36 protein-coding genes and 3 tRNA genes (1 of these 39 cut by a window edge) are annotated in these 40775 nt (G+C 67.2%); 18 read left to right on the top strand and 21 right to left on the bottom strand.

Annotated features, from left to right (window positions below; all coding sequences use genetic code 11):
* Nucleotides 1–92 precede the first annotated feature (92 nt).
* The 3 genes from tuf to B4K74_RS06610 form a co-directional block, all read right to left on the bottom strand.
* On the bottom strand, nucleotides 93–1283 hold the full coding sequence (tuf, locus tag B4K74_RS06620) for an elongation factor Tu (protein WP_286692267.1): 1191 nt from the start codon (nucleotides 1281–1283) through the stop codon (nucleotides 93–95).
* A 53-nt stretch (nucleotides 1284–1336) separates the two neighbouring features.
* Nucleotides 1337–1410, bottom strand: a tRNA-Gly gene (locus B4K74_RS06615).
* A gap of 86 nt (nucleotides 1411–1496) precedes the next feature.
* A tRNA-Tyr gene (locus tag B4K74_RS06610) sits at nucleotides 1497–1580 on the bottom strand.
* Between the two features lie 147 nt (nucleotides 1581–1727).
* On the opposite strand from B4K74_RS06610, the gene rlmB reads away from it, so the two are divergent.
* Nucleotides 1728–2618 carry a 23S rRNA (guanosine(2251)-2'-O)-methyltransferase RlmB gene (rlmB, locus tag B4K74_RS06605; protein WP_123286111.1) on the top strand — a complete coding sequence of 297 codons (891 nt, stop codon included), beginning with the start codon at nucleotides 1728–1730 and terminating at the stop codon, nucleotides 2616–2618.
* A 3-nt stretch (nucleotides 2619–2621) separates the two neighbouring features.
* On the opposite strand, the gene B4K74_RS06600 is transcribed toward rlmB, so the two are convergent.
* Nucleotides 2622–2969 carry a DUF86 domain-containing protein gene (locus tag B4K74_RS06600; RefSeq protein ID WP_123286112.1) on the bottom strand — a complete coding sequence of 116 codons (348 nt, stop codon included), beginning with the start codon at nucleotides 2967–2969 and terminating at the stop codon, nucleotides 2622–2624.
* A complete protein-coding gene (locus tag B4K74_RS06595) occupies nucleotides 2959–3243 on the bottom strand; it encodes a nucleotidyltransferase family protein (protein WP_123286113.1) in 285 nt (94 codons plus the stop codon). The genes B4K74_RS06600 and B4K74_RS06595 overlap by 11 nt, the downstream gene beginning before the upstream one ends.
* Nucleotides 3244–3332: 89 nt before the next feature.
* Between B4K74_RS06595 and B4K74_RS06590 the strand changes: the two genes are divergently transcribed.
* Entirely contained in the window at nucleotides 3333–4187 is an 855-nt protein-coding gene (locus B4K74_RS06590) for a TerC family protein (RefSeq protein ID WP_286692266.1), read from the top strand.
* Here the strand turns inward: B4K74_RS06590 and B4K74_RS06585 are convergent.
* Nucleotides 4184–5749, bottom strand: coding sequence for an ABC-F family ATP-binding cassette domain-containing protein (locus B4K74_RS06585; RefSeq protein WP_414631898.1), 1566 nt, complete (start codon nucleotides 5747–5749; stop codon nucleotides 4184–4186). The genes B4K74_RS06590 and B4K74_RS06585 overlap by 4 nt on opposite strands.
* Before the next feature lie 314 nt (nucleotides 5750–6063).
* Between B4K74_RS06585 and uvrA the strand changes: the two genes are divergently transcribed.
* Complete coding sequence (gene uvrA, locus B4K74_RS06580) at nucleotides 6064–9003, top strand: excinuclease ABC subunit UvrA (protein WP_286692264.1); 2940 nt, start codon at nucleotides 6064–6066, stop codon at nucleotides 9001–9003.
* Between the two features lie 36 nt (nucleotides 9004–9039).
* Here the strand turns inward: uvrA and B4K74_RS06575 are convergent, their stop codons facing one another.
* From B4K74_RS06575 to B4K74_RS06565, 3 genes are read right to left on the bottom strand one after another with little or no spacing between them, the layout of a single operon-like run.
* Nucleotides 9040–9942 (bottom strand): hypothetical protein, encoded by a 903-nt coding sequence (locus tag B4K74_RS06575; RefSeq protein WP_286692263.1) that lies wholly within the window; start codon nucleotides 9940–9942, stop codon nucleotides 9040–9042.
* A gap of 34 nt (nucleotides 9943–9976) precedes the next feature.
* Complete coding sequence (locus B4K74_RS06570) at nucleotides 9977–10921, bottom strand: hypothetical protein (protein ID WP_286692262.1); 945 nt, start codon at nucleotides 10919–10921, stop codon at nucleotides 9977–9979.
* 1 nt (nucleotide 10922) lies between these two features.
* Complete coding sequence (locus B4K74_RS06565; RefSeq protein ID WP_286692261.1) at nucleotides 10923–11714, bottom strand: hypothetical protein; 792 nt, start codon at nucleotides 11712–11714, stop codon at nucleotides 10923–10925.
* Nucleotides 11715–11808: 94 nt separating this feature from the next.
* Between B4K74_RS06565 and trmFO the strand changes: the two genes are divergently transcribed.
* Both trmFO and B4K74_RS06555 read left to right on the top strand, forming a co-directional pair.
* The gene (gene trmFO, locus B4K74_RS06560; RefSeq protein ID WP_286692260.1) at nucleotides 11809–13194 is read left to right on the top strand and encodes a methylenetetrahydrofolate--tRNA-(uracil(54)-C(5))-methyltransferase (FADH(2)-oxidizing) TrmFO; all 1386 of its coding nucleotides are present in this window, start codon (nucleotides 11809–11811) and stop codon (nucleotides 13192–13194) included.
* Entirely contained in the window at nucleotides 13194–13403 is a 210-nt protein-coding gene (locus tag B4K74_RS06555; RefSeq protein ID WP_286692259.1) for a hypothetical protein, read from the top strand. The genes trmFO and B4K74_RS06555 overlap by 1 nt, the downstream gene beginning before the upstream one ends.
* Before the next feature lie 6 nt (nucleotides 13404–13409).
* Here the strand turns inward: B4K74_RS06555 and B4K74_RS06550 are convergent, their stop codons facing one another.
* Nucleotides 13410–13907: a hypothetical protein gene (locus B4K74_RS06550; RefSeq protein ID WP_286692258.1), complete on the bottom strand. Its 498-nt coding sequence runs from the start codon at nucleotides 13905–13907 to the stop codon at nucleotides 13410–13412.
* Between the two features lie 52 nt (nucleotides 13908–13959).
* Between B4K74_RS06550 and B4K74_RS06545 the strand changes: the two genes are divergently transcribed.
* Nucleotides 13960–14847, top strand: coding sequence for an oxygenase MpaB family protein (locus B4K74_RS06545; protein ID WP_286692257.1), 888 nt, complete (start codon nucleotides 13960–13962; stop codon nucleotides 14845–14847).
* On the opposite strand, the gene B4K74_RS06540 is transcribed toward B4K74_RS06545, so the two are convergent.
* The 9 genes from B4K74_RS06540 to serS all read right to left on the bottom strand — a co-directional run bounded on the left by B4K74_RS06540 (nucleotide 14844) and on the right by serS (nucleotide 23278).
* Nucleotides 14844–15479, bottom strand: a complete 636-nt coding sequence (locus tag B4K74_RS06540) for a squalene/phytoene synthase family protein (protein ID WP_286692256.1) — start codon at nucleotides 15477–15479, stop codon at nucleotides 14844–14846. The genes B4K74_RS06545 and B4K74_RS06540 overlap by 4 nt on opposite strands.
* Before the next feature lie 4 nt (nucleotides 15480–15483).
* Entirely contained in the window at nucleotides 15484–16104 is a 621-nt protein-coding gene (locus tag B4K74_RS06535) for a hypothetical protein (RefSeq protein WP_286692255.1), read from the bottom strand.
* A gap of 33 nt (nucleotides 16105–16137) precedes the next feature.
* On the bottom strand, nucleotides 16138–17121 hold the full coding sequence (secF, locus tag B4K74_RS06530; RefSeq protein WP_183211113.1) for a protein translocase subunit SecF: 984 nt from the start codon (nucleotides 17119–17121) through the stop codon (nucleotides 16138–16140).
* Between the two features lie 4 nt (nucleotides 17122–17125).
* Nucleotides 17126–18718: a protein translocase subunit SecD gene (secD, locus tag B4K74_RS06525; protein WP_123286127.1), complete on the bottom strand. Its 1593-nt coding sequence runs from the start codon at nucleotides 18716–18718 to the stop codon at nucleotides 17126–17128.
* A 27-nt stretch (nucleotides 18719–18745) separates the two neighbouring features.
* Nucleotides 18746–19105 carry a preprotein translocase subunit YajC gene (yajC, locus tag B4K74_RS06520; protein WP_241153090.1) on the bottom strand — a complete coding sequence of 120 codons (360 nt, stop codon included), beginning with the start codon at nucleotides 19103–19105 and terminating at the stop codon, nucleotides 18746–18748.
* Nucleotides 19106–19213: 108 nt separating this feature from the next.
* A complete protein-coding gene (locus B4K74_RS06515) occupies nucleotides 19214–20185 on the bottom strand; it encodes a M23 family metallopeptidase (RefSeq protein ID WP_286692254.1) in 972 nt (323 codons plus the stop codon).
* Between the two features lie 158 nt (nucleotides 20186–20343).
* Nucleotides 20344–20988, bottom strand: coding sequence for a protein-L-isoaspartate(D-aspartate) O-methyltransferase (locus B4K74_RS06510; RefSeq protein WP_286692253.1), 645 nt, complete (start codon nucleotides 20986–20988; stop codon nucleotides 20344–20346).
* Nucleotides 20985–21776: a 5'/3'-nucleotidase SurE gene (surE, locus tag B4K74_RS06505; protein ID WP_286692252.1), complete on the bottom strand. Its 792-nt coding sequence runs from the start codon at nucleotides 21774–21776 to the stop codon at nucleotides 20985–20987. The genes B4K74_RS06510 and surE overlap by 4 nt, the downstream gene beginning before the upstream one ends.
* Nucleotides 21773–23278: a serine--tRNA ligase gene (serS, locus tag B4K74_RS06500; RefSeq protein ID WP_286692251.1), complete on the bottom strand. Its 1506-nt coding sequence runs from the start codon at nucleotides 23276–23278 to the stop codon at nucleotides 21773–21775. Before serS ends, surE begins: the two co-directional genes overlap by 4 nt.
* Before the next feature lie 154 nt (nucleotides 23279–23432).
* Here serS and mutL point away from each other — a divergent pair, with 154 nt between their 5' ends.
* The 3 genes from mutL to tgt all read left to right on the top strand — a co-directional run bounded on the left by mutL (nucleotide 23433) and on the right by tgt (nucleotide 27870).
* On the top strand, nucleotides 23433–25286 hold the full coding sequence (gene mutL, locus B4K74_RS06495; RefSeq protein ID WP_286692250.1) for a DNA mismatch repair endonuclease MutL: 1854 nt from the start codon (nucleotides 23433–23435) through the stop codon (nucleotides 25284–25286).
* Nucleotides 25287–25647: 361 nt separating this feature from the next.
* Entirely contained in the window at nucleotides 25648–26100 is a 453-nt protein-coding gene (locus B4K74_RS06490) for a low molecular weight protein-tyrosine-phosphatase (protein ID WP_286692249.1), read from the top strand.
* Between the two features lie 648 nt (nucleotides 26101–26748).
* Nucleotides 26749–27870 carry a tRNA guanosine(34) transglycosylase Tgt gene (gene tgt / locus B4K74_RS06485; RefSeq protein WP_286692248.1) on the top strand — a complete coding sequence of 374 codons (1122 nt, stop codon included), beginning with the start codon at nucleotides 26749–26751 and terminating at the stop codon, nucleotides 27868–27870.
* On the opposite strand, the gene B4K74_RS06480 is transcribed toward tgt, so the two are convergent.
* Nucleotides 27867–28394 (bottom strand): hypothetical protein, encoded by a 528-nt coding sequence (locus B4K74_RS06480; protein ID WP_286692247.1) that lies wholly within the window; start codon nucleotides 28392–28394, stop codon nucleotides 27867–27869. The two genes, tgt and B4K74_RS06480, sit on opposite strands and share 4 nt — an antisense overlap.
* A 206-nt stretch (nucleotides 28395–28600) precedes the next feature.
* Between B4K74_RS06480 and B4K74_RS06475 the strand changes: the two genes are divergently transcribed.
* Entirely contained in the window at nucleotides 28601–28909 is a 309-nt protein-coding gene (locus B4K74_RS06475; protein ID WP_286692246.1) for a hypothetical protein, read from the top strand.
* Nucleotides 28910–28921: 12 nt separating this feature from the next.
* On the opposite strand, the gene B4K74_RS06470 is transcribed toward B4K74_RS06475, so the two are convergent.
* A tRNA-Lys gene (locus B4K74_RS06470) sits at nucleotides 28922–28998 on the bottom strand.
* 109 nt (nucleotides 28999–29107) lie between these two features.
* Between B4K74_RS06470 and B4K74_RS06465 the strand changes: the two genes are divergently transcribed.
* The 8 genes from B4K74_RS06465 to astB form a co-directional block, all read left to right on the top strand.
* The gene (locus B4K74_RS06465; protein ID WP_286692245.1) at nucleotides 29108–30205 is read left to right on the top strand and encodes a CaiB/BaiF CoA transferase family protein; all 1098 of its coding nucleotides are present in this window, start codon (nucleotides 29108–29110) and stop codon (nucleotides 30203–30205) included.
* A 140-nt stretch (nucleotides 30206–30345) separates the two neighbouring features.
* A complete protein-coding gene (locus B4K74_RS06460) occupies nucleotides 30346–30597 on the top strand; it encodes a hypothetical protein (RefSeq protein WP_123286141.1) in 252 nt (83 codons plus the stop codon).
* A gap of 132 nt (nucleotides 30598–30729) precedes the next feature.
* A complete protein-coding gene (locus tag B4K74_RS06455; RefSeq protein WP_286692244.1) occupies nucleotides 30730–32454 on the top strand; it encodes an autotransporter assembly complex protein TamA in 1725 nt (574 codons plus the stop codon).
* Nucleotides 32451–36671, top strand: coding sequence for a translocation/assembly module TamB domain-containing protein (locus B4K74_RS06450; protein ID WP_286692243.1), 4221 nt, complete (start codon nucleotides 32451–32453; stop codon nucleotides 36669–36671). The genes B4K74_RS06455 and B4K74_RS06450 overlap by 4 nt, the downstream gene beginning before the upstream one ends.
* A gap of 40 nt (nucleotides 36672–36711) precedes the next feature.
* Entirely contained in the window at nucleotides 36712–37962 is a 1251-nt protein-coding gene (locus B4K74_RS06445) for a hydrolase (RefSeq protein ID WP_286692242.1), read from the top strand.
* Between the two features lie 5 nt (nucleotides 37963–37967).
* Nucleotides 37968–38975, top strand: coding sequence for an arginine N-succinyltransferase (locus B4K74_RS06440; RefSeq protein ID WP_286692241.1), 1008 nt, complete (start codon nucleotides 37968–37970; stop codon nucleotides 38973–38975).
* Between the two features lie 16 nt (nucleotides 38976–38991).
* Nucleotides 38992–40410 carry a succinylglutamate-semialdehyde dehydrogenase gene (gene astD / locus B4K74_RS06435; protein WP_286692240.1) on the top strand — a complete coding sequence of 473 codons (1419 nt, stop codon included), beginning with the start codon at nucleotides 38992–38994 and terminating at the stop codon, nucleotides 40408–40410.
* Nucleotides 40407–40775: the start of an N-succinylarginine dihydrolase gene (astB, locus tag B4K74_RS06430; RefSeq protein ID WP_286692239.1), read on the top strand. 969 nt of this gene lie beyond the right edge of the window; 369 of the gene's 1338 nt are visible here — the first part of the coding sequence; it begins with the start codon at nucleotides 40407–40409; the stop codon falls past the right edge of the window. Before astD ends, astB begins: the two co-directional genes overlap by 4 nt.

The following is a 40775-nucleotide window of genomic DNA, read 5'->3' as shown; positions in this document are numbered from 1 at the left end:
CAAACAAAAACCCCCGCCGGATTGCTCCGGCGGGGGTAGGATTTCTGACGCTCAAGCAGCGAGGCTCCGCGAGCCGAGCGTTAGCGTCCCTCTTACTCCGTGATCTTGCTCACGACGCCGGCGCCGACCGTGCGGCCGCCTTCGCGGATGGCGAAGCGCAGGCCCTGGTCCATGGCGATCGGGGTGATCAGCTCGACGTTCAGCTCAGCGTTGTCGCCGGGCATGATCATCTCCACACCTTCCTTCAGGTGCACGATGCCGGTCACGTCCGTCGTACGGAAGTAGAACTGCGGGCGGTAGTTGGTGAAGAACGGCGTGTGACGGCCCCCCTCTTCCTTGGTCAGGATGTAGGCCTCGGCCACGAACTTGGTGTGCGGGGTGATGGAGCCCGGCTTGCACAGCACCTGGCCGCGCTCGACGTCTTCACGCTTGGTGCCGCGCAGCAGCACGCCGACGTTGTCGCCCGCCTGGCCCTGGTCCAGCAGCTTGCGGAACATTTCCACGCCCGTGCAGGTCGTCTTCTGGACCGGACGGATGCCGACGATCTCGACTTCCTCACCGACCTTGACGATGCCCTTTTCGACGCGGCCCGTGACCACGGTGCCGCGGCCCGAGATCGAGAACACGTCTTCCACCGGCATCAGGAACGGCAGGTCAACCGGACGCTCCGGCTGCGGGATGTATTCGTCGACCGTGCGCATCAGCTCGAGGATGGCTTCCTCGCCGATCTTGGGGTCACGGCCTTCGACCGCGGCCAGGGCCGAGCCCTTGGTGATCGGAATGTCGTCGCCCGGGAACTGGTACGAGCTCAGCAGCTCGCGCACTTCCATCTCGACCAGCTCCAGCAGTTCCTCGTCGTCGACCATGTCGACCTTGTTCAGGAACACCACCAGCGCCGGCACGCCGACCTGACGCGACAGCAGGATGTGCTCGCGGGTCTGCGGCATCGGGCCGTCCGCGGCCGAGCACACCAGGATGGCGCCGTCCATCTGCGCCGCGCCCGTGATCATGTTCTTCACATAGTCGGCGTGGCCGGGGCAGTCGACGTGCGCATAGTGACGGTTGGCCGTCTCATATTCCACGTGCGCCGTGTTGATCGTGATGCCGCGGGCCTTCTCTTCCGGCGCCGCATCGATGTCCGCATAGGCCATCGCCTTGGCTCCACCGGCCTTCGCCAGCGTCATCGTGATCGCCGCCGTCAGCGTCGTCTTGCCATGGTCAACGTGACCAATCGTGCCGATGTTGCAGTGCGGCTTGGTGCGTTCAAACTTTTCCTTGGCCATGGCCAAAACTCCTGATGGCCCGGGTTGAGGGGCGCTAAGTGCTGTCAAAAACCTGGAGCGGGTAGACGGAATCGAACCGACATATTCAGCTTGGAAGGCTGCTGTACTACCATTGTACTATACCCGCGCAGAGAATGCGGTGGCCCCCATAAGCGGTAGGCACCACACCCGGTTCCGGTCTGGACACCGGCCCTTTGCGATCCCGGACGTGCGTGGTGGGGGAAGCAGGACTCGAACCTGCGAAGCTTACGCAGCGGATTTACAGTCCGCCCCCTTTGCCACTCGGGACATTCCCCCAAGCACGTACGTGATCGTCATCAGGCCTCCGACCCGACCCCGAAGGATCAATGTCGAATAAAGACTTCGGGTTCGGGCATCGCCTGCGTTAGAGGGGGTGCCCAACCCGGAAAGCCCTTGGGCTCCCAAATCGGAGCGCGTCTTATAGTGTCGTCGAACCGCGAACGCAACGACCGGAAATCCGGTCGCAAACCACCCCCCCGGAGCCGTGCCGAAGAGCCCGCAAAGCCCGGCCGCAAGGGGGATCGCGCCGCCGCGCCCGACCCGTGGGATGCCAAACCTGCCCGCGAGCCGGGCCGTGACAAGGGCCGTGACCGACTGGATCCTGATTCCCTGATCTGGGGCCGCCACCCCGTTCTGGCGGCGCTCGCCAACCCGGCCCGTCAGGGCATGGGCCGACTGATGGCCACGGCCGATCGCGCCGCCGAGCTGGAGCGTGACAAACTGCTGAACGGCCACGCGGTCGAGGTGGTGGACGGTGACCGGTTGGCGCGCCTGCTGCCGCCCGGCGCTGTGCATCAGGGGCTGGTGTTCAAGGTCAAGCCGCTGGAGGGCGTGGATCTGGACGATCTGGCCCATCCGGCGCGCGGCATACTGGTCATGCTGGACCAGCTGACCGATCCGCAGAACGTCGGTGCCATCTTCCGCTCGGCGCTGGCCTTCGGGGCCCGCGGCATCATCGTTCAGGACCGGCACAGCCCGGCGCTGGCCGGACCGCTGGCCAAGACGGCGGCCGGCGCCACCGAGCGCCTGCCCTGTGCCCGGGTGACCAATCTGTCGCGCGCGCTCCGCACCCTGCAGGAGGCCGGCTGGCACATCGTCGGGCTGGAAGGCGAGGGCGATATGACGCTGGACGAGGCGCTCGACGGGCGCCCCACCGTCCTGGTCATGGGCTCGGAAGGCGACGGCCTGCGTCGTCTGGTGGCGGAAAACTGCGACACCCTTGCCCGCATTCCCATGCCGGGTGGCTTCGAAAGCCTCAATGTGTCGAACGCCGCCGCCGTCGCCCTCTATGAGGCGTCAAGGAAGCAGGGCTGAGGATCAGTCCATCCGCGCCCGCAGCGTGCGCAGGGCCGCCTCGAGGGCGGGAACACTGCGCATGGCGGTCATCCAGATCACCGACCCCCGAAGGTGACTGTAGCCATGGGCAATGCGATGTCGCAGATTGATGACATCCGGCCATGGCACATCGGGCAGCTGGGCCTTTGCGGCGTCAGAGAGCAGCCGCGCGCCTTCCCCGATCCGCATCAGACACAGGCAAACCGCGTCATAAACCAGCGCATCGTCCTCGAAGGCCTCGACCGTTATCCTTTGCAGATGCGCCCTCAGGCGCGTGGCCGCGTCCAGCATCTCATCGAGATGAATGCTGTCCGTCTCTTCAAACGGCAACCGCTTCGCCCTCTGCCTTGCTCCTGATCTTGGAGTGCATGACGTCCGTGGAGCAGAATTCGACCGACCGGCCCAGCCGCTCTCCCAGCAGCCGCTCGACCGTCAGGAACTCCAACCCCAGCGGCCGGGAGGTATCGACCAGCAAATCGACGTCGCTGTCCGGCCCCGCTTCATCCCGCGCATAGCTGCCGAACAGGCGCAGGTTCACGATCCCCTGCTCTGCCAGCCACGGCTTCTGGTCCCTCAGTCTGGCAAGCAGTTCGTCGCGGGTCATGGCGCAATCCTACTCCAGCTGAAATAGGGGCACAAACACGGATCGCTCACCGCTTGCCGGACCGCCCCTGACTGCCTTACAGAGCCGAAATGGAATTTCTCTCGTCTCCCGAACTCGCCAGCCAACTGACCGCGCTTGGCAAGGTGCTGATGATCGACCTGGTGCTGGCCGGCGACAATGCCGTGGCCGTGGGTCTGGCGGCCGCCGCCCTGCCCGCTGAACAGCGAAAGAAGGCCATTCTGATCGGTCTGGCCGCCGCCGTGATCATGCGCATCGGCTTTGCCCTGATCACCGTCCAGCTGCTGGCCATCGTCGGCCTTCTGATGGCCGGCGGTTTCCTGCTGCTGTGGGTGTGCTGGAAGATGTGGCGCGAACTGCAGGAACAGCGGACTCACGACCAGGCCGAGTCCGGCGAGGCCATGGAGATGGCGCTGGCTGCCCACCACGGCGGCGGGGCCACGCCCGAGGAAATGGGCATCAAGCGCAAGACCTTCTGCGCGGCCCTGGTCCAGATCATGATCGCCGACATCACCATGTCGCTCGACAATGTGCTGGCCGTCGCAGGCGCCGCCCACGATCACCCGTGGATCATGGTCTTTGGTCTGGTGCTATCGATCGCCCTGATGGGTGTGGCCGCGACCTTCATCGCCAAGCTGCTGAACAAGCATCGCTGGATCGGCTACGTCGGCCTCTTCATCGTGCTGTATGTCGCCCTCCACATGATCTGGGACGGCTATCGCTCGGTCGTCGTCCGCACCGGCAATCTGGAACAGCACAACGCCTCGGCCCCCGGCTTCCTCGACATCGGCGAAAAGGAAGAGGCCAAGCACCTGCGTGGCGTCCGCACCGAGGACAGTGCGCTGACGACCCCGCCGGTGCCGACCAACCCGGCGGACGCCCCGCCGGTGCAGACGGTGCCAGGCGATCCGTCGTCGGAGAACTAGAGCCGGATCTCGCGCTCGATCCCGACCGCGTCCAGAAAGTCGCGGTCGTGGCTGACGACCACCAGCGCCCCGTCCCACGCGGCCAGCGCGGCCTCGACCGCCTCGATGGCGTCCAGGTCCAGATGGTTGGTCGGCTCGTCCAGCACCAGCAGCTGCGGCGGACGCGTGCCCGTCATCACGCAGGCGAGAGCGGCCCGCAGGCGCTCGCCGCCCGACAGGGTCTCCACCCGTTTGTGCGCCTCGACATTGCGGAACAGGAACCGCGCCAGCGCCGCCTGGGCGTCGTTCAGTGTGCCGTCCGGGTTCAGCCTCTGCCAGGCCTCGATCAGGGTTTCGTCGTCGCGCAGCAAACCGGCGTGTTGGTCCAGCAGGGCCAGCGGCACCGCGCATTCGACCGTGCCCGCTGACGGCATGATCCGCCCTGCGATCAGGTCCAGCAGGGTGGTCTTGCCCGACCCGTTGGGGCCGGTGATCGCCACCCGTTCCGCTCCGGTCAGCCTCAGATCGACGGGACCGACCCGAAGGCCTCGTTCGCCGTCGACCCTGACGCCTTGCAGAGTCAGCACCTGTCGCCCGGCGGCCAGTCCTGTCTCAGGCAGGGGCAGGGTCATCCGCCGCACCCGCTCGACCCGTTCACGCGCCGCAACCAGGGTCTGTTCGGCCTCTGCCGCCTGACGGGCCGCCAGCCGGGCGTCATGGCCGGCGGAATTCTCGGCTGTCTCTGCGCGGAAGTCCCGCAGGATCTTGGGCATATCGCCCTTCATGCCCTTCTTCCGCCCCGCGCGATCCCGCCGGGCCTTGCCTTCGGCCCGGCGCTGGGCATCGGCGGCCGTGCGGGCGACCTCGCTCTCGGCTACGGCCAGATCGTGCTCGGCCGCGACCCGTTCGATCGCCTTGCGCTCGGCATAGAGGTCGTAGTTGCCGCCATAGACCGTGGCCCCCAGCGGCGACAACTCGACGATCCGGTCCATCTGGCGCAACAGGGCGCGGTCGTGACTGACCACCACCGCCCCGCCCGGCCAGCGAGACAGGCGCTCGGCCACAAGTGCGCGGCCGTCGGCATCAAGATGATTGGTGGGTTCATCCAGCAGGATCAGCTCGGCCCCCGCCAGCTCCAGCGCCGCCAGCTCCAGCCGCGTCCGTTCGCCCCCGCTGAGCGTCGCCGCCTCGCGGGCCGGCGCCAATCCGCCCAGCCCCACGGCTGCCAGCGCCGATTCCAGTCGCGCCTCAAGGGTCCAGTCGGCCTCGGCCAGGTCGTCGGCAGTACCGTCCCCCGCCAGAATGCGGGCCAGCCGCGCCTGCGCCGCCTCGACCCCCAGCGCGGCGGCCACGGTCTGGCCCGGCACGGCCCCGGCGTCCTGTCGCAGACGGGCGATGGAGCCATTGCGCACGATATGGCCTTCGGCCGGAGCTTGGTCCCCCGCGATCAGATCAAGCAGGGTCGTCTTGCCGGTGCCATTGCGACCAACGATGCCGGTGCGCTCGCGCCCCAGCGACAGGCTCAGATTTTCGAAGAGGGTTCGGCCGTCAGGCGTCCGGGCGGCGACGCCGCTGAGCGTCACGAATGCGGATGGGGACGGGTTTCGGGCGAGGCTGGAGCGAGACATAGGCGACCACGAGGGCGACGAGGGAAAGGGCGAAACCGATTTCCACAGCGCTGATCATGATCGTCTGGCCTCCGAAACTACTCACGCGAAGACATCAGAATGGGGTCAAAGGCTCCGGGGTGCAAGCCGCATTCGCCGCACGAAGCCGTGAGAAGACCGGCCAGTCCCTCGCAGGTTCCCTAAATGTTCTTGCTGCATCCTGCGATTCAGTGCCCATATAGCGGCGGCACGCCGGACCCGTCCGGCCCTCTCTGCGTTCCCGGACAGGCATGATCGAAAAACACGACTTCATCCGTGTGCGCGGCGCACGCGAGCACAATCTCAAGGGCGTCGATGTCGACATTCCCCGTGGCCAGCTGGTGGTCATGACGGGGCTGTCGGGCTCGGGCAAGTCCTCGCTGGCGTTCGACACCATCTATGCCGAGGGCCAGCGGCGCTATGTCGAGAGCCTGTCGGCCTATGCGCGCCAGTTCCTGGAGCTGATGGGCAAGCCGGACGTCGACCTGATCGAAGGCCTGTCGCCGGCCATCTCGATCGAACAGAAGACGACGTCGAAGAACCCGCGCTCGACCGTCGGCACGGTGACCGAGATCAACGACTATATGCGCCTGCTGTGGGCGCGGGTCGGCGTGCCCTATTCGCCGGCCACGGGCCTGCCGATCGAGAGCCAGACCGTCAGCCAGATGGTCGACAAGCTGACCGCCCTGCCCGAGGGCGAGCGCATCCTGCTGCTGGCGCCCGTGGTGCGCGACCGCAAGGGCGAATACCGCAAGGAAATCGCCGAATGGCAGCGGCTGGGCTATCAGCGGCTGAAGATCGACGGGGAATTCTATCCGATCGAGGACGCGCCGGTCCTCGACAAGAAGTTCAAGCACGACATCGATGTCGTGGTCGACCGGCTGATCACCAAGGAGGGCCTTGAGGGCCGCTACGCCGACAGCCTGCAGACCGCGCTGAAGCTGACCGACGGCATCGCCGTTGCCGAATGGGCCAGTGTGGCCGAGGGCGAGACCGAGCCGCGCCGGATCATCTTTTCCGAGCGGTTCGCCTGTCCGGTGTCGGGGTTCACCATCAGCGAGATCGAGCCGCGGCTGTTCTCGTTCAACAGCCCGACCGGGGCCTGTCCGTCGTGCGACGGCCTGGGCGTCAAGCTGGCGTTCGACGCCGGGCTGGTGGTGCCGGATACCGACAAGACCCTGCACAAGGGCGCGGTCGCCCCATGGTCGCGCGGTCCCTCGCCCCTCTACACCCAGACGCTGCAGGCACTGGCCCGCCACTATGGCTTCTCGATGGACAAGTCCTGGCGCGACCTGCCGCAGGAGGCGCGCGACGTCATCCTGGGCGGCACGGGCAAGGAGAAGATCAAATTCGTCTATGACGACAATGCCCGCAAATATGAGGTCTCCAAGCCGTTCGAGGGGGTGCTTCCGAACCTTGAGCGTCGCTGGCGCGAGACCGACAGCGCCTGGGTGCGCGAGGAGCTGGGCCGCTACCAGTCCGAGACGCCCTGCGAGTCCTGCGGCGGCAAGCGGCTGAAGCCCGAGGCTCTGGCCGTCAAGATCAACGGCGAGGACATCGCCGACGTCAACGCCCTGTCGATCTCGAAGGCATACCTCTGGTTCTCGACCCTTGAGGAGACCCTGACCGAGAAGCAGGCCGAGATCGCCCGGCGTATCCTCAAGGAGATCACCGACCGGCTGCGGTTCCTGAACAATGTCGGGCTCGACTATCTGAACCTGTCGCGCAACTCCGGCACCCTTTCGGGCGGCGAGAGCCAGCGCATCCGTCTGGCCAGTCAGATCGGCTCGGGCCTGACCGGCGTGCTCTATGTGCTGGACGAGCCGTCCATCGGCCTGCACCAGCGCGACAACAGCCGCCTGCTGGACAGCCTGCGCGGCCTGCGCGACCTCGGCAACTCCGTGCTGGTCGTCGAGCACGATGAGGAAGCCATCCTGACCGCCGATCATGTCATCGACATGGGCCCCGCTGCGGGCGTCCACGGCGGCGAGATCTGCGCCCAGGGCACGCCGGATGAGGTGATGGCCAACCCCAGGTCCCTGACCGGCAAATATCTGACCGGCGAGCGCGAGATCGAACTGCCGGTCGATGGCCGCCGCCCGGTCGACCGCAAGCGGATGCTCCGCATCTCGGGCGCCACCGGCAACAACCTCAAGAACGTGACGGGCGAGATCCCGGTCGGCCTGTTCACCTGCATCACCGGCGTGTCGGGCGGGGGCAAGTCGACCTTCACCATCGAGACGCTGTACAAGGCCGCCGCGCGCCGCCTTCACAATGCTTCTGACGCCCCGGCCCCCCACGACCGCATCGAGGGGATGGAGCATTTCGACAAGGTCATCGACATCGACCAGTCGCCCATCGGCCGCACCCCGCGTTCGAACCCGGCCACCTACACCGGCGCGTTCGGGCCGATCCGCGACTGGTACGCCGGCCTGCCGGAGTCCAAGGCGCGCGGCTATGGCCCCGGTCGGTTCAGCTTCAACGTCAAGGGCGGGCGGTGCGAGGCCTGTCAGGGCGACGGCGTCATCAAGATCGAGATGCACTTCCTGCCCGACGTCTATGTCACCTGCGACGTCTGCAAGGGCAAACGCTACAACCGCGAAACGCTGGAAGTGGTGTTCAAGGGCAAGAGCATATCCGACGTTCTGGATATGACGGTCGAGGAGGCCGCGACCTTCTTCAAGGCCGTGCCGCCGATCCGCGACCGTATGCTGACGCTGGAGCGCGTGGGCCTGGGCTACGTCAAGGTCGGCCAGCCCGCCACCACCCTGTCGGGCGGTGAGGCCCAGCGTGTCAAGCTGTCCAAGGAGCTGTCGAAACGCGCCACCGGCAAGACCCTCTACATCCTCGACGAGCCGACCACCGGTCTGCATTTCGAGGACACGCGCAAGCTGCTCGAGGTCCTTCAGGAACTGGTCGAGGCCGGCAACACCATCGTGGTGATCGAGCACAATCTGGACGTCATCAAGGTGGCCGACTGGCTGCTCGACTTTGGCCCCGAGGGCGGCGACGGGGGCGGCGAGATCGTCGCGGTCGGCACGCCGGAACAGGTTGCCGACAACGCCGCCAGCTGGACGGGTCGCTACCTCAAGCCCGTGCTGGAGCGCCATGAGGACCGCCGCAAGGCGCGTGTGGTGGCGCTCACGGCCGAGCCGGCACCGGCCAAACGAAAAGCCCGGGCGAAAGCCTGACGCCCGGGCTTCATCGTTGATCGGTCAGTCAGGCGATCAGGCCAGCTCGGGCGTGCCCGTGCCCTTCAGATCGCGGTAGGCGGCGGCAAACGGCGCATACATGACCGCCGCCAGCAGCGCCGACGAGATCGCCTGCAGGACGATGGCGACCGCCACCATCGGACCGATGGCCTGCAGGATGCCCATGGCGTTCATGCCTTCCAGCGATTCCCAGTCAACGGCCGCTCCCATACCCATGGTCAGGGGGAAAAAGACGATCGACGTCAGAATGCTGACAACAAGGGTCATGACAAAGGCGATGACCGCCATGCCGATCAGCCCCCACAGATGCCCGCCCGTCACCTTGAACGAGTCAAAGAAAGCGAACCGCTTCTCGGCCACGGTGATCGGAATGGCCAGCGACAACCGCACCGCCAGCCAGATCATCGCCGCAATCGCTGCGAGGAACACCACGACAATGATCAGCGCCCCCCCCGGTACGTCGGCGGCTCCAAGGAATCCGGCAATGAACCCTGCTACTCCGAAGATGACCATCGCGGCCAGGCCCATGACGATCGACAGGACCACGGAGACCACGGCCACGCGGACCTCATCCATACCGATCCGAAGGTAACCAAATGCCGATTTGCCGGGCTCCAGAACCGAGCGCGCCACGGCGGCGTTGAGGACAGCCCCCATCAATATGCCCAGCGGGATGAGGATCGGAAACACGGCCAGATAGGCCATCATGAACGGCCGCAGATCCTCGGGCGTCGCGCCGGGTCCCATATTCTCAAGATCCGACGCTGCGGCCATCACGCCCGCGATCGGGCCGGCAGCCAGCAGGAATATCAGTGCGAAGCTGACCAGATAAAAGGCGGCCCACCACAGCAGCACCATCGGCTTGCGCCGCACCACGCGAAAACCTTCAAAGGCCGCGTCTGTTGCAGAAAACGTCATCACCACACCCTCCCCGATTGATGAGGCCCCAGCCTTAGACGGACTCGTCCGGATTGTCAGCCGTGGTTTCCGCGGCGCTGTCCGCCTCGGCCGACAGTTCGCGCACCACATGGGCGAAAGGCGCATTGCCCAGCAGCTGGAAGAACCCCTGCACCCAGGCCAGCGGGATCAGCAGCACAGCCGCCGTCACGCCCCAGACCAGCGGCTGCTCGAACATGTTCATGACCCAGCCCTCGGGGTCATCCATGGCCGGCATATCCCAGCCCCCCAGGATGGCGCCGATGATCAGCAACAGTATCAGCCCCACCACCATGATCACCAGGGTCATGACGATCGTGACGATGAGCAGCATGATCAGCAGGCCGACCAGCTTCCACGACTGACGCCGCCCCAGCTTCCAGCCCTGCTCGAACGCCAGACTGTGGTGCCAGACACAGGCCGGCAGGATCAGATAGGCCCGCCCCGAGGCCAGCAGGATCAGCAGGAAGGCCGCGATCCCGAGCACGACAAGGCCCAGCGCGCGCGGCAGGTCCGGCAGTTGCCAGATCAGCGCCCCGATCCCCACACAGATCAGGGCCAGCACGATCAGGGCGAGCACAGCCACGATGGCGATCACAAGGCTGGCGATCAGCACCCGGAACTCGTCCGCACCCACCCGCATGAAGAAAGCGCCGTCCTTGCGTCGTCCGGCAAAGGTCGCCCGCGTGACTGCCACGATCACGACGATGGACACCAACCACTCCAGCAGATTGACCAGCAGCGACCAGCTCTGGAACTGGAAGAAGGTCGCCATGTCGGCGCCCGATTCGAAGTCGGGGTCATCGATGAACATGTCCCCGCCGAACACATGGAACAGCAGTGCGAGACCGCCCACGCTGGGCAACAAACCCACCAGTCCCCAGACGATGGTCGCCAGCGGCCGGCGCCCGGCCTGCCGGAACGGCTCGGCCAAGGCCTCCATGATGTCGAATGTCTTCATCTCACCCTCCCCCGAGGTGGCCCGGACCGTCCGGACTCCAGTACTCCAGCTGGCCATAGGCCGCCGCCAGCGCCCCCGCCGACACCGGCATCCATAGCCCGATAAGCGCCACCATGGCGAATCCGGTCAACCCGTGGGACGCGGCCCACCCCAGAACGGCGAGCGGCGGCACGGCGAGCGTCAGGAACAGCAGCATCAGCGCCCAGAAACTGCCCTGGGCAATTCCCATGGTGTTCAGCGACACCGCATGGCCGCGCCCGACGGTCGCCTGCACGAACAGCGACAACCGCACGATCAGCAACAGCGGCACGACAAGCACGATCAGACCGACCAGCCCCAGCACCCCCAGCTGCCAGACCGGCCCGACGTTGGCCCAGTCGCGGGCCTGTATGGCCTCAAGGTTCAGCCCCGACATACCGGCAATGGCCAGGCTGACCAGTGCCAGCACCACGGCGATCATGGCCAGAAAGATCAGGTTCAGAACCGCCGCCAGCACCACCCGCAGCAGCACCGGTCCTGTGGCCACGCCACCCGGCGGCGGGTCCCGGTCCAGCGCCACGGCAGTCAGGCCGGTCCAGACCGCCAGGGTCAGGACCACGGCCATGACGGTGAACAGATGCTGCGCGGCCTCAGACCCCGCCGTCCAGCCGCCCAGCGGGATCATCAGCATCAGCAGCAACAGCCCGGCCCAGCCCCCGGCCCACAGACGTGGCAGGCCCTGCAGCGCGCTGGCCAGCGCCCGTGTCGGCCGCAACCGGCGCACGTGACCTCTCGATGCCGTGTTCGCAGACATTCCGCCTCCCCCGTCACCCGCATCCTACCCTCTTGCCCCCTCATGCGACCAGACGGTTGCTGACGAAGTCGTCCGGCGTGTCTAGAAAGCCGCGATGACCTCTTCCCCCTCCCCCATTCATGTGATCGGCGGCGGCCTGGCCGGCTCGGAAGCCGCCTGGCAGATCGCCCGCGCCGGCGTGCCCGTTATCCTGCACGAGATGCGCGGCGTGCCCGGCATCAAGACCGACGCCCACCAGACCGACGGCCTGGCCGAACTGGTCTGTTCCAACTCCTTTCGGTCCGACGACTGGGAATACAATGCCGTGGGCCTGCTGCACGCCGAGATGCGGGCGCTCGATTCGATCATCCTGTCGTGCGGCGACGCCCATCAGGTCCCGGCCGGGGGCGCCCTCGCCGTCGACCGCGAGGGCTTCTCCGAGGCGGTCACAGCCCAGTTGATGGCCCACCCGCTGATCACGGTGGTGCGCGAGGAAATCGCGGGCATCCCGCCCGAGGATTGGGACAATGTGATCGTCGCCACCGGCCCGCTGACCTCGGCCGCCTTGGCCGACGCGATCCTGACGACGACGGGCGAGGAATCGCTCAGCTTCTTCGACGCCATCGCGCCGATCATCCACGCCGACAGCATCAATTTCGACATCGCCTGGCGCCAGTCGCGCTACGACAAGGAAGGCCCGGGCGGCGACGCTGCCGCCTACGTCAACTGCCCGATGGACAAGGCCCAGTATGACGCCTTCATCGACGCCCTGCTGGCTGGCCCCAAGACCGAGTTCAAGGAGTGGGAGAACGTCCCCTATTTCGATGGCTGCCTGCCCATCGAGGTGATGGCCGAGCGGGGCCGCGAGACCCTGCGCCACGGCCCGATGAAGCCGGTCGGCCTGACCAATCCGCGCGACCCGACGGTCAAGGCGCACGCCATCGTCCAGCTGCGTCAGGACAATGCGCTCGGTACCCTGTTCAACATGGTCGGCTTCCAGACCAAGCTGAAATACGGCGCCCAGACCGACATCTTCCGCATGATCCCGGGGCTGGAAAGCGCCCAGTTCGCGCGCCTCGGCGGCCTGCATCGCAACACCTTCCTCAACAGCCCCAAACTGCTGGATCGCCAGCTGCGGCTGAAGGCCCTGCCGCGCCTGCGTTTCGCCGGCCAGGTCACGGGGGTCGAAGGCTATGTCGAGAGCGCGGCGCTGGGCCTGCTGACCGGCCGCCTCGCCGCCGCCGAGCGACTGGGTCGGGACCTCACCCCGCCCCCGCCCGAGACCGCCATCGGCGCCCTGGTGGAACACATCACCGGGGGGCACCTGGAGGGGTCAAAGTTCCAGCCCATGAATATCAACTACGGCCTGCTGCCGCCGCTCGAGGCCCCACGCGTCGACGATGACGGCAAGAAGATCCCGCCCAAGGATCGCGGCCGCGCCAAGAAGCGCCTGATGAGCCTCCGCGCCATGGACTCGCTCAAGGCCTGGCGGGACGCGTGATGGCGGATCCCGAAAGCGAGCTCGAGCGCCTGATCGATCGTCGGGTCACCCTGATCCACCGCCTCGACCTGATCGCGAAGGGCGCCCAGATCACCTACGACGACGGCACCCCGGTCGACATGGCCTCAGAGAAGGCGCGGCTGGAGTCCGATATCAGCCGCCTCGACCGCAAGATCCTCGCGCTTCAACCGCCGGCGGGGCGGGCCTGACGCAGGTCAACGCGCCAGAGTGAGAAGCGCGCTCAGCTCGGTGAGCGGGACGTCAAGCCAGGGCCTTGACTGACCACAGTTGTAGTTCACCCGTGCTGTTCCCCGGGCCTCGGGGGGATGATCGGTGCGGACGTTGGTCGGATTGAGGAACAGCAAATACTCGACGCTCGGATCGAAACGTTCATAGGGTGGCTCAAGATAGAAGCCACCACTGTTGCGCTCGGTGAACACCGTCATCACCCGGGGCGCGTCGCCCTTGAACACCTCGATGACCTCGATCCGGTAGGTCGTCCACGGGGCTTCGTCGTACTCCGGTCCGGCATCGGTCCAGCTGTCGGTCTGTGCCGTCGCGCGCGCTCGCACCACCCAGCGGGAATCCGCATACTCCTGCGCGATGGTCGTCGTCGCATAGAGCTCTCCCTTGTAGAGGCAAAGGGCTTGCGGCGAGGACGGCTCGCCTTGGCCCAGCAAGGCTGCGACAAGCAGGAGGGTCGGTGACATCATGGCGCGATGCTATCACCTCGACCGACCGGCGCCAGTGATCCACGAGAACGTGATGCTCTCCCCTTCCCAGACTATCCGCGCCGCCATCCGCCAGCGCATCAGCGACGTCTTCAACGATGCGGAAAAGGGCGAGCGGCCGGTGCTGCGGCGGGCGGATGCGCTGTTTGCACCCAACTCGGTCGCCTGGCAGGTCAATGGCGATGTGGTGACCATGATGATCGGCGGGGTGTCGGGCCTGTTGCTGCAGATGCTGCATCCGGCGGTGCTGGCCGGGGTCTGGGACCATTCCGACTTTCGCGCCGACATGCACGGCCGCCTGCGCCGCACGGCCAAATTCATCGCCGTGACCACCTATGACAGCGCCGGGGCCGGACAGGCGGCCATCGACAAGGTCAACCGCATCCACAAGAAGCTGGGCGGGACCCTGCCCGACGGCACGGCCTATCGTGTGTCCGACCCCGCCCTGCTGGCCTGGGTGCATGTGACCGAGACGATCAGCTTCCTCGACGCCTGGATCCGCTATGCCCGGCCCGCCATGCCGAGGGCCGAGCAGGACGCCTATTTCGACGAGATGGCCCGCATCGGTCAGGCGCTGGGTGCCGATCCCCTGCCCCGCACCCGGGCCGAGGCCGAGGCCCTGATCCAGTCGTATCGCTCGCAGCTGCGCGCCGATGCCCGCACGCGAGAGGTCGCCCACATGGTCATGCGCCAGCGGATCGGCTCGCCCGCCGTCGACAGCGCCGCCGGCCTGATCATGCAGGCCGGGTTCGACCTGCTGCCCGGCTGGGCCCAGGCGATGCACGGCCACCGTCCGCCCCTGCCCCGCCCGCTGGTCCGCACCGGCGCCCTGACCACCGCCCGCTTCATCCGCTGGGCCTTTGACCAGTCGCCGAACCGCCGGGTCTGGCCCCGCGAGCAGGCCGACTTTCCCCGAACCTAGACCCGCCCCCTGAGGCTGGCCCAGACCAGCCTCAGCCGCTTGACCGGCTCGGGCGCGGCGGGGTCCAGAAGCGCGGCATGGGCCACGGCGGGAAAGGCGGCGGTCGGCAAGGGCTTCAGGGCCGCATTTGCCTCGCTCCGCAAGGTCCGCGCCTCGTCGATCCGCCCGGTCTGGGCCAGACCCCGCATGCGCCCCGCTCCGGTTACCGCCGCCTCATGCCCCGGTCCGGCCAGCACCCGCACCGCCGCCTGCATCGGCCCGACGTAGAAGGCGTCCAGATCGTGCGGCTCGCCATGCACCCGGCCAATGTGCGCCTCGATCAGGGCGTCCAGCGAGGCGCGGACCAGCCCGTGCCGGTGCACAATTCCGGTCAGGGCCTCCAGCACCGGATGGCCGATGCGGGGTGCGTTCGAAAACACCCCCTCCATCTGGTCGGCCCACCAGCGATAGCGCATCTCGGCCAGCAGCGGCTGGGTCACCCGAGTCGGGATGACCATGAGCTCGGCCTCGAACGCATAGAGGGTGATCAGGTCGGCACGCCGCCCTTCGTCCGCCACGAACCGGCTGGACAGCCAGCGATCCGGATCGGTGGCCCGGACCTGGGCGTCCAGATCGACAGGCGGTGCACTCAAGGGATCAGCCGATCAGCGTCTGGTACATGGCCATGGAGGTCAGCATCGGGAAGCTGAGCAACAGGTTCGTGCGGCTGCCCAGCATGGCGATGCGGGCGGCGCGGGCCTTCTTGTCGTCATCGACGGCCACGATGCCCAGCGCGCGCTTCTGGTTCGGCCAGATGATGCCCCAGACGTTCAGGAACATGATGATGGCCAGCCAGACGCCGACCCCCATCAGCATATTGCCCTGATCGCCCTCGACCAGACCGCCGGCCATGCCAAAGCTCAGCACCTCGGCGGCATAGGCATGGCCCCGGGCGAACATGACCGCCAGGCCAGCCAGCACCGTCACCAGCGCCGACCAGCGGAACCAGAACAGGGCCTCGGGTGCGATATGCTTGCCGACCGCCGGCTTCAGCTCGGCCGGGATCGACGGCATGACCCGGATCTGGACGAAGTTGAAATAGTACAGCAGGCCGATCCACAGAATGCCTGCGGCCACATGCACCCAGCGGAACACCGCCTGCCAGAAGATCCCGTCAAAACCGCCAGCGGCGACCTGCCCGAAGGCAAAGATCATCAGGCCTGCCAGCACCAGGCTGAGGATAACGGTCGCGCGAAAGCTGCTCAGTAATTTGCCCATGGTTAGGCCCTCCCCGGCCTGATAACGAACGACCTACGGCCGGCTGGCGCCGCCCAGCTTGATCGGCTTGGCTTCCTCGGCGAACTCGCCGCGCTTGACGCCCCAAAGCAGGATGATCGGCGCGGCGACATAGACCGACGAATAGGTGCCGATGATAATGCCGAACATCAGGGCGATCGAGAAGCCGAACAGCACCTCACCGCCCAGGAAGGCCAGCACGGCCAGCACCATGACGGCGGTGATGCCGGTCACGACCGTGCGGCTCAGCGTCTCGTTGATCGACAGATCGATCACCTCGCCCAGCGGCATGGTCTTGTACTTGCGCAGGTTCTCGCGAAGGCGGTCGAACACGACGACGGTATCGTTCATCGAATAGCCGATCACGGTCAGGATCGCGGCTACCATGTTCAGGCTGAACTCCAGCTGCATGATGACGATCAGGCCGAAGGTCAGGATCACATCGTGGACCAGGCCCGCGATGGCACCAAAGCCGAACTGGGGCTCGAACCGGAACCAGATGTAAAGGAACATCAGCACAGTCGCCATGCCCAGCGCCATCAGGCCAGAGCGGAACAGCTCGCCCGAGACCTTGGAGCCGACCACCGACACGCCGGAATAGGTGACCTCGCCGACCGTCTGCGTGATGGTCGCCTCGACCTGACGGACGATCTCGGTCTGGTCCGCCCCCTCCGGCAGCTGGAAGCGCAGCAGGACCGTCGAACCGTCAATGGCATTGGTGTCCAGTCGGGCGATGCCCTGCACGCCCACGTCCTCGAGGCCGAGCGCGCTGACCGCGGCGCTGATTTCCTGCTGGTCGATCGTCTGGCCTGCGGGCTTGGCGATTTCCATCGACGCGCCGCCGCTGAAGTCGATGCCCATGTTCAGGCCCGGCGTGAAACAGCCGATGATCGAGGCGATACACAGGGTCGCCGACAGCACCCCGAACATGCGGGAAAACTTGACGAACTTGAAGTTCGTCTTGGTCGGCAGCAGCTTGATAAGGGGCCATCCACGCATCGGCTTACTCCGCGACCGGCAGTTTCTTGGGCTTGGCGACCTTCAGCCACCAGGCCAGTCCCACCTGCGCGACCAGCACGGCCGACAGCATGGAGGTGAAGACGCCGATCGACAGCGTCCAGGCAAAGCCGCGCACGGGCCCGGCCCCGAAGAAGAACATGATCAGCGCCGCCACCAAGGTCGTCAGGTTGGCGTCGATGATGGTGCCCATGGCCTTGTTGAAGCCGGCATCCAGCGAGGCGATGACGCTGCGTCCCTGTCGGGCCTCGTCACGCATCCGCTCATAGATCAGCACATTGGCGTCGACGGCCACGGCAAAGGTCAGGATCAGACCCGCGATACCGGGCAGGGTCAGGGTCGCCTGGGTCATGGACATGGCGGCGACGATCAGAATGCCGTTCAGCACCAGGCCGATCACCGAAATGCCCCCGAACAGGAAGCCATAGGCCAGGAACATGAAGACCACGATGACGACAAAGCCCAGCGCCGTCGCCTGCATGCCGCGATCCACGGCGTCCTTCCCCAGCTCGGCGGTAACGGTCCGGCGTTCCTCGACGTTCAGCGGCGCCGGCAGCGCCCCGCCGTTCAGCAGGCTGACCATCTCGGAGGCCGAGGCGATCGAATAATTGCCCTCGATGACGCCCGAACCGCCCAGGATGGCGCTGCGGATCACCGGGGCCGAGATCACCTTGCCGTCCAGAATAATGGCGAAGGGGCGACCGATATTGGCGGCGGTGACCTCGCCAAAGCGACGCGCGCCCTGGCTGTCAAAGTTGAAGCCGATGGCCGTCTGGCCGTTCTGGTCCTGGGTGACAAAGGCCCGGGTCAGGTTCTCACCCGACACAAGCACCCGCCGCTTGACCAGGATGGGGTTGCCCAGCTCATCGGCCATAAGCACCGCGTCGGGCGGCACACGGCCCTGAAGGGCGTCTTCGATGCTGTTGTCGACATCGACCATCTGGAAGGTCAACTGGGCGGTCTGGCCGATGACCCGTTCCAGCTCGGCCGGGTCGCTTTCACCCGGGGCCTGGATGACGATGCGGTCGGCGCCCTGACGGGTGATCGACGGTTCGCGCGTGCCCAGATTGTCGATCCGGCGGCGCACCACCTCAATCGACTGGGTGACGGCATCCGGGCCCATGCTGTTCAGGGCCGCGTCGGTAAAGGCCACGCGCAGACGATTGTTCGACAGACGCGTCACCTGACGATCCGCGACGCCGCCCACGCCCCCGCGGGTCACCGTGTCCCGGATCGCCGTGAAGGCGGCATCGACCTGGGCATCCGTAGAGAAGGTCACCACGACGCCGGTCGCCTCCGGCTGGATCGAGACCGGCGTGATCTGCGCTTCACTCAGGCTCTGGCGAACATCCTCGACCGTGTTGGCGACGCGTTTGGACTGCATCTCGGTCACATCGACCTCGAGCAGCAGGTACGAGCCGCCCTGCAGGTCGAGGCCGAGGTTCAGCGTATTCTTGGGCAGGAAGCCAGGCAGCGCCTCGCGCTGGGCCGGGGACAGCAGGCTGGGGTAGGCGAACAGAATTCCGAACGCCAGAGACAGGCCCAGAAGGATGACCTTCCAGCGCGACAGATGGATCATGGTTCGCTTCCCCGCAGGCTGGCCCTATCAGGCCTTGCTGCTTTTGGCCTTGCGTTCGATGGCGGCAGGCGCCGTGCGATCACGGACCTCGGTGATCATGGTCTTGACCACGCGGACGTTCACGCCCTGGGCGATATCGGCCATGACCTCATCCGCCTCGACGCGGGTGACCTTGCCGATCACGCCGCTGGACAGGACGATGGTGTCCCCGCGCTTGACCGAGGCCACCAGCTCCTGGTGCGCCTTGACCCGTTTTTGCTGCGGACGGATCAGCAGGAAATAGAACAGGACGAAGATGGCGATGAACGGCAGGAAGTTCATCAGCAGGGCCATCATGCCGCCATCAGCGGTGGCGGCCATCAACAGGATCGGGTCTTGGGCTGTCATGGTTTCTCCCGGCACGGAGCGTTGTCCGGCCACATGTCTCGAATGTGGCGCGGAACCTAGGGCTCGAAGGCCCCGATTGCAACGGACACCGGCGCCCCTGACGCACTCTTATCGCGGAAGCTGCAACAGGGGGTCGAGCGCCGTGGGTTGATCCCCTTGCATCCGCCAGACTTCAAAGTGGATCGAGGGTTGTCCGTCACCGGCTGTGTCGCCCACGGTGCCCAGCTGTGCGCCGGCGGCAATGTCGTCGCCTTCCCGCACGGTGGCGCTGCCCAGATGGCCATAGACGGTGCGCCAGCCATCGCGGTGCAGGACCAGAACCGTCAGCCCCTGCCCCGGCAGGGTATCGCCCACATAGCCGACCCGTCCGGCGGCCGAGGCCCGGACAGGACTGCCCAGCGGTGCGCCGATGTTGATGCCGTTGTTGCGCTCGCCCATGCCCACAGGACCAAAGCGGCGCAGGATCTCGCCCCGCACCGGCCAGTCCAGCGGACCGCTCCGCGCGGTTGAACCATTGGCGACCGGCGGCATGGGGGCATTGCCCGAGGGCGGCGGCGGCGGCGGCGGCAGGGCCCCGGACGGCACCCGGACCCCGGTCGGCGACGGCCCGGTGGCATAGGGATCCTGCCCCGAATCCACAGCCGAGTCGGGCAGAATCACCTCACCGCCGACGCTCAGCGCCGCGCGCGGTCCCAAGTCGTTCATCTCGATCAGCACCTGGATCGGCGTCAGGAACCGGCGTCCAATCCCCGACAGGGTATCGCCAGGCTGGACGGTATAGCGGGCCCCCGCGACGCGGCTGACGGGCAGGGCCTCTATCGGCGCGGCCTCGGGCGCGGCATTGATGCCGGACGCCTCCAGCGCCCCACCCTCGACTTCACCCACCGGCGCGGCCGTGCCGAATTCGACCCCCGGCGGCGGGGCGCTTTGGCGCGGGGGCGGCGGGATCTCTGTCGCTGTGACCACCCGTACACCGGTCGGATTGACCGGCACCGGGCGCGTCGAATAGCGCGGCTCGGTCGGATAGCTGGCGCAGGCGGCCATGGTCAGCATGCCTATGGCCACGGCCAGAAGGGTCATCCCCCGTCGCATGTTCACCATCCGCATCTCTCCTCTTGATCCCGGGTCGCGCTTTCCCCCGGTGTGCCCCGCCGACGGCCATAAGCCAACCCGCCAATCCGCACCAAAGTTGGGCGCGAAGGTTAACGGACCCAAAAATACGAACCGGAATTCCGACCTCAGCCCTCTTTCGCCGTGCCCTCGACCAGCGGCACGAACCGCACCTCGCTCAGGCTCTCGCGGTGGAACGATCCGTCGGGCTGGCCGACATAGCGGTTCAGCATCTGCACCGAGGTTCGCCCCACCGGGCACACCAGTATGCCGCCGGGCTTCAGCTGTTTCAGGAGTTCGGTCGGTTCATGCGGGGCGGCCGCCGTCACCATGATCCGGTCGAAGGGCGCCTGCTCGGGCCAGCCCAGACCGCCGTCGCCGTGCCGGGTGATGACATTGTCGATCTGCAGGACCTTCAACTTCGTCTCGGCCTCACTCAGCAGGCTGCGATAGCGTTCGACCGAATAGACATAGCGCGCCAGCCGGCTCAGCACCGCACACTGATAGCCACTGCCCGTGCCGATCTCGAGCACCCGGTGGCGCGGCTGCACATCCAGCGCCTGGGTCATCAGGCCGACGATATAGGGCTGCGAAATCGTCTGGGCGCAGTCGATCGGCAGGGCCTGATCCTCCCACGCCTGATCGAGGAATTTCTCGTGGACGAAGACGGCGCGGTCGATCGATTCCATGGCGCCCAGCACCCGAGGATCCGTCACCCCCTGCTGCCGCAGCCCCAGGATCAGCCGCCCTGCCCGGTCGTCGTTCAGTTTCATCCCGCAGCCACCGTCTTCGGCGGCGCGCCGCCCAGCACGCCCTTCAGGTCGTGGATGCTGGGCGCATGGGTGAGGTCGATGTGCAGCGGCGTGACCGAGATCTTGCCCTCGTCCATGGCCCGGAGGTCGGTGCCCGCCGGATGGTCGTGCTTCGTCCCGCGGAAACTCATCCAGTAATAGTCCCGGCCGCGCAGGTCGGTGCGTTTGACCGCATGCATCTCGCCGATGTCGCGGAAGCCCTGACGCGTGACCTCGACCTCGGTGACGGCCTCGGGCGCGCGCGCCGGAAAGTTCAGGTTCATCACCACCCCGGCCTGCCATTTCTGGGCCAGCAGGCGCGAGATGATCGCGGGGGCAAAGGCCTCGGCCGTTTCCCAGTGCGCCGTCACCTCGTCGTGGAACCGCTCCAGGCTCTGCGACAGGGCGATCGAGCGGATGCCGAACGCCATCCCCTGCAGCGCCCCCGCCACCGTCCCGGAATAGGAGCAGTCCTCGCCGACATTGTGCCCGCGATTGACCCCCGACAGCACCAGATCCGGCCGCTCCGGCATCAGGTCATTGACCGCCAGCACCACACAGTCGGTCGGCGTGCCGGTCACGGCGAACCGCTTGTCGCCGATCCGGTTGACCCGCAGCGGCTCGGTCAGGGTGATGCCGCGCCCCTTGCCCGATTGCTCGGTCTGGGGGGCGCAGATCCAGACATCGTCCGACAGCGCCCGCGCGATCCGCTCCAGACACGCCAGCCCCTCGGCCTCGATCCCGTCGTCATTGGTCAGCAGGATTCTCATCCGACGTGCGTCACCCCTTCCGGCATGTAGCGCTTCAGAACCTCGGGCACGGCGATCCGGCCGCCCTCGTCCTGATAGTTTTCCATCACCGCCACCAGCGTCCGCCCGACCGCAAGGCCCGAGCCATTCAGCGTGTGCACGAACTCGGTCTTCTTCTCGCCGGCGCGCTTGAACCGGGCGTCCATGCGCCGCGCCTGGAAATCCCCGCAGTTCGAGCAGCTGGAAATCTCGCGATAGGTGTCCTGGCTGGGCAGCCAGACCTCGAGGTCAAAGGTCTTCCGCGCCGAAAAGCCCATGTCGCCCTTGCACAGCAGCATCCGCCGATACGGCAGCTCCAGCGCCTTGAGCACCGCCTCGGCACAGCCGGTCATGCGCTCATGCTCGGCCCCGGAATCCTCGGGCCGCGTGATCGAGACCAGCTCGACCTTGGAGAACTGATGCTGGCGGATCAGCCCGCGCGTATCGCGCCCCGCCGACCCCGCCTCGGCCCGGAAACACGGCGTCAACGCCGTCAGCCGCATCGGCGTGGCCAGTTCGTCCTCGGACAGGATCGTCTCCCGCACGAGGTTGGTCAGCGACACCTCGGCGGTGGGGATGAGGAACCGTCGATCAACGTAAGCACCTTGATCGAGAGCGTCGGTCCGCCGCTCGGTCGTGTTCGATGCGATCTCGGTAAGCCGCCTGTTCAGGAAATCTTCGGCAGACTCATCAGGGCTTGCACTGACCAGCTGGCGCAAACCTAGGTCTTCGATTTGACTGACTAGAACCCGGATTTCTCGCTCTTCATAAACTCGAAGGTAGAGAGCCAGCTCATCCTCAGCGATCGACTCTGCGGCAAACAAATCGTCTTTGAACTTCGGCAACTGCCCCGTGCCGAACATGGCCTCGTCGCGGACCAGATAGGGCGGATTTACCTCCAGATAGCCGTGCTGGCCTGTCTGCATGTCCAGCATGAACTGGCCGAGCGCCCGTTCCAGCCGGGCCAGCCCGCCCTTCAGTACGGCAAAGCGCGCGCCCGACATCTTCGCGGCGGCCTCAAAGTCCAGCAGGCCTATGGCCTCGCCCAGATCGGCGTGGTCCTTGGCGGGACCCGTTCGGCGCGGTTCGCCCCAGCGGCCGGTCTCGACATTGCCGGCCTCATCCTCGCCGTCCGGCACATCGGCGGCGGCCAGGTTCTTCAGGCCCGCGAGGATGTCGCGCAGTTCGCGGCCCTTGTCCGCCTCCACCGCCTCATTCGCCGCGATCTCGCCCTTCAGCCCCTCGACCTCGGCCTTCAGCCGCTCGGCCTCGGCCATGTCCTTCCGGCCCATGGCGGCGCCGATGGCCTTGGACGCCGCATTGCGCTTCGACAGGGCGTCCTGCCCCGCCGTCTGGGCGGCCCGCAGCTCGCGGTCCAGCTCCAGAATACGGTCCACCGTCACCTGCGCATCCTCCACCCCGCGCGAGGTCCAGCCCGCCACAAAGGCTTCGGGCGTGTCACGGATGGCGCGGATGTCGTGCATGGTCAGTCTTCGTCTTCGGCGGAGGAAGCGATGCTCTAACCCCCCACGCGGAGTCGGGCAAACCCCACCGCGTTTCCTTCTCCCCCTACTGCCTACTGCCTACTGCCTACTGCCTACTGCCTGTTGCCTCCCGATAGGCTACCCTCCCGAATCCATGCCCATCCGCCGCCTTCCCCCCGAGACCGTCAACCGCATCGCCGCCGGCGAGGTGGTCGAGCGCCCGGCCAGTGCCGTCAAGGAGCTGGTCGAAAACGCCCTCGACGCCGGTGCCACCCGCATCGAGGTGCAGATCGAGGGCGGCGGCCTGACCCGCATCCTGGTCGCCGACGACGGCCACGGCATGGCCCCGGACCAGCTGGAACTGGCGATCGAGCGCCATGCGACCTCCAAGCTCGAGCCCGACGACGCCGGCGATGTCGACCTGTTGCGCATCTCGACCCTCGGCTTTCGCGGCGAGGCCCTGCCCTCGATCGGCTCGGTCGCCCGGCTGACGCTGACCAGCCGCCCCCAATCGGGCGGCGACGCCCATGCCCTCAGGGTCGAGGGCGGCCGCGTCACCCCGCCCGGCCCCGCCGCCTTCCCCGGCCCGCACGGCACCCGGGTCGAGGTGCGCGACCTGTTCTATGCCACCCCCGCCCGGCTCAAGTTCATGAAGTCCGAGCGCGCCGAGGCCATGGCCATCGCCGAGGAGCTGCGCCGTCAGGCCATGGCGCATGAGGCCGTCAGCTTCGCGCTGGACGTCGAGGGCCGCTCCGTCCTGCGCCTGCCCGCCGAACATCCGGGGGATGAGGGGCGCCTCCGCCGCCTGTCCGCCATCCTCGGCCGCGACTTCGAGGCCAATGCCCTGCTGGTCGACCAGACCCGCGACGACCTGCGTCTGTCCGGCTATGCGGGCCTGCCCACCTATTCGCGCGGCAATGCCCAGCATCAGTATCTGTTCGTCAACGGTCGCCCGGTGAAGGACCGCCTGCTGCAGGGCGCCCTGCGCGGCGCCTATGCCGACTTCCTCGCCCGCGACCGCCACCCCGCCGCCGTCCTGTTCCTCGACGTCGATCCGCTCAAGGTCGACGTCAATGTCCACCCGGCCAAGTCCGAGGTGCGCTTCCGCGACGCCGCCCTGGTGCGCGGCCTGATCGTGGGGGGCCTGCGCCATTCGCTGGCCGCCGCCGGCCACCGCGCCTCGACCACCGTCGCCGATCAGGCCCTCACCGGCTTCACCCCCCACACCGGCATCGGCCCGCAACCGGCCCCCACCGGCCAGCCCTCCGCCACCGGCTGGAGCGGATGGACAGGCTGGTCCTCCGCATCGTCCGCCGCCCAGACCATCCCCGGCCTCAACGACCGCTCCGGCCGCGTGGAACCCGAAGCCCCTACTGCCTACGCCCTACTGCCTACTGCCGCGCAGGCTCCTGAGCCTGCGGACATCGACCTCCCCCTCGGCGTCGCCCGGGGCCAGCTGCACGGCACCTATATCGTGGCCCAGACCCGCGACGGCCTGGTCCTCGTCGACCAGCACGCCGCGCATGAGCGCCTCGTCTATGAGCGGATGAAAGCCCAGATGGAGGGCGGCGGCGTCACGCGGCAAGTCCTCCTGGTGCCCGAGGTGGTCGAGCTGGACCCCGCCGAGGCCGAGCGCGTCGCCGACCGCGCCGGCGAACTGGCCGAGCTGGGACTGGTGGTCGAACCCTTCGGCACCGGCGCCGTGCTGGTCCGCGAAGTCCCCGCCCTGCTGGGCCAGGTCGACGCCGCCGGCCTGATCCGCGACATCGCCGACGACCTCGCCGAACACGGCGCCGCCCTCGCCCTCAAGGAACGCCTCGGCGAGGTCTGCGGCACCATGGCCTGCCACGGCAGCGTCCGCGCCGGCCGGGTGCTGTCGGCGCCCGAGATGAACGCCCTCCTCCGCCAGATGGAAGCCACCCCCCACAGCGGCCAGTGCAACCACGGCAGGCCCACCTACGTGGAGCTCAAACTAGCCGATCTGGAGAAGCTGTTCGGGAGACGGTGAAGCCCTGTCCGACGAAGCCACAACCCGCTCATCCCCACGGAAGTGGGGACCCAGTGATTGGGGCTTTCAGAGACCTGTCCTTGCGAAGCAGGTTTCATCACAGCGGCCACAGCGCTTTCACAGCGGACACAGCGACGTCCGGCCCCGCACCGCCCCCGTCGTGGTCGTTGTGTCTTCGTTGTGTCCGCTGTGATGAACCTCTTCCTTTCCACCGCTTCCCCGGCGCAGGCCGGGGCCCAGTAATTCGGCAATTCAAAGCCCTGTCCTCGCCATTGTTTGACCAGGCCTTCCGCGCCCGCGACGATGCGAAGGACTGGATCCCCGCGTCCGCGGGGACGAGCGGATCAGGAGTATTGAACCCATGCCCTCCCTCCTCTTCGTCTGTCTTGGCAATATCTGTCGCTCGCCGCTGGCCGAGGGGGCGTTGCGGCAGGCGGCGCGGCAGCAGGGGCTCGCGCTGAGGCTCGACTCGGCGGGCACCGGGCATTGGCACATCGGCCGCCCGCCTGATCCGCGCGCGATTGCGGCGGCGCGGCGGAACGGGGTGGATATATCGGACCTGAGGGCGCGACAGGTGACGGCGGACGACTTTACCCGCTTTGACCACATCCTCGCCCTGGACCCGCAGAACCTGGCCGACCTGCGGCGTCTGGCGCCGGCAGGCAGCACAGCCCGCCTCGCCCTGTTGCTGGATCACGTCCCGGGACGAGAGGGTCAGGGCGTCGCCGACCCCTACACCGGCACCGCCGCCGACTTCGACACCACCTGGGCGGACGTGACAGCGGCCGTGCCGGGGGTTTTGCGGCTGTTCTAGCCCCCTCTCCGTTGGGAGAGGGGGTTGGGGGTGAGGGGCGCTCCGCATCCTTCGGCGTGAGCCGTCGCACAGGTCGTGCTGCGGCGTTCGCCGACACACACCGCCGCCCCTCATCCGGCGCTCACGCGCCACCTTCTCCCATCGGGAGAAGGGACAAATTGACTGGCGGAACCTCGGCCAACAGCGCTGCCCCCGTTGTGTTCGTTGTGTCCTCGTTGTGCCCGCTGTGATGAACCTCATTCTTCCCTTCGCCGGGGAGACGGGTGAGGGATGGGTCGAGCCCTCCGGATAGGATAGCTGCCCCGATATTCCCCAGCCCTTTCAACACCCCCACCCTTTCCCGAACCGTTCTGCCCGACCAGCCCGCCGTCTCGCCCATACTGTCCGGTTGCCATGACCCCACCCGCGGAGGCGCCGCCATTTCAGACCATTCAGACGGTTCAGACGGTTCAGACGGTTCAGACGATTCAGACGATTCAGACGATTCAGACGGTGTTTATCCCCCCCCGATGGGGAGGAACCCGAATTCAGACCATTCAGACCATTCAGACCATTCAGACGGTATTTCCCCACACCCTCGCCCCCATGGCCATCCGGGCCGTTTCCGCCTAAATGCCCCTCCCCTTTTGCCAGCGACCGTGACCCGCCTTGCCCTTTCCCTTCGACATTGCCGCCACTGACGGACGCGCCCGCACCGGGGTGCTGAAGACCGCGCGGGGCGAGATCCGCACCCCGGCCTTCATGCCGGTCGGCACGGCGGCGACGGTCAAGGCGTTGACGGTCGATCAGGTGGCCCAGACGGGCGCCGACATCCTGCTGGGCAATACCTATCACCTGATGCTGCGCCCCGGCCCCGAGCGGATGGAGCGGCTGGGGGGCTTGCACAAATTCATGCGCTGGGACCGGCCGATCCTGACCGACTCCGGCGGATTCCAGGTCATGTCCCTGTCGGGCATTTCCAAGCTGACCGAGGAGGCCGTGACCTTCTCCAGCCATATCGACGGGTCCAAGCATGTGCTTACCCCCGAGCGCTCGATCGAGATCCAGGCCGACCGGCTGGGGGCCGATATCTCGATGCAGCTGGACCAGTGCGTCAGCTGGCCGGCCGAGCGGCCCGCCGCCCAGGCGGCCATGGAGCTGTCGATCCGCTGGGGCGCGCGCTCGAAGGCCGCCTTTGGCACGCGCGAAACCCAGGCCCTGTTCGGCATTCAGCAGGGCTCGACCTTTGAGGATCTGCGCCGCCAGTCGTCCGAGCAGCTGCTCGAGATCGGCTTTGACGGCTATGCCATCGGCGGCCTCGCGGTCGGTGAGGGCCATGCCGCCATGTGCGAGGTGCTGGACTATGCGCCCGAGATGCTGCCCGCCGACCGGCCGCGTTATCTGATGGGGGTGGGCAAGCCCGTCGATCTGGTCGAGGCGGTGGCGCGCGGGGTCGATATGTTCGACTGCGTCCTGCCGACCCGCGCCGGGCGTCACGGTCAGGCCTGGACCTGGGACGGACCGCTGAACCTCAAGAACGCCCGCTTCGCCGAGGATCAGGACCCGCTGGATGCGACGCTGAATTGCCCGGCCTCATCCACCTATTCAAAGGCTTATCTGCATCATCTGATCCGGGCCGATGAGATCTTGGGCAAGGTGCTGCTGACCTGGCACAACCTGGCCTTCTACCAGGCCCTGACCGCCGCCATGCGCGAGGCCATCGCGGCGGGCCGGTTCGAGGCCTTCCGCCGCGACTTCCACGCCCGCCACGTCTCGAACGGCAAGGTCTAGCGCCGGGTCGGCTGGAACCAGCGGGGGGCGGCCGGCGGGGCGCAGTTGAAGCGCATGCCCTGCCCCTTCAGGAAGGCGCGCCGCAGCCGCCCGGCCTCGATCGCGGCCTGCACCTCGCGGCTGTGCTGGTCCGCGCCGGACAGGGTGCGGATCCAACTGCGGGCCGGGATGAAGTCCGTGGCCGTGTCGCGGATTGCGTCCAGCGCCGCCTCGGCCGCGGCATCGACCGCCCGGTCGCCCAGGGTGCGGCCGTCCGGTGCCGGCGGCTCGTCCAGGTCGGGCCCCAGCGCCTCGTCCAGCCGCGCCACCTCGGCTCCGATGGTCGAGCAGCGGTCGAGGTTACGCATGTCATAGGGGTTGGCCTGGGCCTGCAGCAGCACCGTGGGGATGCGCTCGCGCCGCAGCCCCACATCGTCCAGCGGCGCCGTCACGGCTCCGCCAAATCCGTCGGCTAAGGTCTGCACGCCGCTACAGCCCGCCAGCGACAGGACCAGAACGAGGCTGAGAAGAGGACGCAGGAACATGCCGAACCCTAACCACAGACCGGGGCCGCTGCACCAGTCCTGAGCCTCCGTGGATAAAATTGTTGACAAAATCCTAATTTTGACTCTTAACGCATTGACGAATCAAGGGGATGGGGATGCTGGCGCCGTTGAATAGTTTCTTGTGCCGCCACGACTTTTACTGGTCGGAGCGCCACGGCGCCGAACGCTGCCGCCGGTGTGCAAAATTGCGCGAGAGTGACACACCCACCCACGCCGAGCCCCTGCGCTTCGACGCCCCGCCTCCGCCGCAAGCGGCCGAGGTCATGGCCTTCCCGGACCTGACGCCGCGCGAGGTCGCCCCGCTTCCGGACGAACCCGTCGACCTGAAGACCCGGATCGAGCACCTCGCCGGGGGGCAGGCGCTGGACCGCGCGGCCACGCTGAAGCTGTTGCTGGACCTGATCGAGGACGGCCAGTCTGCCGATCCGCAGATCGTCGGCATCACCGCCGCCGAGTTGTATGCCCGGCTGCACACGGCGGTGAACCAGGCCTGATCCGGAAGCGGATGGTACGCCCTCTCGGGCTCGAACCGAGGACCCTCTGATTAAAAGTCAGATGCTCTAACCAACTGAGCTAAGGGCGCATACCACACCGGTCGCGTTCACGACCCGGCGACGGGCCTTCTGTTGCAAACCGTCGCCGGGGTCAAGGGCTGGCTCGACGCGCGACGGAGCGGAGGCTAGGCAGTGCCCATGAAACCGCTGTCCGGCCTGCGCCTTGTTGAATTCGACGGACTGGGCCCCGTCACCTTCCTCGGCATGGTGCTGGCCGACCTCGGCGCTGACGTGGTGCGCCTGACCCGTGCGGACAGTGTGGGCGCGGCTGTCTTCACCGAAGTGGGCGGAGCCATCCTGCACCGGGGGCGACCCGCCGTGCCCGTGGACCTGAAGGACGAGGGCGACCGGGCCCGGGTGCTGGACCTGCTGGCCCACAGCGACGGCCTGATCGAAGGCTTCCGCCCCGGGGTCATGGAGCGGCTGGGTCTTGGGCCCGACGTCTGCATGGCCCGCAACCCGGCGCTGGTCTATGCCCGGGTAACCGGCTGGGGCCAGACCGGACCGATGGCCTCATCGGTCGGCCACGACATCAACTATCTGGCCCTCAGCGGCGCGCTCAGCACCTTCGGCGAGGAGGACCGCCCCGCCCGGCCACCACTCAATCTGGTCGGGGACTATGCCGGCGGGGCCCTGATGGGGGCCATCGGCCTGCTGTCCGGCATCCTGCAGGCCCGCGCCACCGGCAAGGGGGCGGTGGTGGATATCGCCATGACCGACGGGGTCGCGCTGATGACCGCCCTTTTCCATGCGCTGAAGGCCCGGGGCCTCTGGGCAGACCAGCGCAATGCCAATCTGCTGGATGGCCGGGCGCCTTTCTATCGCTGCTATCGCTGCCGTGATGGGGGTGAGGTGGCGGTGGGGGCACTGGAGCCTCGCTTCTACGCGGCCCTGCTGGCCGGGCTGGGCCTGACGTCCGAAGACGCCCCGCAGTACGACCGTAGCCGATGGCCGGAAATCACGGACCGGCTCGGGGCCATCTTCACGGCGCGCGACCGCGACGACTGGGCAAGCCTGTTCGCGGGCACCGAGGCCTGTGTTACCCCGGTCCTGACCCTCAGCGAGGCCGTCACGAACGCCCACAACCAGGCTCGTGGGACGTTTGACATAGCGGGCGCCCCCGCCCCTGCCCCGATGTTCGATGGCGTCAGGCCCAGTGGCGAAACGGAAACGCCGCCGCCTCTGGACCTCTCGGATGCACTTGAACGATGGCTCGGAGTGACACCCCCAAGCTGACCTTTGGCCGCTGACCTGACCCATTCCCCCGCGCCTCTTGATCAGGCATGAAGGGCCATCGGGAACGGCCTGCCGATCCAGGCATTTTCCCTCGTAGACCCACGGGTTTCCATTGAAGGGGGCACACCATGAGACATGAGATGAAACTGGCCGGACTGGCAGGGCTCGCCGCAGCCCTGCTGACCCTGTCGGCCTGTGGCGATCCACTTCCCGATGACGAGGGCGTCGAGCCGATCGGCCCGGAAGTGACCGAGCCGGCGATTCCGGAGACCGAACCGGTCGAGCCGCCGCCGGAAACCGAAGTGCCGATCCAGCCGCCGCCCACCCTTCCGACGGATAATCGGACGTCGGAAGAATCGGTTCGCCCTGATAGCGACACGCTTTTCTATTGATAAGGGACGATTCCCGGTCATACCGCCGGGGATGATCGTCTGCCGCCTCTATCGTCCGGGTTCCGTTTGCTGAAGCACCGCACACTCTTGCTCGCAGGTCTCGCGGTGCTCAGCCTGTCGGCCGGAAGGGCGATGGCGGACCCGAAGGCCCAGGTTCGCGGGGATCTGGATGAGGACCTGCGTCAGCGGATCGTCGAGGTCATCGGCGAAGTGGACGGCCCTGCGGGCAACCGCTTCGAAGCCCGGCGCCATGCGCGGGCGGCGGCCGAGTCGGCCGAGGCGCTGCTGCGCTCCGAAGGTTATTACCAGGCCCAGATCGAGGATGCGGTCGAGGGCGAGGATACGCCGGTCGCCATCATCATTGTCGAGCCCGGCCGACGGTTCCTGATCTCCAATCCGACCGTGACCTGGACTGATGAAACGCCCCTGCCCGAGATCGAGGCCCAGGTGCGAGAGGAAATCAGGCTTGAGCCCGGCGATCCGGGACGGGCCGTCGAGGTCATCGCCGCCGAGGGACGCATCGTCGCGGGCCTGACGCGCCGGGGCTATGCCGATGCGCGGGCCCAGACCCGCCGGGTCGTGGTCGATCACGCCACATTCTCGGTCGAGCCCGAATACCGGATCGATTCCGGCCCGCTGGTGACCCTCGACGGTATCCAGCTTGAAACGCGCGGCATCACGAGTGCCCGCTGGGTCGCGGGTCTGGCCCCGTGGGACGAGGGCGATGTCTACAACCCAGAGCAGGTCGCCGAGCTGGAGCGCCGCCTGCTGGAGACGGGCGTCTATGATGGCGTGGGCGTCGCGCTGACCCCGCCCGGGCAGACCACGCCCGACGGCAACCGGCCGGTGATCGTCACCCTGACGGACCGGCCCGCGCGCATCCTTGAGGCCGGAGCCACCTTGTCTACGGCAGAGGGCGCCGGTGTCGACTTCATCTGGACGCACTACAACCGCTTCGGCCGCGCCGACACCCTGCGCTATCAGGCGAGACTGGCCGGCATCGACAGCCGCATCGGTGTCGATCTCAGCCTGCCGCACTGGCGCCGCCCGGGCCGCACGGCCCAGCTTTCGGCAGCCCTCGTCAACGAAGACACGGACGCCTATCGCCGGACGGGTATCAGCCTCGCCGCCGACCTTAACCAGCGCCTCGGGCGGACGTCCTATTTCAGCTACGGCATCGGACTGGACGCCGGTCAGTATGCCGAGAGCCGTTTTGATCCGACGACCCAGCTGCCGGTCCGTTTCGACCGTGACCTGGCTCTGCTGACCCTGAGGGGCAGCAGCTACATGGATCGATCAAACGATCCGCTGAATCCGACAAGCGGCTGGCGACTGACCGTCTCGGCCCAGCCGACGTTCGTGACTGGCGAGGACAATGTCGCCTTCCTCAGGACCGAGGCCCAGGCCACCACCTATATTCCGTTAGACTCTGAAGCGCGCACAGTCGTAGCCGGCCGCGTGCGGCTGGGCAGTATTCTTGGGGGTGACGAGCTGACCATACCGTCGGATCGTCTGTTCTACTCGGGCGGCGGGGGCTCGGTCCGCGGCTTTGCCTATCAGGGCGTGGGGCCGCGGCTGCCCGACGATACGCCCCGGGGTGGCCTCTCTCTGTTCGAGACCTCGCTGGAGGTTCGTCGCGATCTCGGTCGGAACTTTGGTGCGGTCGTATTTGTCGATGCCGGGGCCATTGGTTTTCAAGAAACGCCCAACTTCAACAACCTGCGCTATGGCGTGGGCGTCGGCGTGCGCTACAATCTGCCGTTCGGGCCGATCCGGGCCGACGTCGCCTTCCCGCTGGAACGCCGTCCCGCCGACGCCGATTTCCAGATCTACATTAGTATCGGCCAGGCGTTTTGAACGACTCCGCCCCTCCCCCTTCCGAGCCCGAGACGCCGCAGACCGAGAAGCAGAAGCGGTCGCTGGCCCGGCGGATCGTCGTCATCACGGGCATTGCGGTCGGCGTTATCGTGGTTCTTCTGGCCGTCGCCCTGCTCGGCGGGCGCGCCTATCTGCTGAGTGGGCCGGGACGCGAACTGGTCAGCACCTTTGCCAATGGTACCAAGATCGGTCGCTACGGCCGGATCAACGTCGAAGGGCTTGAGGGCGACCTCTTCAACGACTTCACCCTGGCCCGGGTGACCGTCACCGATGAAGAGGGAGTGTGGCTCGAGGTCACCGACGTTCGCGTCGACTGGAGCTATCTGCCGCTGCTGGGGCGCCGCTTCCATGCGGACGAAATCACGGCAGGGCGTATTCATGTGCTGCGTCGCCCGATCCTGGAGGTCTCGACTGACCCCCCCGGCGCCATGCCGCTGGATGTGGACATCGACCATTTCGCCGCCGAGATCGAACTGCACGAGGATTTCAGCCAGACCTATGGCCACTGGCGCGTTGAGGGCGAGGCCCAGGTCCTGCGCAAGGGGCTGACCACGGCATCCGTGGATGCCTTCAGCCTCGACCGGGAGGGAGACTTCCTGAAGCTGGAAGCCTCGCTGGGCGAGTCGATCGAGCAGATGGAATTGACCCTCGAGGCCCGCGAGGCACGGGGCGGTCCCCTCGCCGGCATGCTGGGCTATTCGCCCGACCAACCGTTCCTCGTGAACGCCGTGGCCAATGGCCGGGTGATCGACGCGACCGCGCGGACCGGTGACTTTGTGCCCCTGCGAATCCAGGGCCGGTTCAGCGACGAGGGTGCGCGTGCCTCGGGCTATGTGAACTTCAGCGGCTCGGACCTGTTTGCGCCCTTCATCGACCGGATCGGTCGCACCGCGCGCTTTGGCCTCGCCGGAATACCGTTGCCGAACGAAGAGGACGTGCAGGCCGTGGCCTGGCGTCTGTTCGCGGACAACATCACGACCCGCGTGGACGGACAGGTCCATGTAGAGGACATGAGCAGCCCTGAGGGACTGACCGTCGATATCGCCACGCCGTCCCTGTCGCGGCTAGCGGGCGTTCCGCTGGCCGGGGCCTCGACCTATCAGGGCACCTTCACCGGTGGCGCAGATCGGTGGGAACTGGAAGGCCAAGTCTCCCTCAACAATACGGAGCTGGCCAGCTACCGGGCCCAGCGGCTGGAGGGGCCGCTGAATCTGACGGGCCGGGAGAGCGGCTATACACTGACGACCGAGCTCGCGGCCACGGGAGGCTCGCGCTCCGGCATGGTCGGTGGCCTGCTGGGCTCCGCGCCGCGCCTCTCGGCCGAGGTTGCCTATGGGACGGACGGCTCGGTCCTGCTGCGGCGTATGGACCTGACGGGAGAGGCCCTGCGGATCAACGGTTCAGGGGGGCGCGCGCTCAATGGATCGCTACGTTTCAACGGCGAGGCCCGCGTCACCGATGTCTCGCGCCTCTCTCCCGATGCCTCCGGCTCGTTCGGCGGCCCGATCCGGGCAACATCCTCGGCCGGGGGCGGCACCTGGACGCTTGGCTTCGACGGCCGGGCTCGCCAGCTGACCACCGGCATGGACGAGCTGGACCGCCTGCTGGGCCCCTCCCCCTCTCTGGACCTGGCCGGCACGCTTCGAGGGGGACGCGTCGAGGTGACCCGTGCCGTCCTGGAGGGCGAGAACGGACAGGCGACTGGTCGCGGCCTGATCGAAGCTAATGGTGAGCTCAAGCTGGCGGTCGACTGGACAGCGTCGGGCCCGTTCGGTGTCGGGCCTGTCGAGATTGATGGCGCCATGCAGGGCGACGGCGCCCTGACCGGGACGTTGGCCCAGCCCCGGCTGGACCTCACGGCCGGCTTCGAATGGGTCGCTGTCGGGCCCATGGATCTACGCGAAACCCGGCTGGTGCTCAGCTTCCGTCGGGGCGCGGACGCGTCGGACGGGCGCGTGGCCATAACCGGTGCCTCGGCCTTCGGACCGGCGCGGGCCGTCGCCAACTTCTATCTGGGCGACGATGTTATCCGCCTCAGCGAGGTCGATATTGACGCCGGGGGGCTGGTGGCCCGCGGCTCCATCGGTCTATCGAACAGCTTCCCCTCCAGCGCCGATCTGGCCTTCATCGCGCGACCCGGAGCTTTCCTCAGCGCCGGCGAAATCGACGGCCGTCTTCGCCTGACCGATGCGCCAGGTCAGGATGCCGCGCTGATCGCCATTACCGGTCGCGGCGTGCGTCTGGCGGGATCGCCTTACGTCATACGCACACTGCAGCTGGGCGGCCGGGGCTCACTCGATCGCCTGCCGTTCAATGTCGTGCTCGATGTCGGTGGACCGACGCCTGTGCAGTTCGAGGGCGATGCCGTCTATTCCCGGACGGACAGCGCCCAGTCGCTGACTTTGTCCGGCGGCGGACAGGTCCGCGATGTCGACTTCTCGACCCGGAACCCGATGGTCATCGCCTTTGCCGAAGATGGCCATGTCGCGCGCGTCGACATGAATGTGGGCGGTGGCATCCTGCTGGGGGAACTGCGTCAGGGTGAGGACTCTGTCGTCGTTCAGGCCGATCTGACCAGCGTGGAACTGGGGTCTGTGCTCGAGGACCTGCGGGGCCGGGTTACGGGCAGGATTTCGCTGCGCGGGTCGGGCGAGGACCTGTCGGGATCGGCCAATGTCTCGCTGGCCGGCGTGCGCAGTATCGACGCCCCCGCCGACATGACCATCGACGGCACGCTGGACGCCACCCTGGTCGGGGATCGCCTCGATCTCGAGCTGGTAGCGCAGGGCGAAGGCTCGGTGGACGCACGCATTGATGTGATCCTTCCCGTCGTCACCTCGGCCTCCCCTCTGCGGCTGGCTATTGCCCGGACCGGCGACATGTCCGGAGAGGTGGACATCAGCGGTCAGATCAAGCCGATCTGGGACGTCTTCGTCGGCGGCGAGCGAAGCCTGGCCGGACAGGTCGAGGCGCGGGCCACCCTGGGCGGCAGCCTGAACGCACCGCGCGTGAACGGCACGTTGACCCTGGCTGAGGGGGATTTCCGCGACTCGGCCTCGGGGCTGCGGCTCGCCAGCATCGATCTGGACACGCGCTTCGACGACACCACCGCCCTGATCCAGACCTTCACGGCCACCGACGGCTCGGGCGGCGCTGTATCGGGCAGCGGGCGCATTGGCCTGCGGGAGGGCAGCGGCTCCTCGCTCAAGCTCGACTTCCGCCGTTTCCAGGTGATCGACAACGAGATCGCCAGGGCCCGGGGTTCGGGTGAACTGACGGTCACCCGCGCAACAGATGGCAACATCACCCTGGTCGGCGATCTCTCCGTTGACGAGGCCCGGATCGAGCCCGAGCTGCCCGGCAACACCGGTATCGTCAGCATGGAGGTGGTGGAAATCAATCGCCCCGGCGGTGACCCGGACACCGACGCCGAAGAGCGGGCGCGGGGCCCCCAGATCGGGCTGAACATCGACATCCGCTCACGCGGGGGAAACATCGAGGTCTCGGGTCGCGGCCTGAATGTGCTGATGAATCTGGATGCCCGGGTGGGCGGTACGCTGAACCGTCCCACCCTCTCGGGAACGGCGCGGGTGGTACGCGGCGACTATGAGTTTGCGGGCAAGCGCTTCGTCTTCGATGAGGATGGCTCTGTCGACCTGTCGATGGACCCGCGTCTGATCCGTCTGAACCTGGAAGCGGTTCGCGAGGACCCGGTTCTGACGGCCAGCATCCGCGTCACGGGCACTGCCGAAAAGCCCGAGATCGCCCTGACCTCCACCCCCGCTCTGCCCCAGGATGAAATTCTGTCCCAGGTGCTGTTCGGACGCTCCGCTTCGCAGCTGTCGCCGGTCGAGGCGGCGCAACTGGCCTCGGGCGTGGCCTCCCTCGCCGGAGGTGGCGGCTTTGATGTGATCGGCGGCCTCAGGGAACTGGCCGGGCTGGACCGGCTGTCGTTCGGCGGCGAAGCCTCGGCGCTGACCGTGGCGGGCGGGCGCTATATCTCGGACGACGTCTATCTGGAGGTCATCGGCGGGGGTGAAGGCGGGGCCGCCGTCAGCGTTGAATGGCAGGTCCGGCGCAATCTGGCCGTCACCTCGCGCTTCGGCGGCCAGGGCGAGGCCAGCCTGTCGGTCCGCTGGCGCCGCGAAAGCCGCCGTCCCGGCGAAAGCCGCGACAGCAGACCCAACCGCGACTGACCCTTCACCTTTGCCGGAAGGGTCGCTAGGGTCCGCCCGCATGCAGATACGCCCTGAGGACCAGATCGTGCTCGACCACGTCGCGGCGCGCCGTGATGACCTGATCGAACGCGCGGTCGGCTGGGCCAACATCAACTCGGGCAGCCGCAACGCCGACGGTCTGGATCGCGTGCTGACGGCCCTCGAACAGACAGTCAAACACCTGCCCTGCACGGTCGAGCGTGTGGCGACCGCGTCGTCGAGCCGCATTGAGGACGACGGCACCGAAGTGCCTCTGGGCTTCGCCCCCGCACTCCAGCTGACCCTGCGCCCCGAAGCCCCGATCCAGATCGTGCTGACCGGCCACTATGACACCGTCTTCGATGCCGACAGCCCGTTCCGGACGGTCGGCACCCGCGAGGACGGCGCCCTGCACGGCCCCGGCATCGCGGACATGAAGGGCGGCATCTCGGTGATGTTGGGCGCGCTGGAGGCTTTCGAGCAACACACTGACAAGGCCCGCGTCGGGTGGACTGTCCTCTTGTCGCCGGATGAGGAGATCGGCTCCCCGGGGTCGGCGCCGCTGCTGGCTGAATTAGGGGCGCGCGGCCATCTGGGCCTGACCTATGAACCCTCCCTGCCCGACGGCAGTCTGGCAGGGGCACGCAAGGGCAGCGGCAATTTCCACATCGTGGTGCGCGGCAAGTCGGCCCACGCCGGACGGGCCTATCATGAAGGCGTCAATGCCATGGCCGGCGCGGCGCGGCTGGCCACGGCCCTCGATGGCCTGAACGGCCAGCGAGACGGCGTGACCGTCAATGTCGCGCGCATTTCCGGCGGAGCGCCGCTGAACGTCGTCGCCGACACAGCGGTGGTCCGCTTCAACGTGCGCGTCCCGGATCCCGATGCCGCCGACTGGATCCTGGCCCAGATTCAGGACCTCGTGTCCCGACCACCGATCCCGGGAGCCACGGTTGAACTGCACGGCGGCTTCACCCGCCCGCCCAAGCCGATGGACGCCGCCCAGACCGAACTATTTGAAGCGGTGCGTCAGGCGGGTGAACTGCTGAACCAGACCCTGCGCTGGCAGCCGTCAGGCGGGGTGTGCGAAGGCAACAACCTGCACGCGGCGGGCCTGCCCAATATCGACACCCTCGGCGTCATCGGCGGTGCCATCCACTCGGATCAGGAATATGCCTGGCCCGACAGTTTCGTCGAGCGGGCCCAGCTGTCCGCCCTGATCCTGTGCAAGGTCGCGTCCGGCGAAATCGACGCGCACCATCTCAAACAGCTTCGTCTTCAGTCCAGGTAGGTTTCATGCTGGTCGTTCGCCCCGCCGGTCCCGGCGATCTGGATTCCTTGCTGGAACTGGCCATCCTGTCCGGGCCGGGCTTCACCAGCCTGCCGGAAGACCCGGACCAGCTGAGCGAGCGGCTGGATCTCAGCCGCGACAGCTTCATGGGCAAGATCGCGCCGCAGGAGCGCTGGTACACCCTGATGCTCGAGGAATCCGACACCGGTGATGTCGATGGCGTCGGATCGGTCAAGGCCGCGGTCGGGCTGAACCGGCCCTTCTTCAGCTTCCGGGTGGTCAACAACACCCAGTCCTCGCCCTCGCTCGGCATCAAGCTCGAACAGAAAACCCTCGTGCTGGTCAATGAATGCACCGGCTGGTCCGAGGTCGGTTCGCTGTTCCTGAAGGCGGACCGGCGCAAGGGCGGGGCCGGACGCTTGCTCAGCCAGTCGCGCTACATGCTGATCGGAGCCGAGCCCGACCTGTTCGCCGACACGGTGCTGGCCGAGCTGCGCGGTGTCTTCACGCCCGACGGGGCCTGCCCCTTCTGGGATCATGTGGCGCACAAATTCTTCCCGATGGAATTTGACGAGGCCGACCGGATGACCGGCTCGACCGACAAGCAGTTCATTCTCGATCTGGCGCCCCGTCATCCGGTCTATATCGAGCTGCTGCCCGAGGCGGCGCGCTCCGTGATCGGCAAGGTCCACCCCCAGGGCGTGCCTGCCATGGCCCTGCTGGAATCCGAGGGATTCCGCCCCAACGGCCTCGTCGACATCTTCGATGCCGGCCCGACCGTCACCTGCCGTCGCGACGATATCCGCACGGTGCGCGACGCCCGTCGTCTGACCGTGAAGATCGAAGCCGAGGTCGAGGCCGAACTGCCCAGCCTGATCTCGACCGACCACGTCACGGGCTTTCGCGCGGTTCGGCAAAAGGCCGCTATCAACGACGAAACCGTGATCCTCAACGCCGAGACCGCCGCCGCCCTCAAGGTGCGGGCCGGTGATACGGTGCGCGTGAAAAGCTGACCTGTAAGGACCCTTCATGACTGCCTTTGCCTCCATCGATCCCGCAACCGGCGACACCGTCTGGGAAGGACCGGCCTCGACCGGCAACGAGGTAGCACAGGCTGCGGTCCGAGCCCGCGCCGCCTTTCCCGGCTGGGCCGATCGTCCGCGGCAGGACCGGATCGATGCCGTCAAACGCTATCAGGCGGTGCTGAAGGCGCGCGCGCCCGAGATCGCCGAAGCCATCAGCCGCGAGACCGGCAAGCCGCTGTGGGAAACCCGCACCGAGGCCACGGCCATGCAGGGCAAGGTCGATATCTCGATCCGAGCCTATGACGAGCGCACCGGCGAGCGCACATCCGATACCGGTTTTGGTCGCGCCACCCTGCGGCACCGCCCGCATGGCGTGGCGGCGGTGCTCGGGCCGTTCAACTTCCCGGGGCACCTGCCCAATGGCCATATTGTCCCGGCCCTGCTGGCGGGAGATACGGTCATCTTCAAGCCGTCCGAGGAAACCCCGCTGACCGGCCAGCTGATGGTCGAATGTCTCAAGGAGGCGGACCTGCCTGACGGCGTCGTCAATCTGGTCCAGGGCGGACGTGACGTGGGGGCGGCCCTGCTGGATCAGGAGATCGACGCCCTGATGTTCACGGGCTCAGGCGCAGCCGGTGCCCATTTCAAACGCCACTTCGCCGACAATCCGCACGTGATTCTGGCGCTGGAACTCGGGGGTAACAATCCGCTGGTGGTCTGGGATGCCGCCGATGCCGGGGCCGCCGCCGGCATCATCCTCCAGTCCGCCTTCATCACAACCGGCCAGCGCTGCTCGTGCGCGCGCCGGCTGATCCTGCCAGAGGGGTCACAGGGCGACGCCATCGTCGAGGCCATCGCCGCCTTGGCCGACCGCATTGTCTTCGCGCCGTGGGACAGCGATCCCGAGCCCTATGGCGGACCGCTGATCTCGAACCGGGCCGCCAGCGCCGCCCTCCATGCCCTGCAGCAGCGCATTGATGCCGGGGCCCGGGTCATACGCAAATCGGGTCCGATCGAGGGCCTGTCGCCCGCTTTCGTTCAACCCTCAATCATTGACACGACCGGCGTCGACGTGCCGGACGACGAGATCTTCGCGCCCTTCCTGCAGGTCCGGCACGTCCCCGATTTCGACGCGGCCCTCCGCGAGGCCAATGCGACGAAGTACGGCCTGTCGGCGGGTCTAGTCTCGGATGATCCGGCCAACTGGCAGCGGTTCATCGACCGCATCCGGGCGGGCGTGGTGAACTTCAACCGGCCGACCACGGGCGCCGCCGGCGACATGCCGTTCGGCGGTCTGGGCCAGAGCGGCAATCACCGCCCCTCGGCATACTATGCTGCGGACTACTGCGCCTATCCGGTGGCCAGTTTCGAGGCCGATAGCGTCAAGAATATCGAAAGCGAGATCAAGGGCTTGAAGGCGTGAGCTCAGTCGCGATCGAAGCCAATGCCGACGGACTGATCGGGCCGACGCACTCTTACGCCGGCCTGTCGCCGGGCAATCTGGCGTCCAGCCTGAACAAGGGCGAGGCGTCCAATCCCCGGGCGGCTGTGCTTCAGGGGCTGGAGAAGATGAAGCTGCTGGCAGACCTCGGCCTGCCCCAGTTTATCCTGCCGCCACATGAACGCCCGGACATCGGCTTCCTGAGAAGCCTCGGCTTTGCGGGATCGGATGGCCAGGTGCTGGAGACCGCCTGGAAACAGGCGCCCTCCCTGGCTGCTGCCGCCTGTTCGGCCTCGCCCATGTGGGCCGCCAACGCCGCGACCGTCACCCCCTCTGCCGACAGCGCG

It is taken from the genome of Brevundimonas sp. UBA2503 (assembly GCF_002341485.1).
In the GTDB taxonomy this organism is placed as follows: domain Bacteria; phylum Pseudomonadota; class Alphaproteobacteria; order Caulobacterales; family Caulobacteraceae; genus Brevundimonas; species Brevundimonas halotolerans.
Note: the sequence above shows the minus strand (reverse complement) of the source record. Positions and strands in the feature narration are given on the sequence as shown.

Bases quoted from the DNA above. Each gene is read 5' to 3' on its own strand.
- B4K74_RS06595 (WP_123286113.1), bottom strand. From the start codon at position 3,243: ATGACCCGCGACGAACTGCTTGCCAGACTGAGGGACCAGAAGCCGTGG.
- B4K74_RS06570 (WP_286692262.1), bottom strand. From the start codon at position 10,921: ATGAAGACATTCGACATCATGGAGGCCTTGGCCGAGCCGTTCCGGCAG.
- uvrA (WP_286692264.1), top strand. From the start codon at position 6,064: ATGATCGAAAAACACGACTTCATCCGTGTGCGCGGCGCACGCGAGCAC.
- B4K74_RS06455 (WP_286692244.1), top strand. From the start codon at position 30,730: ATGGCGGACCCGAAGGCCCAGGTTCGCGGGGATCTGGATGAGGACCTG.
- tuf (WP_286692267.1), bottom strand. From the start codon at position 1,283: ATGGCCAAGGAAAAGTTTGAACGCACCAAGCCGCACTGCAACATCGGC.
- B4K74_RS06535 (WP_286692255.1), bottom strand. From the start codon at position 16,104: ATGGGCAAATTACTGAGCAGCTTTCGCGCGACCGTTATCCTCAGCCTG.
- trmFO (WP_286692260.1), top strand. From the start codon at position 11,809: ATGACCTCTTCCCCCTCCCCCATTCATGTGATCGGCGGCGGCCTGGCC.
- B4K74_RS06445 (WP_286692242.1), top strand. From the start codon at position 36,712: ATGCAGATACGCCCTGAGGACCAGATCGTGCTCGACCACGTCGCGGCG.
- mutL (WP_286692250.1), top strand. From the start codon at position 23,433: ATGCCCATCCGCCGCCTTCCCCCCGAGACCGTCAACCGCATCGCCGCC.
- astD (WP_286692240.1), top strand. From the start codon at position 38,992: ATGACTGCCTTTGCCTCCATCGATCCCGCAACCGGCGACACCGTCTGG.
- B4K74_RS06480 (WP_286692247.1), bottom strand. From the start codon at position 28,394: ATGTTCCTGCGTCCTCTTCTCAGCCTCGTTCTGGTCCTGTCGCTGGCG.
- secF (WP_183211113.1), bottom strand. From the start codon at position 17,121: ATGCGTGGATGGCCCCTTATCAAGCTGCTGCCGACCAAGACGAACTTC.
- B4K74_RS06590 (WP_286692266.1), top strand. From the start codon at position 3,333: ATGGAATTTCTCTCGTCTCCCGAACTCGCCAGCCAACTGACCGCGCTT.
- B4K74_RS06515 (WP_286692254.1), bottom strand. From the start codon at position 20,185: ATGACCCTTCTGGCCGTGGCCATAGGCATGCTGACCATGGCCGCCTGC.
- yajC (WP_241153090.1), bottom strand. From the start codon at position 19,105: ATGACAGCCCAAGACCCGATCCTGTTGATGGCCGCCACCGCTGATGGC.
- secD (WP_123286127.1), bottom strand. From the start codon at position 18,718: ATGATCCATCTGTCGCGCTGGAAGGTCATCCTTCTGGGCCTGTCTCTG.
- serS (WP_286692251.1), bottom strand. From the start codon at position 23,278: ATGCACGACATCCGCGCCATCCGTGACACGCCCGAAGCCTTTGTGGCG.
- B4K74_RS06465 (WP_286692245.1), top strand. From the start codon at position 29,108: ATGAAACCGCTGTCCGGCCTGCGCCTTGTTGAATTCGACGGACTGGGC.
- B4K74_RS06440 (WP_286692241.1), top strand. From the start codon at position 37,968: ATGCTGGTCGTTCGCCCCGCCGGTCCCGGCGATCTGGATTCCTTGCTG.
- B4K74_RS06575 (WP_286692263.1), bottom strand. From the start codon at position 9,942: ATGACGTTTTCTGCAACAGACGCGGCCTTTGAAGGTTTTCGCGTGGTG.
- B4K74_RS06510 (WP_286692253.1), bottom strand. From the start codon at position 20,988: ATGAAACTGAACGACGACCGGGCAGGGCGGCTGATCCTGGGGCTGCGG.
- B4K74_RS06565 (WP_286692261.1), bottom strand. From the start codon at position 11,714: ATGTCTGCGAACACGGCATCGAGAGGTCACGTGCGCCGGTTGCGGCCG.
- B4K74_RS06555 (WP_286692259.1), top strand. From the start codon at position 13,194: ATGGCGGATCCCGAAAGCGAGCTCGAGCGCCTGATCGATCGTCGGGTC.
- B4K74_RS06545 (WP_286692257.1), top strand. From the start codon at position 13,960: ATGCTCTCCCCTTCCCAGACTATCCGCGCCGCCATCCGCCAGCGCATC.
- B4K74_RS06550 (WP_286692258.1), bottom strand. From the start codon at position 13,907: ATGATGTCACCGACCCTCCTGCTTGTCGCAGCCTTGCTGGGCCAAGGC.
- B4K74_RS06460 (WP_123286141.1), top strand. From the start codon at position 30,346: ATGAAACTGGCCGGACTGGCAGGGCTCGCCGCAGCCCTGCTGACCCTG.
- surE (WP_286692252.1), bottom strand. From the start codon at position 21,776: ATGAGAATCCTGCTGACCAATGACGACGGGATCGAGGCCGAGGGGCTG.
- B4K74_RS06490 (WP_286692249.1), top strand. From the start codon at position 25,648: ATGCCCTCCCTCCTCTTCGTCTGTCTTGGCAATATCTGTCGCTCGCCG.